This window comes from Priestia sp. BR_2 (assembly GCF_041954005.1).
Classification (GTDB): Bacteria; Bacillota; Bacilli; order Paenibacillales; family Paenibacillaceae; genus Paenibacillus_AQ; species Paenibacillus_AQ lautus_A.
In genome coordinates, this window is record NZ_JAVFHM010000127.1 from 1 (window position 1) to 57671 (window position 57671).

Genomic DNA, 57671 nt, shown 5'->3' on the forward strand with positions numbered 1-57671 from the left:
ACCGTGCGGACGCTGCATTTGATACCGTCAAGATCGAGAGCTTGCTCGAACAGGTGAAAAACACGATCCACGACTCCCCTGAACGAACGAAATCCGCTATGAACAATTTTATATACACCGTAGGGGTTTCTTATTTGCCAAGCCATGATAAGGCGGTAGAAATCGCGAAGGCCGTCGGACCAGTCGAAATCAAAAGGGACAAGAAGAAGAGCAGCATCCTGCTGGCTTCCGACAATATTCAAAAAGAGATCGAGAGAGGGAAGATCGGATTTAAACGCAAATATGTAAGGTGTTAAAGAACATCTGCAATAGGAAGAATCGAGCTCAATCGAATAGGGACAAAATATAAGCATGCATAAGTCGCGGGAAACGCGGCTTTTTTTTGTTTATGGTATCGGCAAGGTTAGCGGCAAGTTATCAACGAATCCTGATCGCCCCATTACTTACTATAATTACCAAGATAATCTATACATCATATTTAATTTGTTAATTTTTATGTAACCGCTGTCATCCTATAATTTGTTTAGAAAGGAGGTAAAAGTAAAAAAAGAGAATCGTCGACATTCGGTTGTACAGAGCCAACACAAAAGAGGAGGTAGATTATGATTAAGTTTAGTAAAAAGGTAATGACGCTGGTGCTGGCAGCTTCCATGAGTTTTGGTTTGTTTGCAACAACCTCAAACGCAGCGACGGACTACTGGCAGAATTGGACCGATGGCGGCGGCACGGTCAATGCCGTTAACGGCTCCGGAGGCAATTACAGCGTAACGTGGCAAAATACCGGGAATTTCGTTGTCGGCAAAGGCTGGAATACCGGATCGCCGAACCGGACGATTAACTACAATGCCGGCGTCTGGGCGCCTTCCGGCAACGGGTATTTGACGCTCTACGGCTGGACGAGAAACTCGCTGATCGAATATTACGTCGTTGACAGCTGGGGTACTTACCGGCCTACCGGAACGCATAAAGGCACCGTGACCAGCGATGGGGGCACCTATGACATCTATACAACGATGCGATACAACGCGCCCTCGATTGACGGCACACAAACATTTGCCCAGTATTGGAGCGTTCGGCAATCGAAGAGAGCTACAGGCGTAAACTCCAGCATCACGTTCAGCAACCACGTGAACGCATGGGCAAGCAAAGGAATGAATCTGGGAAGCAGCTGGTCTTACCAGGTGTTAGCGACAGAGGGCTATCAAAGCAGCGGGAGCTCCAACGTAACGGTGTGGTAACTTCCTGACCATCAATCATAAGTAAGCCGTCATCCTAACCAAACCGTTATCCGGATGCGTTGGCAGGCCGTTCTCTGTCTGAGCAGCGGCCTACGACGTTGCCGGAAGCGAGTTGCAGACCGGGGCATGACTTTATCGGCTCTTCTATCAGCTTAAAGGAGATCTATCCATGAGAAAGCTATGCTTGTTTCTTTTCATAGCAGCAATGCTTGTGATCGGCGCTTGTTCGCAGGATAAACCTGATAATAAGGAAGATCTTGTGTTCGTAGAAGGGGGGCCTATTAAGAACGACAAGTCCAACTACGCTGGACAAAGCGTGTCGTTATCGAGCTTTTATATCGGCAAATATGAGGTCACTCAAAAAGAGTGGGAAGAAGTCATGGGGAGCAATCCCTCGGAATTCGTAGGGGATCACTTGCCGGTTGAAATGGTGAGTTGGTATGACGTTGTGGAGTACTGCAATCGAAGAAGCATACAGGAAGGATTCGAACCGTATTACAACATCCACAAGGATGAAAAAGACGCAAATAATAAGAATGATAATGATCATATCAAATGGACCGTCACGATCAATGAGGGAGCTGACGGCTACCGGTTGCCTACTGAAGCGGAGTGGGAATATGCTGCAAGCGGTGGCCAGGCTAGCAAGGGTTACGCATACAGCGGAAGCCATAATGCCGACGAGGTTGCATGGTATTGGAGAAACGCCGGAGATCAATACTTAACCGGAGATTGGAACTGGCCCGTCATCGAGAACAACCATAATCAAACCAAACCGATCGGCACCCAGAAGCCCAACGAGTTAGGCATATACGATATGTCAGGCAACGTTAGGGAGTGGTGCTGGGACTGGTACGGCGACTCGAACAGCCAGAGCGGCATCTTTCGGGTGGTGAAGGGCGGCGGCTGGATCGGCGACGTCAGCAACAACGAGATCTCGTTCCGAGGCAAATTCGATGCCAATGGCTTTGGCCCGGATCAAGGGTTTCGGGTCGTTCGCGGAGCGTAGTCAAGGAGCCAGCCGTTCCGATTTTATTCGTATTGATTCTTTACTCCCCATTCGCATAACCCTTCCAAAACGGGTAATAGCGTTACCGCTTTATCCGTGAGGCTATACTCGACTTTAGGGGGGACTTGAGGGTATTCTTTCCGTTTCACGAGTCCGTCCGCCTCCAATTCCTTAAGCTGCGAACTCAATGTTTTGTAAGTAATGGCGCCGATCTGTCTCTTCAGATCATTGAAGCGGACCGTTTGGTTTTCTGCAAGAAGGTAGATAATGACCATTTTCCATTTGCCGCCGATCACGGACACCGTATAACCAAAAGGCGTATCTTGAATATTCTTAACTTTACCTTTAAATTCAGCCATGCTCATATTTACACTATCCTTTCGGGTAGTACCTTTCAAATAAGTGCGTACTACTTTTTTATTTGTGCTCAGTCTATACTAACCTTACTTTGAAGTAAAGGAGACGACAGCATGACTAAAAAAACGAAAACGATACGCCTGTTAATGCCGCAATGGCAAGGGGGGAACAACCCCAACTACTCTTTTGGAGCCGAACTGCTTGCTTGGCTGGCTCCGGATAATGATCAACCCCTTATCCATGTTCCCGTCCAAACCTATGATGGAACGCCTCTTGAAAACGAGAACGGTATGAATGGCAGAACACAGCTGCTCGAACAGTTAAAGGCGGCTCATCATCTTATCCATGCACATAAGCCGGATCGCATTGTCATGTTTGGCGGCGACTGCTTGGTCGAACAAGCTCCTTTTGCCTATTTGAACGAACGATACGACGGGGAGTTAGGTTTAATCTGGATCGATGCTCACAGTGATTTGGTGAGGTATGTAGGCTATGACAACGGGCATACGGTACCGCTTGGGAATCTGTTGGGAGAAGGGGATGAGGAGTTTGCCAAACATGTGAACATCCCTCTAAAACCCGAAAACGTCTTTATTGCAGGATTAGCAACGCCTACCGAACAAGAAGCCAAGGTGATCTCGGAAGGATTCCAAAAGCTAGGCATCGGTTTTGCGGAGCAGGACACGGACATGATTCAGAGGCTGGGCATTCGTACTGCTGGCACCGAGGAGTTGAAGAACAGTACTTCGCCTATTAAAGCGTGGATTAAAGAACGCGGCATTAAGCACCTGGCGATTCACCTCGATCTGGACGTGCTTGATCCCAAGGCATTCCGGTCTTTGCTGTTCGCGAACCCTGAAGAACCCTTTAATTTATCTCCCCAGGGAACCATGCAATTGCCCCAACTGCTTCATCTGCTGAAGGAACTGTCTGAAGAGACCGATGTCGTGGGTTTAGGGATCACGGAGCATATGCCATGGGATTCTATCTATTTGAAGAAACTGCTGGGCGAGATGCCTATTTTAAATAACTAAAAGCCATAAACCGTTTTATCATAGATGGATCATACGGGACAGAAGTCGCCATGATCAAAAAGGAGGCTTCCTGCGAAACTTAATAGGAAACCTCCTGAACCGACATTCAAACCCAATCGCCGAAAATCGTGCGGGCCTTGTTCCAATCGACGCCCAAGCTGCCTTGCCAGCCTGCCCAAGGCATCTCCATGTCGGAACGGCCCTTGGTGTTGTCCAGTTCAAACTCGGCATGGATGATGGTTGCCATGTCCGTCCAGCGGTCCGGAGAGAGCTCCAGGATGCGGTTGGGTAGCACGCCCACCCTGGCTAGCGCCTGGAGCATGCCACGGCGAATGCCCGCGTGACCCTTCAAGATTTTTTCGCCGGTTAACCGCTTCTCATACTGCCCTGGCGTTTCGCCAGCCTCGGCCCGGTCCAAGCTCTGCAGCAGCTGTCTAAAGGCGAGCTTGTCAATGTCGGTTGCTTCAACGGGCTCTTGCTCCAGCAGTTCGACCAACTCGGCCATATCCACGTATGCGCCGAAGCTTGATCCGCTGTAATTGTTGCCCAAATGCATCGCGTAACGTATGTAAGACAGATTGTCCCAGCCTTCATGGCTGTGGCTGAAGCCACAGACCTTGCAAGCCCGAAGCCATTCGGGTTCCTCGTAAGCGTGGGGGCGTGCATGAATCATGGCGTGATAACTGGCCAGCATGGATATGCCTCGGGGCCAGCTTCCACCCACCCCAGCAACAAAGGCCTTGCCTATGCTGGACCAGGTCAAGCGCACGTTCGAACGCAGCTCGATCAGTCGGCCTATGATTTCGTCATGCCGAATATACTGCAGATCGTTTACGACCCATCCGCTGGCCTCCAGCAGCTCCTGCTCTGCCGCAGTAAGCGTTTCTGTATTATATACGCTTACCTCACGCTCCCGGTCATAGTTGTAATTGGTATGGTGATACAGCTTTTTCAACATGCGCATTTGTTTGTTGTCCATGGATTGCTCCTTTCATTCGACGCGGGTTGCATCCGTTCTTCCGGTAACGACGGGTTGTCATCATTCCATTATAAACGGAACAAGCAGCGTAGGACATGCGCTTAAAGGACCAAGCAGGAATTGAGCGAGAGATGAGCGATCCAATGAGCTTCATAATGCCTTGAAGGTCCTGGGCTTCACGCGAGTATAACTCGTGGTGTTGTGCATCCTATTTTCATGAATGAACCAAGCCGGGGAATGACAATATAAGATGGTAGTATACATCTCTGTTTCCAAAGGAGGATATCTGTCATGGCTCACCAGAAGAGAAGGAAAGAAGCTGCCTGGAAGTCGCGTAAGCAAGAACAGCATCCCCATGGTAAAATCAAATCGCTCAAGGAACTGTCCAGCGAATAGGTTGGAGAGCATACTACTTGGAAATCAAAAGACTGCCCGGTGAAAGGTACCGGCAGTCTTTTTTATCCTCAACACTCCTTTCCGCGACGTTTGTTTGTTATTCTAATCATGGTGGCACTAGTAGGTCTAAATGAGATATGACATAAGGTAATGGTGATCTCGTAAAAAAGCGACTTGACACTGGAGTTTACTCCAATGTTATTTTGAATGCATGAAACCATTATATTCAATACAAGAAGTTTCGCAGATCCTTGGAATTCCCAAGGATACACTTCGCTACTATGACCGAATTGGAATCGTATCGCCGGCCCGGGAAGACAATCGGTACCGCAGGTATTCGAGGAGTGACCTCATGGATTTAATGAATATTCAAATCCTGCAGTTTGCTGACTTGTCGCTTAACGAAATCAAGGGGAAGTTTGGATTCCACAGAATGGAGGAGGTTGACCCAGCAGAATGCCTGAAGGTAGCTTCGTTCCTTGATGCCAAGAATGCGGAAACGCGCGAGAAGATTGCTCGTCTGGAAAAGGTCAGTCAATTGCTTGAGCTAGCAGCCGAAACGCTAAGGGACCTTAATCATGAAAGCGACCAGCGGCTGGCAGCGTTCGTTCGCGAGATATACCAAACGATTCGCAGGAAGGAGAATGGAATATCCGAGGAGGGATGTTTTGGACATGAAGATTAAGAATCCATATTATTTAATTGCCGGTATCCTTGCCGTACTATTTGCCATTACGCATGCTTGGAACGGGCAATCCGCTGTACTGCCGACACTTCGCGCGAGCGAGATCGCCTTGGATTCAGAGATCATATTCACGTATGTCTGGCATATCATCACGGCGGAGAATCTGGTCTAGCGCTAGCGAAAGATAACCATATCGAGAGAGGTCATTGGATTTTGTTGAAAATGATTCCAGTATTCTTTCATAAAATCAATCATTGCACAGCAGCCGGCCCAAAGGCCGGCTGTAGTTATTAGCCATAGGGTGCAGTTGTAATAACCCCGAGCATATCGATCCATGTTCGATCAAGTGATGTTACCATCAGCCCAAAATGTGGTTTGATGTTTTGGCCCGCCGAATAATGCGAAGCGTTTTGTTTCAAAATAGCATAACCTATAAAATTTTTTTCATTATGATGCCTAATGAATGAAACGAGACATTACTTGACAACGTAATAACGACAGGGAGCAGCGGTGCAATCAAAATTCAAGAGCTGAAACGTGGAGCTTGAAGCAACAAATGGGTCCTGAACATTCTAACATAAGAGAGGGGAAGTACCGTTGGAATCACTTTGGTTGGAGTATGCCTGGGCATTACTGATTCTTATCGGTTTGGAAGGTTTATTATCGGCGGATAATGCCCTTGTGCTGGCGGTTATCGCGAAGCACTTACCGGAGGAACAAAAGAAGAAAGCCATCAATTACGGAATCATCATGGCCTTTGTATTTCGCTTCGCCGCCCTGTTTGCGATATCGTTTATCGCGAACGTCTGGCAAATACAGGCGATTGGGGCGGCTTATCTCCTATACCTCGGATTAAAGCACATCATCAAAGCCCGTTTTGGCAAGGAAAACAAAAATATTCGCGAGGACATAAAGAAAGATGCCGCGGGAAAAGGCTTTTGGCCGACCGTTGGAAAGATTGCGGTTGCGGATCTCGCGTTTGCGATTGATTCCATTCTTGCTGCTGTGGCTCTGGCACTGGGGCTCCCGGATTCGCCGCTACCGGATTTCGGCGGGATGGACGGAGGACAATTCCTGGTTGTCGTGCTTGGCGGGATCGCAGGGCTTGTCCTGATCAAATTCGCGGCCACATGGTTTGTGAAGCTGCTTGCTCAACGGCCGGCACTGGAGACCACGGCATATGCCATCGTGGCATGGGTCGGCGTCAAGCTCGCTGTGATCACCCTGGCCCATGAAGATATTGGCGTATTGGCTCATCATTTCCCGCACAGCACAGGCTGGACCATCGTTTTCTACGGGGTCTTGGTCGCCATCGCCCTTCTCGGTTGGTTTGCCCCCTCGAATAAAAGGCACACTCAACCTGATCCGCTTTAGGTTGACCTAAGTAAACGAGGCAGTGGAATCGAATTCCACTGCCTTGTTTTATACTTTTTCGTTCATAAAAATCCCGAGCCCGATGGATTGACATGACACCAAATGGTGACCTATAATCAAAATGTCACTAAATGGTGTCCGATTATCAAAAATATAGAATATGTAGAAATTCAGCACCGAGGAGCAGCTTATCAATGATAGGGTTACACTTTGATCAGACGGACATAACTCCATTTCATGGACGCGTGGCAGGATACGGGGCTTTAAATTTGCCGTTTATTTGCTGCTTCGATTCGCAAGGATATGCCCCGCGAACGCTCGTCCGCAGGGCCGCACTCTATAGGGATGGAAAATGAACGGCTGTCCCTCGGCAGTAATATGGAGGAGAGGGTGTTGTGAACGAGAACTACCAGTCTCGCGATGTGTTTAACGCCATTGCAGACCCGACCAGGCGCCAGCTGATCCATCTGTTGGCGGAAGCCGATGAGCTGCCGCTGCATGAGTTAACGGCACAGTTTCCCATGGGCCGTACTGCAGTGTCCAAGCATTTAACAATACTTAAGGAAGCCGATCTGGTACATGACCGAAAAGTCGGCAGAGAAACGCGTTTCAGGCTTAACGCTTCGCCACTCCGAGAAGTTCAAGATTGGGTGGCTTTTTACAACAAGTACTGGAATGCCAACATGCTGCGTTTAAGCCAGCTATTAGAGGAGGAAGATGAATGAGCTTATCATTGTCTATGGATTTTCCGTTCAAGACATCGATCGAGAAGCTGTGGTTAGCCATCACCGATTCAAACCAGCTTGCCAAGTGGATTACGGAAAATGATTTTAAACCCGTCGTAGGGCACCGATTTCAGTTTCGCCATGAGCCATCAGAATGGTGGGATGGGATTGTTGAAGGCGAAGTGCTTATCGTGGATGAGCCTAATCTTCTATCCTATACCTGGGCCACCGGTGAGGAAAGACATACGGTTACCTTGACGCTGCAGGATTTAGGAGGCGGAAAGGTTAACCTCCATCTCGAACAAATCGGATTTTCCAACGTTCATGGGCTCGAGGGGGCTAAGCATGGATGGAGTGCATGGGTCGCCAAGCTTGAAAAGGCATTGGCAGATTAACCGTATCCATATTAACGTTCCGCACCCAAGCGCTAAATGAATAGAGGACGTTGATTGAACCTGCCGGCCCGCATCGATATAACCGGCTGCATGCTGCTTGCAGCCGGTTTAAGCCTTGGACGATTCATTTGAAAAATTGCTTAAATCACCCATATCGGAAGGATGTTATGCATGAGCGAAACAAATCAGGAGTATATCGTGCTCACGGGTGCGAGGGAAAACAATCTTAAGAACGTATCCCTGCGCATTCCCAAGCGGAAGATCACGATCTTCACGGGTGTATCCGGATCCGGCAAATCGTCGATTGTCTTCGATACGATCGCCGCAGAATCCACGCGACTGCTGAATGAGAACTTCAGCATGTTCGTTCGTACGTTCCTGCCCCGCGTTCCCCAGCCGGATACGGACGCAATCGAGAATCTGAGCATGGCCGTTATCGTGGATCAGAAGCGGCTTGGCGGCGGTTCCCATTCCACGATGGGCACCATTACCGATATTTCTCCCATTCTCCGTCTTTTATTCTCCCGAGTGGGTCAGCCCCATATCGGACCCGCGCATTTATTCTCCTTCAACGATCCGCAAGGCATGTGCCCGGAGTGCAACGGAATCGGTCGCAAACTTGGCGTCGACATGAGCAAGGCGGTGGACATGACCAAGTCGCTGAATGAAGGCGCTCTGATGCTGCCGGACTATTCGGTGAACGGCTGGGAGTGGAACATGATACTGCAATCGGGCGATTTTGATCCGGACAAAAAGCTGAGCGATTATTCCGTTGAGGAATTGGAGCATCTCCTGTATGCCAAGGCAAGAAAAGTAAAGATGGATTTCGCCGGTAAGGCAACGAACATTACGGTGGAAGGCGTCATTGAGAAGTTCACCAACAAATACATCAAGCAGGATGTGAAAACGAAGTCCGAACGCACGCAGAAAGCCGTGATGCCATTTATCACGGAGGGTCCGTGCCCCAGCTGCCGCGGCGCAAGACTCAGCCAAGCGACGCTGAGCTGCAAAATCAATGGACTCCACATTGCGGAGATGTCCGCCATGGAAGTGGGCCAGCTGATCCGCGTTATACGCGAGATCGATGATCCGATCGCCGCACCGATCATCAAATCGTTAACGGAGCGTCTGCAGCATCTGGTGGATATCGGCTTGGATTACTTGACGCTGGACCGCGAGACGGATACCTTGTCGGGCGGCGAGTCGCAGCGCGTCAAAATGGTCAAGCATCTGAGCGGCAGCCTCGTGGACGTCACTTACATCTTCGATGAGCCCAGCGTTGGCTTGCATCCCCGCGATGTACACAGGTTAAATGAACTGCTTCAGAAGCTGCGCGACAAGGGCAACACCGTTATTGTCGTTGAGCATGATCCCGATGTGATCAAGGTGGCGGACCATATCGTCGACGTTGGGCCGTACGCCGGCAGCCGCGGCGGTACCATCGTATATGAGGGAAGCTACTCCGGACTTCTGGAGTCTGCTACTTTAACAGGGACCCATATGAAGCGGCCGCTCCAGCTGAAGCACGACTGCAGGCAGCCATCCGGCAAGCTGTCCATCAAGGAGGCCACGCTGCACAATCTAATGAACGTGAGCGTCGATATTCCGACCGGAGTGCTGACCGTTGTTACGGGTGTCGCCGGCTCGGGCAAAAGCACCCTGATCAACGAAGTATTTCTCAGCCAGCATCCGGATGCAATCGTCATCGATCAATCGGCGGTAGGCGTATCCACGCGCTCGAATCCAGCCACGTACACGGGCATAATGGATGATGTTCGTAAAGCATTTGCTTCGGCGAACAAGGTGAACCAGGGTTTGTTCAGCTTCAACTCGAAGGGAGCCTGCGAGAACTGCCAAGGGCTTGGCGTATTGTATACGGACCTTTCCTTCCTCGACAGCGTAAAGCTGCCATGCGATGTGTGCGGGGGGAGACGCTTCAAGGATGAGGTACTCGAGTACAAACTGAACGGCAAGTCGATTGCCGAAGTGCTGGAGATGACGGTGGAGCAGGCACTGGACTTTTTTGAACTCAAAGAGGTTGTTCGCAAGCTTCAGGCCATGAGCGATGTGGGATTGAACTATATTACGCTCGGCCAGCCGCTCAGCACGCTCTCGGGCGGGGAGTGCCAGCGCATCAAGCTGGCAAGCGAGCTGCATAAGAAAGGCAGCATCTACGTGATGGACGAGCCGACCACCGGTCTGCATATGTCGGATATCGGCCACCTGCTGGAGATCATGAACCGTCTTGTGGACGCAGGCAATACGGTAATTGTCATCGAGCATAACCTCGAAGTGATCAGCCAAGCGGACTGGATCATCGACATGGGGCCGGACGGAGGCAGCAAGGGCGGGCAAGTGGTGTTCGAGGGTACGCCGGCGCAGATCACTCAGGCGGAGCTGTCGATTACGGGAAGATACTTGATGTAACGAGGGGTGAGATCATGGGTTTTATTAAAGATTTTCTGTCCATAATCCAAAAGCGGGAATTGATATTTATAGAGAGCAGCAAAGAATCGGAAGACGTGTACACTTTTTCGTTCGAAAAAGGACCAGATTTAACATGGAAAGCAGGGCAATACGGTTTATTCAGCATTACGCATAAAACCATGAAGAATGCTACAAAGCCATTCAGCATCAGTTCTGTTCCCACAGAGAACGTTGTTAACATAACAACGCGCATCGGGGATAACCCAAGCGAATTCAAAAAGGCGCTGCTGGAATTAAAACCAGGCATGCATATGAAAATGAGCGGTCCTGTAGGGTCCTTTCATTTGGTTCCTGAGAGCCCCTCGCTCCTGATCGCGGCCGGGATCGGAATGACGCCTTTTCGGTCCATCTTAAAGCAGACGGCAGCCGGGAAAGGTGAGTTGAAACCCATACACCTTCTCTATTTAAATAGCAAGAAGTCCTATCTGTATAAAGATGAACTTGATGCAATCGCCAGCCATCCTTCGATCCAGGTATCTTATCTTGATTCAAGAAATGATTTAGATCAGGAAATCGATAAGTTCATCGCCCGGCATAAGGATCATGGCAAGTATTTGGTCGCTGGGCCGAAATCCATGGTGGAGTCGGTTACTGCGTACTTGCAAAGTAAGGGTGTATCCATGCGGAATATCAAAAAGGATGCTTTTTTTGGATATTAGCAATTGAATGTACTAATCGTAGAGAGCGGAATCCATGCATAGCAAAGAAATCGTGGATAGAGAATAGCTTAAGCATGAACGCTGCATAAGCTGGCGTCTTAGAAGGAGGAAACAACATGGAGGTTTTTGCAGATTTTTTAGCGAAAATCGAAAACCCGCAGCATCGGGCGAGAACCGAAGAGGTTTTGGGGTGGGTCGCTGAGAAATTTCCGAATCTGATACCGAAAATGGCGTGGAATCAGCCAATGTTCACCGACCACGGCACATTTATCATTGGCTTTAGCGTAGCCAAACCTCACTTGGCGGTTGCCCCTGAAAAGGCAGGGATACATCAGTTTTCGGATGAAATCGTCAAGGCCGGCTATGATCACACCAAGGAGCTAGTCCGCATTCGGTGGGATCGTCCGGTTGATTTCTCATTGCTGGAGAGAATGATCGAGTTTAATATGCTGGATAAGGCAAACTGTACGACGTTTTGGCGATGAGAAAAAAGCACCTAGGCCGTAGAAACAGAAGACGAAACTTTACTGCGCACAAATAGTTGCGCTGCAATGCCATAGCAAAACTATACTTTGGTTGAGAGGAGGGAACCACATGGATTGGCTTATGAGGATGAATCGGGCATTAGATTACATCGAGATGAATTTATCCGATGAAATTGAGTTGGTTGAAGTGGCTCGTAAAGCTTGCTGTTCGTCACATCAGTTTCAGAGAATGTTCTCGTTCATAACGAATGTGACACTTGCGGAATATATTCGGCGAAGACGTCTCACCCTTGCGGCTTTTGAATTGCAGAATAGCGACGCCAAAGTCATTGATATTGCCCTGAAATACGGTTATGAATCACCGGTTTCTTTTGCGCGGGCTTTTCAAATGCTGCATGGTGTCAATCCAGCAATAGCTCGTCAAGAAGGGACCGCTCTAAAGGCCTATCCTCGGATTTCCTTCCTCATTTCAATCAAAGGGGCAGAGGCTATGAATTATCGTATTGAAACGAAGGAAGCCTTACAGATCTTTGGAATCGAAAGAGTGTTTCCAATAAACGGAGATGGCGAATCGGTGGCTTCGCCCGCAGAGTTCTGGAAGGAAAGCCATGCTAATGGCGAGGTTGAAAGACTTGCTGTCCATGCAGGCGATTTGCCTTCTTTTTTAAACAAGGATTTATATAAAGTACATGCGGTTTGCAGTTACAGAAAAACGGAAAATGACTCTTTTCCGTACATGTTGTGCGCTTTTAAAAGTGACTCCAGTAATACAAACGGATACACGAACATAACGATACCCGCGCATACTTGGGCTGTTTTTTCGTCGGATCCATTCACATGGGACTGCTTTGATGAGATCATCGAGACGTTATATCGACGATTCTTCTCAGAGTGGCTTCCTACGGCGGGATATGAACAAGTCGATGGAATGGAATTTGAAATCTACGGCGGCAGAGACGGTCTTAATTACGTTGAACTATGGTTCGCCGTAAGGAAGATAGCTTTAATTTAATTTCTAAGCTGTCATTAAGGAAATAATGGATCGAGAAGAGACAACATATTATGACTCAAAAAAGTCGCGTAATACGCGGCTTTTTAGATTCAAGAACAATAAAGCTATCATTTCATGGCGGCCAGTCTTTGTGATTGATCGCCTTTGCCATGTTGATAGGACAGGTGCAATTTGCATGGCTCTTTATAGCTATTCTTAATATTCGAACACCTTCATACAATTTATGGACGAGCGATCCCATGAACGAGCGCCGGAGGTGAGCGAATATGAAACTGGAGCAACTACAAGTAAGTGGTATGACATGCGCGGCTTGCGCAACCCGAATCGAAAAAGCGCTTCGCAAAGAGAAGGGGGTTCAAGCTGTTCATGTCAGTTTGGCTTTGTCTCGGGCTACCGTTCACTACGAACCGAGGGAAATTGGAATGCAGGCGATCACCGCCAAAATTGCTAAGCTCGGCTATAAGGCAACGGGCAAGCTCTCGCATCCCCAAGCAGGAATAGAAGCCGAAACTCGCGCCTATCGCACCCGGTTCGCGATCGCTGCGTGTTTGTCCATTCCGCTTTTGTGGGCGATGCTGGCCCATATGTTCGTGTGGTTTCAACCATGGACGCCGAATTTATTCATGGAGCCCATGTTTCAATTCCTGATTGCGACGTTTCTTCAGTTTGGCGTGGGCTATCCATTTTATTACGGCGCTTATCAAGCCTTCATCCATCGCAGCGCAAACATGGATACCTTGGTTGCCATCAGCACGTCCGTTGCTTACTTCTACAGCCACTACGCGATGTTTCATGCCGCACACGATACCTCTCACCCCACCCTGTATTTCGATACGATTGCCATGATTATGACCGTGGTTTTGTTAGGCAAGTGGCTGGAGACCATTGCCAAGGGAAAAGCGCTGAAACAACTGAGTGCCTTATATTCGCTTCAGGTGAAGCTGGTGCGGGTGTTGCGACAGCATGGCGAAGAATGGATTACGGCAGATCAGGCACAAACAGGGGACCGCATTGTGGTGAAGAGCGGAGAATGGATATCCGTTGACGGTGTGGTTCATTCGGGAACGGCGGATGCGGATGAATCGATGATGACAGGCGAAAGCACGGCGGTGACCAAATGCAGCGGAGACCGCGTATATGCCGGAACCCGTTGTTTGGTCGGGAGTCTGCATATCATGGTCGATAAGAAGCATAAGGAGACCCGACTTTCCCAGATGATTGCACTGATCGAAGCCGCGCAGCAGAGCAAACCGGCCATTCAAAGAACGGTTGACCGCATTGCGGCGGTTTTTGTACCGGTTATGCTGGGCTGTGCGGCGGTAACATTTGCAGGATGGCTATTGTTTTCCCATGGCCCTGATCTCTCTGAAACCGCGATGCGTCACGCGTTATCTGTTTTACTGGTCGCTTGCCCCTGTGCGCTTGGACTGGCAACCCCGATTTCCATCCTGATTGCAACCGGATCATCTGCCCAAAAGGGCATTTTGTTCAAAGAGGCGCGCTCCCTGGAAAGGCTGCGGCAAATCGATGTCGTATTGCTGGATAAGACGGGAACGCTGACCGAAGGCTTGCCGCAGCTTGTTGCCATCCAAGCGGCTGGACAACGTGACGCAGACGTACTTCGCCTGACCTCGGCTCTAGCTTCTCTGTCCATGCATCCACTGGCGCAAGCCATTGTGAAAGCGGCGAAAGACCAACAGGTCCCCATTCCGGAAGCAGCCTCGTTCCACGAACGGCCGGGAAAGGGAATGGAAGGCGATGTGGAAGGAAACAACGTATGCGTGGGGAACCGGAAATGGCTGGAGGAAATGGGCATACGCTTTTCGGAGGATAACAGGTTTGGATTTCATCAGGAAGCGGCCTCCGGTCATATAAGACTTTATATAGCCGTGAACGGGACGTGTATCGGTACGTTTGATATGGCTGACAAACTCAGGCGGGATGCGCGAGGCGTCGTACAAGAGCTGAAGCAAAAAGCCGAAGTGTGGATGGTAACTGGCGATGAGGAGCGAACGGCGCTGACCGTGGCTGCCGCGACAGGCATTGAGCTGGTACGCGCCGGCATGCTTCCTGAACAGAAGCTTGCGTTCATACGCGAGCTTCAGCAGCAAGGTCGTTCCGTGGCCATGGTCGGCGACGGCATTAATGATGCGGCTGCGCTGGCCGCCGCCGATGTCGGCATCGCCATGGGCGGTGGAACGGATGCAGCCAAACAGGCAGGAGACGTCGTCCTGATCGGAAGCAGGCTATCCCGAATTCCGGAAGCCTACACCTGGAGTCGTTATACGATGCGGAATGTTCATCAGAATCTACTCTTTGCACTATTATATAACGTCCTGACCGTACCTTTGGCTGCATTCGGTTATTTGGACCCGCGCATTGCATGTATTGGAATGGCGGCAAGCTCGCTGCTGGTTGTCGGCAACTCGCTGCGGCTCCAGCTGTGGGGAAAACGGGGGGCGAGAGCATGGCCTTGACCGGAAGCGGATTACCGTTAGTGGCATTGGCGGGATTAATGGGTGCGCCGCATTGTCTGGTCATGTGCGGGGGAATCGTTTCTTCTCTGGCACTTGGAAACCAAGGCTCTCCGCTGAAATCCGTATTGGCTTACAATGCGGGCAGAGTTATCACCTATACGGCCATTGGCGGTTTTATGGGAGTGGTGGGCTCCTTCCTGGATGTGGCCGGCAGCTTTGTCGGTTTCCAAGGAGCAGCCAGCATCATTGGAGGAATGCTCATTCTGCTCTGGACCATTCGCCGCTACACATTGCCCATATATAACGCTCATCTGCCGAGACATCCATTTTTTCAAGCGAAACTGGCACGGCTTGGTCAGCGTTATGAGATGCTTGCGACTTTTTTAACCGGCATTCTGCTTGGTTTTCTTCCATGCGGCTTAACCTATGCGATGCAGATGAATGCAGCGGCATCCGGTTCCGGCCTGGAAGGTATTATGATTATGCTGGTGTTTGGACTTGCGACATTTCCGATCCTGTTCGTGGTGGCGATGTCTGCCGGCAGCCTGACGAAAAAATGGCGCAGGGGCATGCGGAAATTCGGCGGATTTCTAGCTTTTCTGATGGGAATCCTGTCTATTTTAAAAGGACTAAGCGCCAATGGATGGATACCGGGCATTCACCCGTGGCTATGGTAACAGGGGCTCAGCGAACTTTGAACAACGTCCTTACTTCGACATGGCGATCTTCCCAACGCAGAACGGCTTCGGCTTCCCAGAGGCCTTGCATCACAGGGATTGCCGTCGCGCTGTAAACGCCTGGCTTGGATTCGACGACCTCTGCGGGGAACACGCCGCAAAACATATCCGGCATCGCGATGTGAAGTTCAATGTCAGCATCGGTAATCGGCTTCTCGGGAAGCTCGGTCACGAAGAGCTCAAAAACGGTTTCCTGCATGGGTTCAGCAGCAGACGAAACGGTTTGTATTTCCATACGCAGCTGTCCATCGGTATAAAGATCCTCCGTTGGAGTACGATCCTGAACCTGTCGAAACATCAGGATGGCCGCGATCGTGCAGATCAGCAGCAGAGCAATCCCCCATCTGGTCTTCATTCTATCCCTTCCTTCACCTGAAAGCATAGGTTTCCCTCATAGGTATGTAACAAAAGCTCAGAACATGCAAAGTGGGTATTCTTCAATGGAGTGTACAAACCAAAAAAGATTTTGTCCCTATCAGCGGCAAAATCTTTTTTTATTCGCTGGTTTACTTGATACGTTAACATGATGTGTCCATTCGCAGAACAAGCTGGCCAGAGCAGCTTATAGCCCAAAGGAGCCATTTTATTATATTTATAATTAAGCGAAAATGAGAAATGTCATCAGCTCGAAGGAAGTGTGGGACCGAGTCGCAGACCATAAGATACATCCATTTCGATATGATGTCGAAACACCAATAGAAGGGACGAAGTTTGAAACCATGAACAAAACCGGAGTCTGGTTGTTTTTTGCATGGACGGTCGCCACAGTGGCCACTAGCGGAAGTTTGTTTCTAAGTGAAGTTTGGCATTTTACGCCGTGCGTCTTATGCTGGTACCAAAGGATTTTCATGTATCCGTTAGTCATTGTGCTGGGAATCGCAGCGTACCGGCAAAAGACAGATATCGTCCCGTACGTCCTGCCACTGATCCTCATTGGGGGAGGGATATCGACTTACCATATCGTCATCCAAAAACTTCCGCACGATCTGAGCGCGGCGGCATGCGGGCCGGTGTCCTGTATGGACGACTACTTGAATTGGTTCGGTTGGTTGACCATCCCGATGCTGGCACTCGCAGCATTTATACTCATAACCTTTGCACTGTTGCAGGCTAAGCGTTCGCAGAAACAAGAAGCCGCTCAAGCGTGAATTTGTAACATCAACAGGTGGATGGTTATCCGTCATCACAAATAGAATTGTAGTTGTAAGAACCCCGTTTCTTTTCCCGCTCATGGGCTAGAAATGGGGTTCTTTTTCGGTAATTTACCACTGCCGCGAATACCATGTATCGTCTGACAATGCAATGGCTCGAACGAGTGGTTTTCTTGTTTTTCACCGAGATGTCAGAAAGATTCGATCCTTTCATGAACGGAGCGCTGATGTGATTCAATTGTGATCATGCTTCGTTATAATAGCCTTTGAATATCGGGTAAGTATAGGTTAGGGTCTGACCCGATTCGAATGAATTGCGTTTGAAAGGAGACATTCTGGCATGGTCGTAGATACGGTGCTGTGGAGCAGATGGTTAACAGGGTTAACCTTGGCATTTCATGTCATATTCGCCACGGTCGGCGTCGGTGTTCCATTAATGATTGCAATTGCCGAATTCGTTGGCATACGAAAGAAGGATGCGCACTACATTCTGATGGCCAAGAGATGGACGAGAGGATTTGTCATTTCCGTGGCCGTCGGCGTTGTAACCGGAACGGCGATTGCCCTGCAGCTGGCATTGGTATGGCCGAACTTTATGCAGTTGGCAGGAAACGTGATCGCTCTTCCATTATTCATGGAGGTTTTTGCTTTCTTTTTTGAAGCCATTTTCCTCGGCATTTATTTGTACACGTGGGATCGCTTCCGCAATCCGTATGTTCACTGGCTGCTAACGTTACCCATTGTAGCTGGCGCAAGCATGTCCGCTTTTTTTATCACGTCGGTGAACGGTTTTATGAATCAGCCTGAAGGCTTTGTTATGGAAGCCGGTCACTTTACGGCGGTTGATCCGCTGCAGGCGATGTTTAATGCGGCAACGCCCTCCAAGGTGTTCCATGTATTATCCTCGGCCTACTTGACGGGGGCAGCCCTGCTGGCGGGCATTGCGGCTTATATTATCCTTAGAAAAGGAGCGTCGGCGTATTACAAAAAAGCGTTGAAGCTGATGATGGGCGCGGTGCTGGTCTTCAGTATGCTGACCACTATTGCCGGCGATATGTCCGCAAAGTTTTTGGCGGAGCATCAACCGGAGAAGCTGGCGGCCGCAGAGTGGCATTTTGAAACGGAACGCGGCGCGGATTTGATCCTGTTGGGCTGGCTGAACGCCGAGCAGAAGGTCATGGGGGCTCTTCACATTCCGAAGGCGCTCAGCTTCCTGGCCTTTGGCGACTTTAATGCCGAGGTGAAGGGGCTGGAGGAGTTTCCGCTCGATGAGCGCCCTCCGCTGCTCGTGCATTATTTGTTTGATATGATGGCCGGCATCGGCTTTGTGATGCTCGGTGTTGCGTTCTTGTATTTCTTGTTCGTGATGTGGAAGAAACGGAACGAGCTCAACAAGTGGCTGCTTCGGGCCATCGTTCTTAGCGCGCCGCTGGCGTTCTTAGGGGTAGAGCTGGGCTGGTTCTATGCCGAAGTCGGTAGACAGCCATGGATTATCCGCGGATACATGCGGGTGGAGGAAGCTGCCACCTCCTCGCCGAATGTGAGGGTTCTCTTTTTCCTTTTCCTCCTTCTGTATATCGTGCTGGGCGTCATGTGTATTTTTGTGCTGCGGCGCTTATTCCGTGACAAGCCGGCAGAAGCCGAGCTTGAAGAACTGTCCAAAGAGAAGCAAATTCATTCCATGGAAAAAGGGTGAGCCGTTATGATCAGTTACGAGTTGATAGGCATTTCCGTGCTTTGGCTGTTTTTGTACGGCTATTTGATCGTGGCCTCCATCGATTACGGCGCCGGATTTTTTGCCTTCTATGCCCGCTTGACGAAGCAGGACCATCTGCTCAATCGTTTGATCTCTCGTTATTTGTCGCCGGTCTGGGAGATCACGAATGTGTTCTTTGTCTTTTTCTTCGTTGGCATCGTCGGGTTCTTTCCCGATACGGCCTATTATTATGGTTCTGCGCTGCTTGTGCCGGGAAGCATCGCCGTCATTTTGCTGGCCATTCGAGGGTCCTTTTACGCATTTGAGAACTATGGCTCCAAAGAAAACATCGTGTATCTGTTTTTATACGGGGCCACGGGATTGCTGATCCCGGCATCGTTGTCGGTGGCACTGACCCTTTCCGAGGGCGGCTTTATCGTGGAGGAAGGCGGGGCCGTTTCTTTAGAGTACTTGTCGCTGATGACAAGCCCGTTGTCGTGGAGCATCGTCGCATTGGCCATTGTATCGGTGCTGTTTATCAGTGGTTCGTTCTTGTCTTATTACGCTTCCAGGGCGGACGACCAGCCTGCGCTCAAGCTGATGCGGACGTATGCCCTGTTCTGGAGCATGCCAACCATCATTGCCGCGCTAACGGCATTCATTTATCTCTCTCAGCATAATGAGCGGCATTTTCAAAACATGATGGACTTATGGTGGCTGCTGGCGCTTTCCGTTGGTTTTTTCATGATGTCCGTATGGCTTCTGTACAGCGGGCGGCGCTACGGACTAGCCTTTATTTGCGTGATGCTTCAGTTTTTCTGTGCCTTTTTTGCTTATGGCATCGGACAATATCCGTATATTCTGGATCCGTATATTACCATTCAAAGCGGTGCCACGCATGAGTCGATGGGCGTTGCGCTGGTGTTCGCCTTTATCGGCGGACTGTGTCTGCTGATTCCGTCCCTTATCCTGGTCTTCAGGCTATTCTTGTTTGATGCGGATTATGTAAAAGGCAAAAAATAAACCGATGCGTTGTGAAATCACATACAGAGGTCGGCATGAAGGAGGGACGTCATCATGAAGAAAAAAACGGGACTGATCTCCCAGCAAATGTCCGCGCAAAGAAAACCCCTTGTTCTCCTGGGTGGCGTGTCGCTTGCGCTCGGTGCCGCCATCGTGGGCCAGGCCGTGCTGCTCGCAGAATCGGTGGAGAAGATATTTGTGCAGCGTGCTTCGTTATCGTCGGTTGCCGTCATTCTTGTTATTCTGCTGGGCGTCATGGCTGCGCGTACGCTGCTGTCGTATGGCAATGGACGAATCGGTTTGCAGATGGCTGCCCGGGCCAAAACGGATATGCGAGCGGCCGTGCTGCGAAAGCTGACCAAGGCTTCCATGCCGATGGCGCTTCGCGGGCAAACAGGCGGAAAGGTGAGCGTGGCGCTGGATGCCGTGGATGAGGCGGACAGTTATTTCAGCCAGTATGTGCCGCGAATGATGGAAGCTGCCATCATTCCTATTCTGATCTTGGCCGTAGTATTTACGCAGCATATGAATTCCGGGTTCATTATGCTGGTTACCGCTCCCTTTATTCCGATATTCATGGTATTGGTGGGGCTCAAAACGAAGAACAAATCGGAGGAGAAATTCGCGCAGTTGGCCGAGTTTTCCGGCACGTTTCTCGACTCTCTGCAAGGACTCGTTTCGTTGAAGCTCTTCGGCCGTGCCCGCCATCATCAACAGGACATCGAACGCAGCAGCCTGGGGTACCGGGATGCGACGATGGACATTTTGCGAATTGCGTTCACCAATACCTTCATGCTGGAATCCATCGTCATGCTGGGCATTGGCATCGTTGCGCTTGAGCTGGCGCTTCAGCTCCTGGTCTTCAAATCGCTTTCCTTCCACACCGCCTTTTTGATCCTGCTGCTGGTACCCGAGTTTTACAGTTTGTTAAAAAACACGGGAACCGCCTTTCACGGGGGCCGCACCAGTATGGGGGCGATCCGTAAGGTGGAAGAGATGCTTGAGGAAACGCAAGATGAAGAAGCGTTAAGCACTCGACGTGAGGGTGCTGATCATAGGGATGGAACAGGCGAGTTAGATTGGACGATTGCGTTGGACAAGCCAGGGACAGCCGGTGGGGGGTTCATTCAAATGCCCCCGTCCATCGAGGTGAGGGATGTCCGGTTTCAGTATGCGCCGGATTCCTTCGAGCTTGCGGTGGGTTCCATATCGTTTGGACCAGGGGAGCATATTGCGATTGTCGGTAAAAGCGGGTCCGGCAAAACAACCTTGCTGCATCTCGTGGCCGGGCTGCTGAAGCCGGTATCAGGTGAAGTGCTGGTAAACGGAAGAGTGCTTCAATCAGATGATGAGGCTTCATGGTTTGATCATGTCAGCTACATTACCCAGCATCCATATATCTTTGCCGGCACGTTTGCCGAGAATATTGCGATTGGCGCGGGCAGGGACGTCTCTAGGGCTGACGTCGAGCAGGCGGCTGAAGCTGCCGGACTTGCCGCGGTTGCGGCGGAGCTCGAGCATGGCTATGACACCTTCGTCGGCGAAGGGGGCAGGGGGTTGTCAGGCGGCGAGAAGCAGCGGCTTGCGCTGGCGCGAGCTTTTTTGAAGCGGCCTGCCGTCATTTTGTTTGACGAGCCCACGGTGGGATTGGATCTCCACACCGAACGCGTGCTGCAGCTGTCCATTGCCGAGCTTGCAAGCCAAGCGACCATGATTACCGTTGCGCACCGCTTGTATACGATAAAAGATGCCGACAAGATCCTGTTTATGGACAACGGAGCCCTGCTGGGCTGCGGGCGCCATGAAGAGCTACTTGCTCGGCTGCCGCAATATGCCGAAATGGTGGATGCCCATCGGAAAGGGAGGTTCGCATGAATGAGCTGGCAATTCTAACAAAAGCGATGATTGAGGAACGCAAGGATATTGCCCTAGCAATCATCGGCGGATTCATAGCCGGCATCGCAGGTGTATGTCTCTTTTCACTTAGCGGATACCTCATTTCGCAGACGGTTTTTGCCCCGCCGCTCTATACCTTGATTGTGTTGACGTCTCTGGTGAAAATTCTTGGTCTCCTGCGTGCGGGCAGCCGCTATGCAGAACGCTTGTATTCCCATCGGGCGACGTTTTCTCTGCTCAGCCGTTTGCGAACGTCTTTTTTTGCCAAGCTTGTTCCGTTAACGCCAGGGATACTGGGCAAGAAGCGGAGCGGTGAGCTGCTCGCGCGGATCGTCGGGGATGTAGAAAGCTTGCAGCATTATTTTTTGCGCGTTGCTTATCCCCCTATCATCGTGGTCATGGTGTTTTTGGCGACGGTGTTGTTTACTTCCGCTTTCTCGATCTGGATTGCCTGTTTGTTTGTGGTTGGGATGCTGGCAACGGCTTTTGTGGTTCCAGCGCTGGTATTGCTTGGACAGAGAAGAATTCATGGTCGCGTTCGCCGGCAGCGGGCGGCATTTTCCACGGAAGTGACCGAACTGCTCTACGGTTTCCGTGATTTAAAAGTATATGGGCAGCTGAAGCAGCGAGAGGAGCTGCTGCAGCATGCCTCGGCAGTTTTATCAGCGGAGCAGCAGGCATCTGCCGTGCACCTGCTGCGAGGGCAATCGCTGCATACTTTTGTGATGTATCTCATTTCTTGGGGCGTGCTCATTCTCGGAGCTTATCTGATCATGGACGGCTCCCTTGCCGGCGTGTTTCTCGCCATGCTGGTCATGGCTTCGCTTACGGTGTTCGAAGAGGCGGCGCCAATGGCCACGCTGCCGGCTTATAAGCAGGACAGCGAGCACGCGGCCAAGCGGCTCGCGGAAATCGTTCATGCTGCCGATGTGATGGCGCCGCAGCCGAGCGGCATTCTACCCGTCAATCAAGCCGTTTCGGTGGAGCTGCGCAGGGTTACGTTCCAATATGAAGATGAATGGCGTCCTGCACTCCAAAACGTATCCCTCCATTTTCCCGCTGGTTCCAAAACGGCCATTGTCGGGCCGAGCGGGTCAGGGAAAACAACGATCGTCGAATTGCTGCTCAAGCTGCGTACCCCGACGAGCGGCGAGATTCGTTTGCATGATGTTTCGATTCAGGAATTGGATGAAGCGGGCATTTGGCAAGCGTCGAATGTAGTGCTGCAGCACAGTCATTTCTTCCGGGGAACCATTCGAGACAACCTGCTGCTGGATGCCGAACATCATGACGACCATGAGTTGTCCGCGATACTGGATAAAGTCCAGCTGCCGAATCTATCTCTGGAGGCTGCGGTATATGAGAAGGGCGAGAACTTGTCCGACGGAGAAAAGCAACGGCTGGCCTTGGCACGGGCCATGCTCCGGAAAGGGCGTTTGTGGCTATTAGACGAACCGACGTCTTCACTGGATTACATCACCGAGCAGCGCGTTTTCAGACAATTGCTGGCGCAAGCGCAGGATGATACGCTTATTCTCATATGCCATCGGCTGACCGGTTTGGAAGAAATGGACCGGATCGTGGTCATGGATCAAGGCAGAATCATGGAAGCAGGCACGTATTCGGAGCTGATGGAGCAAAAGGGCTACTTCTATGAAATGAAGCAAATTGAGCGGCAAATGATAAGCGAAGCCTGATCTTGCCATTGAAGTGTCGGATGAATTCCTACCTTCGCGTCACCGACATGTAAGGCTAGCAAAGTACAACAACGCAAGATCCCTAAGTAAATATCAGAGGCATAGCCGATTTTCCTCCGGAGGAAGATCGGCTGTATAACTTTACATCTATATTGATTTCTGACGATGGGTGGAATAGGAGAGCATTTTTTATGTGCGGGTTTATTCAAGCTATGTTGCCAGCGGCAGTGTGCCAACCGCAGATTAATCAAAAAAGGGCATTGCAAATGGGGAATGAATCATATATTATGGATAACTTAGATCCGTAATTAACTTTTTGTCAGTATGCTGAAACGGGAAGTAATATACTTTTCGTGCGCGACAATTATGGATATGTAATATCCAAAATTGTAATACCATGCACCATAAACCATAACGGAAAGCGAGAGGGATGTCTTGAACGATTTTTTTAATGAAGCCATATGGGAACAAGCTTGGAAGGAACATGGCGACAGCGTCATCAACAAAATGAAAAAAGCCGGAATCGAACCGGCCCGAGCATTTGATCATAAGGCCCGGACTTTCAATGAGCAATCATTTAATGAAGAAGGGAGAAAAAGGACTTCGCGCATCATGAACTGGCTTGAAGGGCAAGGCGTTCGATTCGATAATGCCTCCGTTCTGGATATCGGGGCCGCTTCGGGCGTGTTTTCGGTTCCGTTTGCGGAGCGCGGGGCTGATGTAACGGCCGTGGAGTCTTCGCAGCCCTTGATCGATCTGCTGAAAGAGAATATAACAAATTTTCCACAGGATCAGGTGAAGATCGTTCCCGAACGTTTTGAAGATATTGACGTACAGGCCAAAGGGTGGAGCCAGGCGTTCGATCTCGTTTTTCTCTCGATGTGCCCGGTCATCGTGGATTGGCAGAGCGTAGAGAAGGTACTGCAATGCGCCCGGGAGTTTTGTTATATCAGTATGCCCGCAGGTTCCACCGAGATCAGCCTGATGAATGAAATCTGGCCGCTCATCACCGATCAGCCTTACCGATCGAAACATATGGAATTCGGGTATTTGCTTCACCTGCTATACCTCAAAGGATATTCCTACGAGTCCCTTGTAACGCGGGAAACGAAAACGACGGAAGTCTCAAGCGAAGCTGCGCTGCAGGAAATCATGAACTGGCTTCGCGGTCATGGTCAAGCCCCAGATGATCAGAAGCGTAAATTGATAACGGATTATTTAGAGCAAGCTTATCCGTCCGGCAACGTCACGATCCGGCAGAGTGGGCGTTACGGCAAGGTATTGGTTCGATTGCAGGATGAAAGCATGTACTCGGGAGAACGGACTTAAGGTATCATCCTGATGAGTATTACGATAACAATCTTTCCCGGCTTAACCAACCGTTATTGAACCTGCCGGGGATCGGATGATATGTTAGTAGAGCGTGAACCAACGATCCGGGAGAGGCGGGAAGATGTCATGAAACTGAAATTTACACAAGTGAAAACGGTGGAAGAAATCGCAGAGGTTGCCAGGCTGGCGGCAGAAATTTGGCGCGAATATTACGTATCCATCATTTCTATGGAGCAGATCGAATATATGATCGGCAAATATCAAGCTGTCCCGGCGATTACGGATCAGATCCGGCATCAGGACTACGAATATTACTTGATCCATTCGGCTGACTCCTCCACCGTCGGTTATATGTCGGTCAGACAAGAAGAGGACAAGCTCTTCCTGAGCAAGTTTTACATTAGCAAGGAGCACCGCGGACGCGGCTATGCCAGTCAAGCGATGGTGTTCCTGGAAGAGCTGTGTAAAGACCGAAGCTTGAGCCATATTTGGCTGACTGTCAATCGACATAATGAATCCAGCATCGCCGTATATGAGAAAAAAGGCTATCGGACCGTGAGGGAACAAATCGCGGATATCGGGAATGGATTCGTGATGGACGATTATATTATGGAAAAGGAAATTTCGGTTTCATAAAGTGCACGGCTTAATATCCATGCTGAAAAAAACGATGCAACCCAAGCCTATTCGCTTGGGTTGCTTTTATAAAGGGGATGGCTAGCCTGATTTTCAAGATAGCAATCCATAAGAAATCCATTCTTGGTTGTTTTGCTATGATTGAAAAAAAGGAGTTGATTGAGGATGACAGTCAAACTTACCCCTTATTTAAATATGGAAGGGAATGCAAGGGAAGCTATCCGCTTCTATGAACAAGCTTTAGATGCCGAAGTCCTTTCCATCATTACTTACGGAGACATGCCGGAAATGCCGAACACATACACGGATGCATTAAATCAGCTTGTCGCACATGCGAAGCTGCGGATTGGCGAAGCTGAACTCATGTTCTCGGATGCACCGACCGGCACCTCGATTCCGAAAGGCAAACAGGTCACCATCTGCATTTCAACGAACAGCGTGGAGACATCCAAACGATTTTTTGAAGCCTTGGAGCAAGAGGGTCAAGTGAATATGCCGTTCGAGGAAGCGCCTTTTAGCCCAGGCTTTGGCGATGTAACCGATAAATTCGGCGTGACCTTCCAGATTTATACTGAGGATTAAAGCCTTTTCATGAACTGCGAAACTGACTTTAAGTACTAAACCTAGTCCGTTACCGAGGCTGGGTTTACTGCTTTTTACAGAGTATCGCTTGTGTGGGAAGACATTCGCCTCTATAACTTTGATATAATGCTGCGAGTGGTTTTACACGGACAGAATGTGAGGTGTTTGCATGGACAACAAATATTTCGATCGCATCAAGGGCGGACTATACGGGGTGGCCGTGGGCGACGCTTTGGGCGGGACGACGGAGTTTATGAGTACGCGGGAGATCGAAGCACAGTACGGTTATTTGACGGAAATCATCGGCGGCGGGGTCTGGAATCTGGAACCGGGAGAAGTGACCGACGATACGATGATGACGCTTTGCGTCGCGGCAGGCATTATCGAGAATCCTGCAGAGCCGATGGAAGCGATCGGGCGTTTCTTTATGGAATGGTATCGATCGCGTCCCAAAGACATCGGGAATATCATCCGTCATGTTTTTCAAACCTACGAGGGGGATTGGCTCGAAGCGGCTTTTGTTGCGCATATGGATATGGGGCAAAGCGGCGGGAATGGATCCCTCATGCGCTGCCTGCCGGCGGCTCTGGCCTATAAGGATCCGACGGACATGGAACGAGTGACGATTCTGCAGTCGAGGATGACGCATTACGATCCAAGGTGCGCCGATGCCTGCCTCATGTACAACCGAATCGCGCGGCGCCTTTTGCAGGGTGAAAACTTAAGGGCTGCCGTCATGGCCGAGGTGGCGGGAAGCGAATACGAACACTTGATTGAAGCCGAGCCCGATTGTCCGGCAAGCGGTTTTGTGGTGCATACCTTCCGCTGGGTACTGCATATTTTGCTCAACACGCCAGATTTTGCAGGAGTCGTACAGAAGGCGGCCAATCTAGGGAATGATTCCGATACGATCGGCGCCATCGCCGGCGGGCTGGCGGGTATTTACTACGGGTATGAAGGCATACCAGCCCGATATGCGGAAGCGATCCTCATCAAAGAGCGGCTCGACAGGACGGTTTCGCAGCTGTATGCGTTGAAAGCATCATCATAAACCGTGGTTTTTATAGTCTCGGATTATGACATCCATCACGTGCTTCCCCCAAACCGAGGCTTCCGAGCCATGCTCGTTCCAAGCGAAGGTGATGAGTGCTTTCCACAAGGCCCATCCTCGTGCACGATGAACGGTGTTATCATCAAAATTCATGCGGTTTAGGAAAATCCGGCGGCTGACGTCGTCAAAAAAGTTCCATGCCATCACGAGGTCGCTTGAAGGATCGCCGACACCCATCGTCCCGAAGTCGATAACGCCGCACAGCCGTCCATCCTTTACGAGCAGATTGCCTACCGCCACATCGCCGTGCAGCCACATCGGTGCGGATTGATATTTTGTCGTAAGGGAGAGTTCCCAAATTTCCGTTAAAAGCGCTTGATCGTATTCGTCGGAAAGCGTTTCGATGATGGATCTGGTCTCATTGTCGTAGACGGCAAGGTTTCCTCCGCGATGAAAATTTTGGGTGCCCGCCGGCACGCCGCCGCTTGCGTCGATCGCCTCCAGCTCCTTCAAAAATGCAGCGAGGTCTTCGGCAAATTCGTTAACATCCCGAATGTTGGCATGCGTTACGGTTTCGCCTTCAATCCAACGATTGATCGACCATGGAAGAGGATACTCTTCCGTTGGCTCTCCTTTTGCAACCGGAGCCGGAATGGGCAAGGACAAATGGGGTTTGAAGACCGGGAGCCATGTCAGCTCTTTCTCGACAGCCGAAGCGTAGCGTTCGTGACTTGGCAGACGAACGGTCATATCGTTACCCAGCCGATAGGTGCGATTATCGTGTCCGCTTTTTTCCACTGGGTTGATGGTTAAATCCTTCCATTGGGGGAATTGACTATGGATTAACCGGCGTACAAGTTCGGTGGTAATTTCAATCATACGTTCAACGCCTCCTGGGGTGAATTTTTAATAAAAGCTGCAGTTGGTTTATTCAATACACACCGTTTCAGATTCTGGATTCCGTTGGCATCCATTCACCGAAGCTGCCGATCGATGCAAGCAAGCTTACGGAGTTTATTCAACGAGCTGTCGTGGTACCATCATTATAATTCCCGATTCCGAACGGGTACAAGGGAGAGAATGGATATAAAAAAAAGCTGGAATTGAACGGAATTCAGCGGAACTACATAAGTAAAAATTCAGTCTTAAGTAGGAGGTGAACGATGATGCGGTCCGTATAATTAGATCATGAAAGGAGAGTCATTCCATTACACAAGAAATGCATTTTCATTGACAAATTGGAGGTAGAAAAGATTGACTAGGCACGATAAAAGCACCCAAGCACCAAGCCTGCTTCGCAATCGGTTCCTGCAGACGATTTTATTATCTAGCGTGCTCCTGCAGATCGGGATCTGGGTACGTAATTTTGCGATTCTCCTGTACGTTGCGGATCGAACGAATAATGATCCATATGCGATCTCGTTAATCAGCGTAGCAGAATTCGCTCCTATTTTTGTTTTTTCGTTCATCGGAGGTACATTTGCCGACCGTTGGCGGCCTAAGCGAACAATGATCTGGTGCGACTTGTTATCCGCGGTATCGGTATTCGTTGTCCTTCTGACCATACATTACGGTTCTTGGCATTCCGTCTACCTCGTTGCGTTTATCTCGGCTATCCTTTCACAATTCTCGCAGCCGTCAAGCATGCGTTTGTTTAAGTATCATGTGGCAGAAGAACAACTGCAGCAAGGGATGGCTTTATTCCAATCGCTGATGGCCATCTTCATGGTGCTCGGCCCTATGCTTGGCACCTTCGTTTACAGCACGTTCGGCCTTGAAACATCGATTGCGATCATGGGCGCGGTATTTCTGCTGTCCGCACTCGTCCTTGTTCGTCTGCCGGAGGATAATATGAAGCCGCAGACCATCGCCGCTAAAGGCCAGTTCCGCAGAGATTTCGTTGAGGGCTTCCGCTATGTGTGGCAAAGCCAGGTGCTGCGAATGCTTGGACTCGCGTTTATTCTCGCGGGACTCGCGGTTGGCGTAGCTCAAGCCCTCAACCTGTTTATCGTAACCGAGCGGTTGGGCAGGAGCGAGGAGTTCCTGCAATATCTGCTGATGGTGAATGGCGCAGCCATGCTGATCGGCGGCGGGATCGTAGCCGTCTTTGCGAAGAGGGTACCGCCGCAATTACTTCTTGCCATAGGCATGCTGTCTGGCGCTGTCTGCACGACAATTGTCGGGTACTCGACGAGCATTCCGCTGACACTGACCGTTCAATTTCTCAATGGACTCGTGTTCCCTTGCATTCATATCGGGATCAGCACGATGATTCTGAAATGGTCCAATGCCTCCATCGTCGGACGGGTAAATGGGGTTTTGAATCCGATGTTCGTTGGCATGATGGTCATTTCGATGTCTTTCGCCGGTGCGTTAAAGGATGCCTTCTCACTGAGCACGATCTATAGCGGGGCAGGACTATTATTCCTTCTTGGCTCACTGGTCATGGTGCCGATCATGAATCAAAAAGCGCCGGATCACGGACATCTTGCACAACAAACCTAAGCTTTAACATTTTCATGCGGAAGAACCGGCCAGGATCATGGCCGGTTTTTTTGACATCTGGTGTTCAGCAATACAATCAAACTTATTCCATAATCATGTAATTGTGGAAAACCTATCATGAAGATGTTAAGCTGATAATGACTGCTACTTTTTGAAAGGGGGACCTCAAGAATGTTCCTCATGACAATCATGTTGTATGTAATCATCTTCATTTGCGGGTATGTTTGGATCAAAAAAAAGCTGAAGGTATCCTCCACGTCAGACGGACTGCTGTATAAGCATATCAATCGATTTCATTTAATTGGAGAGCTCGTCCTTGTAGTCGCTGCCCTCATTGCCATTTTCGTTATGAGATATGTATTGGAATGGAGAGTGTGGGCTCATCAGGATATTATTCTTGTTGTTGCTATTCTGCATGCGTTCCGTTCCGTTGTAGAAAGACGCTATATGAAGGATACCAAACAACATTTCCTCAGTGCTTATGCGAGTGTTAGCGGTTTGCTGCTCTTTCTTGGCCTGGAGCTATTTGCATAACAAGACAAGAAGAACGGAATCCGCTAAGCTGCTAAGTTCGCCGTGTTTAAATAGGATAAGATTATACATGCATAGAAAGCCGTGGAAATCGCGGCTTTTTTTGTTTTAACGATGGACGTCAGCAAATTTGCTTTAACCATATCTATGTATGTTATCATAGTAATAATTAATATAAAGTTGAGCCTGATACTTGGAGGGAATACTCATTAGTAACGTTACCCTGAATGAAGCGATGATCATGTTAAAGAAGACGAGCCGGACTTTTTATATACCCATCAGTTATTTGGAACTGGGATTAAAGGAGGCTGTTACATCTGCCTATCTATGCATGAGGGCAATTGACGAAATCGAGGACCATAAAGAACTCACGGACGAATTGAAAGTGAAACTGCTGCTGGGCATTCATGATATATTCAAATCCGAGGATATGATGGTAACCCGCACACAACATTTGCTCTCACCTTACCAAGAAATATTACCGGACGTTACGATGCAGATCGATGACTGGGCGCTTCTTTGTCCGTCATCCGGCGCCCCGATCGTATATCGTTACATCGCGAAGATGTCGTTACATATGGCGCAGTGGGTTCAAAGCGGGTGGAATATCCACACGGAAGAGGATTTGGACAGATATACTTATAGCGTGGCTGGGATGGTTGGAGAAATGTTATCCGAGCTTTGGCTCTGGCATGACGGGACGCAGTCTGATTCAACCAAAGCAATTGCCTTCGGAAGAGGACTGCAAGCGGTAAATATCCTTCGCAATAGAGAAGAGGATCTTCATCGCGGCGTCGACTTCTATCCGGATGGTTGGGGATTTAAGGAGATGCAGCAATACACACGCCGCAATTTACAAATTGCCGATTCATATATTGCCGATTTGAAGGATGGTCCGGCATTGAAATTTTGCAAAATTCCATTAACTTTAGCCCATGCCACAGTAAATCTCATATCTGCTGGCGGAAGCAAATTAACGAGGGATGCCGTACTGAAAATCGTGAATCGCGTAACCGGCTAATCGCATTGTTCATATGTATACCGGGTATGATAATAACTTATTCACAGGCAAGTGAATGAACAGCAAGAAATCCGATAGATCCATATTGAGAAGGCAGCCGACGCGTAATCGGCTGCTTTTTTGTTAAGTACTATTAAATTCCCTTGATGAAACGGACGGATGGATCGTAGGTGAGAAGTGGATACGCGAAGGGACAAGGAATCATGAGGGAGAGCGGAGAAGTTCGGTTTATGCAGAAATAAAAAAAGCTTGGCCGAAAAGCCAAGCGACAATAAAAAATAATTGAACATGAAAAAGACGCTATGTTATAATCAATAGCGCAATTGAAAAAAATCAAGTTAACTGGCATTATCATTACTATTCCTAATTTGATTGTACACCAGTGACCTCTGATTTGTCAATGCTCTTTTTTATCCCCATAAAATGGTAAAAGGAGTGTGTCAGAACATCATGGAAGCAAATGAATGGCAGACAGAACAAGAACGGCTGGAACAGGTCAGGGAAAAGCTGAAAGCAAGGATTGGCGAGTTGGAACCTGTGGTTACCGGGCTAAGCGACCAGGCTGCTGAGATTCGCAGACGATTCTGGGAAGAAGTAACGGTCAATACAAGCACGGATGAAGAATTCGAAGAAACATTCTATACGATCAAACAACAGGCCGCGATATTATCCGAACGGGAACGCCGGCAGCGGCTTCTGACCCAGCAATGGAAGAACTTCAATCAGTTGCTGCCTTCTCCCTATTTCGGGCGCGTCGATTTTCTGGAAGACGGCATGAACCTGAGCGAGCAGATTTATATCGGCGTATCATCCTTCATCGATGAAGATGGAATGAACTTTCTGGTGTATGATTGGCGTACTCCCATCGCAAGTCTTTACTACGACCACTCCCCAGGCGAGGCCTCATACATCACGCCGATGGGGCAGATTTCGGGAAGGATGGAGCTGAAACGTCAGTATCAGATTCACAACGGTCAAATTCGAAATATGTTTGATGCGAACCTGACGATCGGCGACGAGCTGCTCCAGCAAATGCTAGCCAAGGGCGCAGATTCACAGATGAAAAGCATCGTATCCACTATTCAGCGGGAGCAAAACGCCATCATCCGAAACGATCGCAGCCGGCTTCTGATCGTACAAGGCGCGGCCGGCAGCGGGAAGACCTCTGCGGCCTTGCAGCGTGTGGCGTACTTGCTGTACAAAAACCGCGATTCGCTGAAGGCTGACCAGATTGTTCTTTTCTCGCCCAATCCGATTTTTAACAGCTATGTATCCTCTGTTCTTCCCGAGCTCGGCGAGGAGAACATGCAGCAGACGACGCTGCAGGAATATCTCGAATACTGGCTGGGTCCATCCTTGCGACTGGAGGATCCCTTTGATCAGATCGAATATGTGCTGACCGCACAATCAACCCCGAATTACGAGACACGTCTGCAGGGAATTCAATACAAGGCATCGGAGTCTTTCATGAAAGCCTTGCAGAATTATGCGCAGTGGCTGGGCCGGGAAGGGATGCTATTCAAAGGCATTCGATTCCGGGAGCGTGATCTGATTACGGCGGAGCAAATGAGGACCCAATTTTACAGCTACGACCCTTCCTTGAGCTTGGCCAATCGGGTCGAGCAGCTACAGAAATGGCTGCTGAAGGAGCTATCGCTACTGGAACGCAAGGAGCTTAAGGCGTCCTGGGTAGTCGAGGAGCTGAGTTACCTCGATACGGAACTCTATGCGGAAGTGTTCGGCGAGCTGCACAAGGATCGGGAAGTCTTTGACATTGCCGAGCATTACGCCGTAGTGAACGAGATAAAAAGCAATAAACGCCGGGGAGATGAAGGCGACTTTGATTTCGCCGGACGGGAAGAGGAATTGCTCAGCCAGCGGATCGTGAAGAAGAGCTTCAAACCGCTGAGGCAAACCGTGAGGAAATTATCGTTTATCGATGCCCACGGCTTATACGTCCAATTATTCGGCGATGTAGCTGCATATCGGGAAAAAACGAAGGAATCCGATGTCCCTGCTATGTGGCCTGAAATCTGCAAGCAAACCAAAGAAAAGCTGGATCGGCTCGAATTATTCTATGAGGATGCGACTCCTTATTTGTATTTAAAAGAATTGATCGAAGGCGTTCGGACGAACACAGAGATTCGGCATGTCTTCGTCGATGAGGGACAGGATTACTCGCCGTTTCAATACGAGTATCTCAAGAAACTATTCCCTCGTGCCCGCATGACAGTACTCGGCGATTTCGGGCAGGCGATCTTCATGCAGTCCACAAAGCTGCAAGGGGACGATTCGCCTCTGCTTCGGCTTTATGGTGAAGGCGATACAAGCTTGATTCGTCTAGTGCGCAGTTATCGTTCTACACGGGAGATCGTGGAATTCACGAAAGAACTGCTTACCGATGAGTCGGACATCGTACCATTTGAAAGGAGCGGACCGAAGCCTGTTCTTGCTAGGTTTGAAGGCAGAGAGAGACGTGATGCGCAGTTGTTGAAAGACATCGCGGCACTTAAAGCCGACGGAATCGACTCTATTGCCATCATTACGAAGACTGCGGCCGAAAGCCGCCAAGCATTGGAATCATTACAGTTGCAAGGATGCGAAGCCTTGCAGCTCATTACGAAGGAGACCGTCACCTATCAAAACGGGGTGATGGTTGTCCCCGTATATCTCGCAAAGGGCATCGAGTTCGATGCGGTCTTGGTCTATGATGCTTCGTCAGAAGCCTACGGCAGGGAAAACGAACGCAAGCTTCTTTATACGGCCTGTACGCGGGCCATGCACCGGCTGTATCTTTACGCGACTGGCGAGTGGTCTCCGTTCGTGCAAGCAGTGCCTGAGCATTTGTATGAGAAAACAACATAATTTGCTCTTTAACCAGGCTATTTGTCCATCTAGAATACGATGAGAGCAGTAGAAGTAGGTAAGGGAGCAACGCAAGCCCTTTACGCAAAACCAAACCGATCGGAGCCGAAGGGACGATGCAGCCTCCGCTCGTCGTGAATCGTCTCCGAATTGCTCGTATGTCAATAACCTTGGCCTTTAAGTCGGCCAAGGTTATTTTTTTGTTATGACAATCAAGCAAAAAAAGATTGTGAATAATCACTGTAGGGCAAGAGGACAAAAAAGGTGAAATTTAGCTTTGTGTCGAATTGCTTGTCAATCATAATGTAAAGAGGAGCCCAAAATGGTTGATAAAGAATACTATTTGAAATTAAGTAAGGAAGCGCAAGATAATTATAAATTTTATAAAGAAGAGGCTGAGTCTTCAATTTGTAGGAGAGAATACACCATAAGCAAACGTTATGATATTTCTCCGTATTGGTATGGGCGACAAAGTACGGTTCCAGGGGAAATTACTGAAGAGGAGACGGACACTTATTATGAATTCGATAATCATGATAGACTTCGCATTTCGGCTTGTGATGAATTAATTGATGGATACGCTTATACCGTCTACGAAGACAATCGAATCATCACTAGATTATATGTCCGTGGAGTATTGGACTCTATAAAGGAATATTTGATATACGATGGTTTCATCAAGCGATGCATAGAATATTCTGCTCGGAATGATAAATTACAGTACGAGGATTACATATATGAGGGTGAACGGTTGATCCAAGTATATCAGCCTCAATACGAAAGTAATTCAGGTTATTTTGATCACTTGGTCCGAACCTATTTTGAGTATGATGAGAAAGGCATTCTCAGTCGAGTATTAGATGGCACAAAAGGTGTAATTTATGTGATGATGTTGGCTGAAGACGTGGCGCTTCTCCGAGAGGAAGTTAAAAAAGGACTAATAGCAGCTTTAAGAGAGATAATTGGTAATGTGTCCCGAGTATTAGTAGATAGAAGAAGCTGTTGTTTTCTTGCCATCTTTCTACATGATGAAGCTCACACGGTATACTCGCCGATTTTCCAACCTGGCTTGCAAAATATACGAGATGAGCAAGTGGATAACAAAAAGGACTATGGGACCATCTGGAATTCGGGAGAGCACCCTGGGAAGTACCAACAAGAACTTACAGATCAAGAACTAATTCAGAAACTTAGAAATCTTATTATGTTTTGGCATAATACAGATGATTGGTGGGAGGAAGGTATGAAGTTGTGGCAGGAAGTGGCCTATTCATTAAATGAAACGAATTGGTCCGACAACTCCATACTTACTGAAGACTTTATTGTGTTTGTCGACCGTGAGGGCTTGGATGTAACAAATGGCGAACTTGAAAAAAGTATACCTCTAGTGAAATTAGAGTTACTTAGATCAAAGGGGCTTGTGCCAGTACATTAGAATCCGTATTGTACTGATCAGATATATCGAACCGCAAACGAGCAAGCCAGAACCACCAAAAGCAGAGGAGGCACCTTGATGACAAAAGGTGAAAGGAATACAAAGATTGATCCGTATTTTAATAAGCTTAAAAAGTGGAAGGAAGAGTTCGGGCTATTGAGAGAAATTGCGCTGGACTGCGGGCTGACCGAGGATTTTAAGTGGATGCATCCTTGTTACACGTTCGACGGTAAAAATATCGTGTTGATCCACGGTTTTAAGGATTACTGTGCGCTTCTGTTTCACAAAGGCGCATTGTTAAAAGATCCCCATGGGATCCTGATCCAGCAAACGGAGAACGTTCAGGCCGCACGCCAGATTCGGTTTACCAATGCTCAAGATATAGATGAAATGCAACTGATCGTGAGAGCCTATATTACGGAAGCCATTGAAGTGGAGAAAGCCGGTCTGCAAGTAAATTTTAAAAAGAATACGGATTACACCATACCTGTAGAGCTGGAAAATAAGTTCGAGGAAGCGCCTAACCTAAAAGAGGCTTTTGAAGCATTGACGCCAGGTCGGCAAAGAGCGTACATTCTGCATTTCTCCGCACCTAAGCAAGCCAAAACACGAGAGTCCAGGGTTGAAAAATATATCCCGCATATCCTGAATGGAAAGGGATTAAACGATTAGTTGTTTTTACATATTGGGGATTACACGCTGCGCTAGCGCGGAGTTCTTCCAGACAAGAATACACGACAAGGCAACAGGCTGCTGGTTCATTCAACCGGCAGCCTGTTTTCTTTGCCAAAAGAATATTGACGCAAACCAGAATGCCACTTAAACTATTCAATATATCAATTGAATAGTTTATTTCAGGGGGTGAATCGATGAACGAAAGAGAGCTTAAAGACGAATTGTACAAGGAATTTACACGAATTGGAAAATGCCTCTCCAGCCCAAAACGTTTAGAAATTCTGGATGTTTTGACACAAGGACCAAAATCCGTAGAAAATATATCGAAAATCACATCCATGTCTATAGCGAATGTCTCTCAACACTTGCAGACCCTCCATCATGCCAAGCTAGTCGATTATAAGAAACGAGGGAATTTCGTTATTTATGAAATCGCCGATCCCGCAGTCTTGCACTTTTTAGATTCTCTGTATGGTTTATCTGAAAAACAACTTATTGAAGTCCAGCATATTAAAAATGAATTCCTGGGTCAGCTATCGGAAATAGAAGAAGTATCGTTTGAAGAACTCATGAGCCGCATGGAAGCAGGGGAAGTAACGCTGATCGATGTTCGTCCAAAGGACGAATATGAAGCTGCTCATATTCCTGGCGCTATCTCGATACCTATAGAAGAGCTGGCCGAACAGCTACATGCGTTGCCAGCGAAGGCCAAAGTCGTAGCCTATTGCCGGGGTCCTCACTGTTTAATGTCTATCCAAGCCATCGAGATGCTAAAGTCCAAAGGAATCGATGCGGCTCGCTTAAGCAAGAGGGTTCAGGACTGGGAAGCATTTGCGAATAAGCGAAACAGCGAAGAGCAGGCCATTTCGTGAAACAAGTTTCCTTCAATTTATCAATTCACCCAATCATGAAGGTATACGACGACGAGAGCTTAAGGTCTGTGGAAGCGGCCGCGATTCAAGGTAATCAGACGGGCAACTATCGTATTCCTACGGAAGGATGTCATTTGAATGTATTCGAAAAAAGGCATGACGAAGCTGCCGGCTTCGCTGCAAGGCTATGTGGATTCACCCGAAAAACAACGTAAATTGTACCGGCGGACACTAAACATCGTTGTTGTTTCACAAATTTTCGGGGGCGCTGGTCTTGCGGCAGGCATTACCGTAGGGGCGCTTTTGGCTCAGGATATGCTGGGAACCGACAACTTTACGGGTATACCAACGGCACTGTTTACGTTAGGCTCAGCAGGTGCGGCCTTGCTGGTTGGCCGTCTTTCCCAGCGATATGGACGCAGTTTGGGATTGGGACTCGGTTTTCTGGCGGGAGGCATAGGAGCGATTGGAGTCGTGTTAGCAGCCGTGTTGAATAGCCTGACTCTGCTCTTACTCTCACTATTGATATATGGTGCAGGCACCGCAACGAATTTGCAGGCACGCTATGCCGGGACGGACCTGGCCAACTCTAAGCAACGAGCAACCGCAGCCAGTACGGCCATGGTATTCACTACCTTTGGTGCAGTAGCAGGCCCGAATTTAGTCAACGTCACTGGCGATTTCGCGCTGTCGGTGGGGATACCGAGTTTGGCCGGACCCTTTTTATTGGCAGCTGCGGCATATATTCTCGCAGGCATCGTTTTGCTAATTTTTCTACGCCCCGATCCTTTGCTGGTAGCGAATGCTATAGCCATGCAGGGAAATTCGGATGAGCATGCCGGTTCTGCAAAAGAAATGGATACTGCAGGATCAGGAAAGCGTGGAATCGCAATCGGCGCTGTGGTTATGATCTTAACGCAAATTATAATGGTAGCTATTATGACCATGACGCCCGTACATATGAGACATCATGGTCATGGACTAAGCGAAGTGGGGCTTGTCATTGGTTTTCATATCGGATCGATGTATCTTCCATCCCTGATAACCGGTATCCTGGTCGATAAAATCGGACGTAAGGCAATGGCAATGGCTTCTGGAGTTACGCTTTTGCTTGCAGGGGTCATTGCCGCCATGGCACCGGCTGATTCCATGACCGTATTGATTGTCGCCCTATCTCTTCTAGGGTTGGGATGGAATTTTGGCTTGATCAGCGGAACGGCATTGATCGTAGATGCAACAACCTCAACAAACCGCGCGAAAGTGCAAGGGTCTGTTGACGTATTGATTGCCCTCGCGGGGGCATCAGGTGGGGCCCTTTCAGGTATGGTGGTTGCTCATTCCAGTTATGCCGAACTTTCCTTTGCCGGGAGCATACTCGCCCTGCTGCTGATCCCGGTTATGCTATGGCAAGGTCGGAATAAAAACGAAAAATCCATCTCTTTCTAACGCGAACCCGACTCTACCATGTAGAGTCGGAGGCGATGGCTTTTCCTTATACGTATTTGAAAAGTTCAATTTTGACGCTGCCGAAGGACGCCTGTTTCTAAGCGACAATCCGGAATACGAGGTCACCATTGAAGCACTGCCTGCCAATTATGACCTGACGCAGCTTGAGTCGGCAGGAAAGAAAGAACTGGAGGCGTCCGGCGAAGTTTCCGATTTATGTGGAGAACTCGTCGAGCATCCGCTGGGCTCCGCCGAGCTATACCTTCAAGCCTCAAGCGATAAAGGGATTAACGATTAAGGCGAGGAAGCTTCGGACTTTGCCGGTCCGGTCCTCGTTTCGTTATCCACGGTTCAAAGCGATTCATACGTTGGCAATACACAATCCTGCAGCAAAAACTCCGTGATGAACGCGGAGTTTTTGTTTTTGCAGGTTGGCGTCAAACGGAACATCATGAGTGTTTATTGCGTATTGACCTGGAGTTAACTCCAAGTGATAAACTTAAGTCTAAGGAGGGATTATGATGGAGTATGCGAAACTAGGGAACACCGGTCTCGATGTTTCCCGCATCTGTCTTGGGTGCATGGGATTTGGCGTAGCAGAGCGCTGGGTGCATCAATGGGTGTTAAATGAAGAGAGCAGCCGTCCTATTATTAAAAAGGCATTGGAGCTTGGCATCAATTTCTTTGATACGGCGAATGTCTACTCGGACGGTACAAGCGAGGAAATTGTCGGCCGCGCCTTGAAAGAATATGCGAATCGCGACGAAATCGTCCTGGCGACAAAGGTTCATTTCCGTATGCACGAGGGCCCTAATGGGATGGGGCTGTCCCGGAAGGCAATCATGAGCGAAATCGACAAGAGCCTCAAACGGCTGGGTACCGATTATGTCGATCTGTACCAGATTCATCGATGGGATTATGATACGCCTATCGAAGAAACGATGGAGGCCCTTCATGATGTGGTGAAAGCCGGAAAGGTTCGCTACATCGGAGCTTCAGCCATGTATGCATGGCAGTTTCTCAAGGCCCAGCATACCGCTGAAAAGAATGGCTGGACCCGGTTCGTTTCGATGCAGAACCATTACAACCTCATTTACCGCGAAGAAGAGCGCGAAATGCTGCCGTTGTGCCAATCCGAAAAAATCGGCGTGATCCCCTACAGCCCACTAGCATCGGGAAGATTGACGCGAGACTGGTCGGAGACGACGCAGCGTTCCGAAACGGACATGGTTCAGAAATCCAAGTATGATGCCACGGCGGATGCCGATCGGATCATTGTGGAACGGCTTGCAGGCATTGCGAATGAGCGGGGCATTCCGCGCGTTCAAATTGCGCTCGCCTGGCTGCTGCAGAAAGAACCGATCACGGCGCCCATTGTCGGCGCGACCAAAATATCTCACCTGGAGGATGCCGCAGCCGCGCTTACGGTCAAACTCACGCCGGAGGAGATGGCCTCCCTGGAAGAGCCGTACATACCTCACCGGGTTGTGGGCGCCTTATAGCTTTAACAACTGACTTATTCAGGAAACGGTATTGAACAGAGAAGGTGAATCAAGACATGACGGTGACGATTAAAGAAATCAGCGAAAGGTTCGGGCTTTCCCAGGATACCCTGCGCTATTATGAGCGAATTGGGTTGATTCCGCCAGTAAACCGGAACAAAAATGGTATCAGGGATTATTCGGAGGAAGACATCAAATGGGTTGATTTTGTTAAATGCATGCGTCAAAGCGCGGGGCTTCCGGTCGAAGTACTGATCGAGTATGTTTCGCTTTTTCAACAAGGCGACGACACGCTTGAAACACGAAAGGGATTGTTGATTGAACAGCGCAATCGACTGGGGGACAAAATCGAAGAAATGACGAACACACTGGAACGCTTGAACGATAAAATCGCAAGATATGAACATACCATCATGAAAAAAGAAAATGCACTAAGGAAGCAGGCAGACTAACTTATCAAAAACCGGGTTTCGGGAGGAGTTCCCGGCCCGGTTTCTTGATTATAAACGAATGATCGTTTATTATTGTTTCATGAGACATAGAGACGATAACAAAGTGGAAGCCATTTTTGACGCGACGATTCAATTAGTGAATGAGATTGGGTTTGCGGAAACGTCGATATCCAAAATAGCTAAGAAGGCTAATGTATCGGCTGCAACGATCTATATTTATCATGAGAATAAGGAGGATCTGCTGCTTAAGACTTACTTAAAGGTGAAGGGCAAGATGAGTAAGAGCATGTTACAGGGATTCGATGATACGCGATCGGTTAAAGAACGCTTTGAATCGATCATCCGGAAGTATGTGGAGTTTATACATACGCACAAAGACTATTTTCTATTTTTAGAGCAAATCATGAATTCTCCATTGCCCCAGAAATGGTGTTTGGACGAGACCGCAAGCCTGTTCCAACCCATTTTCGAGATGTTTGAAACGGGAAAGAAGCAGAATATATTGAAAGCGGAAGATGTGGATATGTTGATCGTTTATTCGATTTTACCCGTAGCCGAATTGGCGAAATCACATCTGAAGAACGGAACCCGATTTGGTAATCGGGAATTGGAAGCAGCTATCGTTATGAGCTGGGATGCTGTGAAAGCTTAAATGTAAGAAGGAGCATTACAATTTATGTAATCCGATTCTTTTATCTTAGACTAGATTGGACAAATCGAGGTAGAACCCTATGACCATTTTTTTAATATGCGCTGCTTTAATCCTATCCATTGCATTGTTTCTGAGATATTATCCGCCATTCGGCCAAAGAGTATCTAGGGAAAAACGAAACGAATTTCGCAAACTCCCGAATTTCGACCGTAATCATTTTGTGAATCCAATCCATACCTCCATGAGGATGGGAACAACGGACTTCATGTCACTGTTACGTGATTACATGAAACGGAATTCCAATCGGAAGCCGACTTCTCCATTACCGATAAAGCGAGTAGATCCCGCAAGTATACAACAACAAGCGCTAACACGTGTAACGTGGTTTGGGCATTCTGCATTCATGCTGGAAATCGAGGGGAAAACGCTGCTGTTCGACCCTATGTTAGGAACGTCTCCATCCCCAATCCCTGTTTTCGGGAATCAACGTTATAGCAGGGATATTCCTATTGAACTGGACAAGCTTCCTCCCATTGATGCCGTCGTTTTGTCACATGATCATTATGATCATCTGGATTTCAGCTCCATTCAGAAGCTTAAGGAGAAGGCTAAGCATTTTTATGTGCCGCTTGGCCTTGGTGGTCACTTGGAGCGCTGGGGGATTTCAAAATCGAGCATTACCGAACATAATTGGTGGGATGCATCCGAATTAGACGGTCTACAACTCATCTGCACGCCAGCGAGACACTTTTCAGGGCGAAGCCTGTTTGACCGCGATTCGACCTTATGGTCGTCTTGGGTCATTATCAGCAACAAGAGTCGAGTGTATTTCAGCGGGGATAGCGGGTATGGTCCACATTTTCATGAGATCGGAGAAAAATACGGCCCATTTGATGTGACGCTCATGGAATGTGGTCAATACGACAAACGTTGGGCGAATATTCATATGATGCCTGAAGAGACGGTACAGGCTCATCTGGATGTGAAAGGGCAATGGTTGATTCCGATCCATTGGGCAGGGTTTACGTTGGCCTTGCATGACTGGAATGAACCGATCGAACGCGTGACTATGGCTGCTAAACAAAAACAAGTGCACATACTCACTCCTCAAATTGGGGAATCGGTAGTAATAGCTCCATCGGCATATTCTACGGAGCCTGATCATGCTGTCGTTTGGTGGAAATAACAAAAACAGCGGCAATTTGTCAACATACATGCATTATTAATCCGCGGAAAACGCGGATTTTTTTGTTTCACCCATGAAGCCGCACCCGATTGCTGCGAAAGGGATTTTTCTGTAATTGCTTCATCCCTATTGATCACTAGATTATGCCAATTTGTGTTAAAATCGAAAAAACTACTGTTTCGGATCGGAACCGTGGAATGGATCAGAGCATGCTCAGGAGGACATAGGATATGCAAAAACGCATTCTGCTCGTTGAAGACGACAACGACATCAATCAGTTGATTGAAAGCCAGCTGAAACAGGATCATTACAGCGTTGCATCTGCACGCGACGGCGAGGAAGCACTCGCGCTTTTTCAAAAAGAGAAGTTCGATCTGATCTTGCTCGATTTGATGCTCCCCAAGGTAAACGGAATGGAGCTGCTCAAACATATCCGAGAGACCAGCAAAGTTCCTGTTTTGATTATTTCTGCGAAAGGCAGCGACCTCGACAAGGCCATGGGCCTTGGATTTGGCGCGGATGATTATATAAGCAAGCCTTTCTCCATGATCGAATTAACAGCCAGGGTTCAAGCTGCCATTCGGAGGGCAACGTTATACGCGGAAACGGAAAGTAAACCTGCCGAACCCCCCGTCATTACGTATAAGGATCTCGTCCTGGACTTGCATTCGTTCTCCGTAAAAGTCAAAGGAAAAAGCGTGCCGCTCACCGCGAAGGAATTCCATATTTTGAAGCTGCTCCTAACCCATCACAGCAGGGTATTCACCAAGGAACAAATCTATCAACTCATTTGGGAAGAAGATTATTACGGGAATGAGAACGTGATTAATGTACATATCCGGAGACTCCGGGAAAAAATCGAAGAGGATCCGTCAGCTCCGCAATACATTCGGACGATTTGGGGCATCGGCTATAAAATGGGGGATTAGCACATGGTCCTTCTTTTGTCCGTCATTATTGCCGTATTGGTTGCAATCATCGGCTTGCTATTTATATCCGGGAAGAAACAAAATCAAAGCATCCTCGAGATAGCGAATAAAATCTCGGATATTCTGGACCAGGACACAGCGGAGAAAGTGTTGATGCCCACGGGCGACGATGCCGTCAGGCAGTTGCTCACACAGATTAACCGTTTGCTGGATAACAAACAGAAGGTATTTGCGGATTATGCCAGAACGAAGGACAGCCAAAAGAAAATGATCTCTAACATGTCTCATGATTTGAAGACGCCGCTGACGGTCATTCTCGGCTACACGGAAAAGCTGAATCAGAAGAATACGTTGACCCCGCAAGACGAGGAGGAAGTCATTCAACGGTTGAATGAAAAAGTAAACAGTCTGATCGCCTTGCTTAATCAATTCTTCGACCTTGTCAAAATCGAGTCGGAGGATTATGATATCCCGCTTAGCAAAATATCATTGAGCGAGGTTTGCCGGAACAGCGTGCTTGAGTTTTACGACCTGCTGGTTTCCAGAAATCTTCGGGTTGAGATCGACATTCCGGAGCTGCCCTTTTATTTCCTTGGCAACAAGGCTGCGCTGCATCGAATATTGAGCAACCTCATATCGAATTCCATCCGCTATGGAAGCGACGGAGGCGTGTTCGGGCTGACGGTTCGGGAAGAAGGAGAATATGTGGCAGTAGACGTGTGGGACCGGGGCAAAGGGATCGCAGAGGTTCATCAGGAACGCGTATTCGAAAGACTTTATACCCTGGACGATGCCCGGAACCCGCAATTTCAAGGAAGCGGGCTGGGACTCAGTATCTCCAAGCGCCTAACCGAGGAAATGAACGGACGGATCAGTCTAAGCTCGGAGGCTGACAAAAAGACCATTTTCACATGCAAATTTAAGCAATTAACCTACTAATCTTGATCCATGAGATGTTGTCCTCTTGTTCAACGTCTCATTTTTATTTCAGCCGCACGTTTCGATTGATTCTTAAGAAACATGTAAGGAACGGGAAAGGAATAAGTCCATTTTCAGGTCTATGATAAAGATAACAAAGGAAATCAAATTGTAAACACGGTGGTGGTCTTCGTGAATTACGTCATTCAAACTTCGGATCTGAGCAAAACCGTAAAAGGGATGTCCATTGTATCGCGTGTCAATCTCAATGTGAGAAAGGGAGAGATTTATGGCTTGCTGGGTCCAAACGGCGCGGGTAAAACAACCATCATGAAAATGCTGACGGGGCTCATTCTTCCGACCTCCGGCGCGATCATGCTGTTTGGCAAGAATTTTTCAGAAACCTCCAAAGAAGGCCTCAAGCGGGTAGGGAGCATCATTGAATACCCGATATTTTTCGAGCACATGACGGCCATGGAGAATCTCCAAATTCATTGCGAATACTTGGGCTATTATGATAAGAGAGCTATACGTCAAGCCCTGGACCTGGTCCAATTGGAAGGAATCGAAGATAAAAAAGTGAAGGATTTCTCGCTCGGCATGAAGCAGCGTCTGGGCATCGCCAGGGCCGCCATCACCAAGCCGGAATTGATCGTGCTGGATGAACCCACGAACGGTCTGGATCCGATCGGCATTAAAAACATGAGGAATTTGATTCGAACACTGAACCAGGAATATGGGATTACATTTGTCCTGTCCAGCCATATCTTAGGGGAAATTGAGCAGGTAGCCGATAGGATCGGCGTCATTCAACGCGGTCAATTGGTCGACGAAGTCACGTTGTCCGACATTCGAAAGCAGCGTACCGAATATATTGAACTTATGACCTCGAATGTGCAGAAATCCGCCTTTTTACTTGAGCATGAGCTTCGTATATCCAATATCAAAATCGTACAGGATCAGCGAATCCGAGTCTATGATACGGACGTATCGACCAGTCAAATTACCAAACTGCTGATTGCGCATGAGATTGAAATCGAGGAAATCCAAAAATATAACAGTACACTGGAAGACTATTTCTATCATCAAATTCAGGGAAAGGAATGAATCCGATATGTTGAAATTAATCGAGCTGGAATGGAAGAAGCTGGATCGTAAGAAAGTGATCGGTGAAGCGATTACGTATTGGATCATTCTTATGTTCTTGCCGGTATTTTTTCTCAAGGTCGTTTTTGCCGATATGCCGATGATTCGTTTTGGCGAAAGTTATGCTGCCGCTCTGGAACTGATGATACCCATTCAGATGGGGTGTATATTGTTCGGAGCGTCCCTGATCAATCATGTATTCATTGAAGAATATAAGAACAAGACGATGGCTCTTTCATACGGATATCCAATCAGCCGAAAAAGGCTCGTGATGGCCAAGGTACTGTTCATTGTGTTGGCGGTTTTCTTCGGTACGCTGGTGTCCTTCGTAATTGGCGGTGTTGCAACTTATGCGCTCAACCAAGTGATGGATGTCATCCCGGGAACGCCGACGGCAGCTGACCTGGCGAATTATGCGTTCCGAATGATTTTACACTCCATCGTTGTCGCGCTTGCCTCATTGATTCCGCTATTTTGGTTCGGAATATGGAAAAGGGCGGTCATCCCAACGGTCATTTGCGCCGTCTTCCTGATGCAGTTCCCTAATTTTCTCGGGTTGCTGCGGATTACGTTGCACCCTGACTTTTTATATGCCATTTTCAGCGTATTGGGTGTGGCAAGCGTCATTTTATCGGTTAAATTCGTGAATAAACTAGGAGATTTGTAAGGAGGGGATGTGGCATCATGACACTTGAAGTGAAAACGGCTTTGTTACCTAATGGAGAAACGCTGAGTTATAGAGAAAGAACAGGTACGGAACCCTGCATGCTGTTGATTCACGGGAATATGGCTTCTTCGGAGCTGTGGGAACCCTTGTTGACGCATGCCGATATGACCCAACGCTTCATCGCTGTAGACTTGCGTGGTTACGGCGAGTCCAGCTATCAGAATCCCATTGGTGACATGAAAGACTTTTCCTCGGATCTGCATCAATTCGTAGAACAGCTTGGTCTTCGCCATGTTATGGTTATGGGCTGGTCGAATGGTGGAGGCATCGCCATGCAGTTTGCGGCAGAATATCCAGATCGCGTACGAAAGTTGATTCTGCTTGCCTCTATCTCGACTAGAGGATATGCAGCCGTGAATGCCGATGGCGATCGTCTGAAGACTAAAGAGGAAATAGTCAAAGACCCAGGACTTGCCATGACGTTTCAAGCAAATCAGAGGCAGAACCGGGCTTACTTTGCTCAGGCGATGGACTACCTTTTGTTTCATGAACGTGAGTCTGATGCTGCCACCCGTGGGAAGTACATCGATGCCTGCATGAAGCAGCGTAACATGGTGGATGCTGCCGATGCCGCAAACCGATTCAATATCAGTTCCGTATCCAACGGACTCGCGGATGGAACAGGAGAGTTGGAGCGTATTCAATGTCCGGTCCTCGTCATTTGGGGCGTTAAGGATTTGATTACCACGCAGCAGATGACGGAAGAAATCAAAGAAGACTTTGCAAGTCATGGAAAGCCAGTTCAATATGTATCCTTGGATGCAGGGCATTCCCCGCTAATCGATGATTTACATGGATTGGCCGCTGCCGTCCAAGCATTCATTGCTCAGCCATAGAAGGCTGAGCAATGATCTTGTCATACTGCTCGAAATCTTAAAACAAACACAGGGTCCTGACGATCTATTCGTCAGGACCCTGTTACCATATTATGTCCGGTGGCATGTATCTCCAATCTTTAATCTGTATCTCTAAAGTTGTAAGGTAATCAATCAGATGGGACGCGAATTCTTTATTAATTATTCAAGATCTTCATCTTCTCCAATGTTGTCAGCGTTAATTGCTTCGCGAATGCACCGCTGCCGGCTGCATTCGTTGCGAACACCCAGGTCTCTTTATCCGTTTCGACATATCCGACATACCAGCCAAGCCCCATATCGGACAGCCTCGAACCGGTTTTTCCATGAATCGTATATTCATCCTGTTCATCATCGATCATCATCCGCTTGACCGTTTTCATCGTTTTCTTCTGAAAGGGCAGATTCTCTTCAACGAGCTTTTCGATAAACTCCGCTTGTTCTACGGCAGAGATCTTCAAGCTGCTGTTCAGCCAGAATGTATCGATGCCTCCGCTTATGTCGCGGTTACCATAATGGATTCGATTCACGTATTTCTGCATCAGCTCTTGGCCGATATCGCGAGCCATCGCCTGGTAATACCAAATCGCTGATTCCCTCATAGCCGAAGCGAGTGAGTGATCCCGGTTCCAAACCGGAAACTCTCTTACGATACCGTCCCATCTTTTGACTTCGTATTCGTCAGCAACAGCCTTGACTTCCAAACCGATGAGGGCATTTGCCACTTTAAAGCTGGATTCCGGAGTAAACCGCTGTTTACTTCTTTCAGAATTGAATGTGTATATTTGATCGGTCTTCAAATTCTTGAGGACCAGCGTCCCGTGGGACTTCTGGAAGCTTTGTTCCAGTTCAAGCCGATGGGAGTTCGGCTTTGCATCTGCACTTAGCGAGTAGGCGAACAAGCAAACGACTGCAAGGAATATAAAGATAAAAGCGGATAGACGGTTTTTCTTATTCATCTGTAACATGGCTGCATCACTCCTAGTACATCTTATTTCGGGGATGGTCTCGATGGCCATCGAACAGAACAAATTCCCCATATCAAATGCATTTTGATACTATTAGTCTATGGTTACAGGTGCTGCAAGTAAATCTGATTATGTAACGTTTGTACCTATACAGATTGAGGAGAGGAAGAGGGGGCCATATGATCTATGCCGAGGTCATGAAGAGTATCGAACAGCAAATCGATATTGGAGTGTTGAAACCCGGGAAGAGGCTGCCATCCATACGGGCGTTAGCCAAGCAGTTCGACTGCAGTGTGAACACCATCATCAAAGCCTATTCCGAATTGGAAAAAAAACATAAAATCTATGCCGTCTCGAAAAGCGGTTACTATGTTGTAGAGCGGGTGCCTTCCGGACATTCAGGTTCAGCTGACACGGGAGTCATAGATTTTCTGTCAGCCGGCCCCGACAAGAATGCCATGCCTTACCGGGACTTTCAGCACTGCATCAATCAAGCGATTGATGTATATAAAGAGGAGATGTTTACCTATTCGGAGATCCAGGGGCTACCTTCGTTAAGAGAGGAACTGACCCGGCATCTGCGAGAACTGCAAGTGTTTTCGGTTCCTGACCGAATCTGCGTGGTATCCGGGTCACAGCAAGCGATTCATCTATTGATTTCGCTTCCCTTTCCTAATGGCAAAAAAAATATCTGCGTAGAACAGCCTACTCATGTCAGTATGATCGAGTCGATCAAGGTTCAGCAGGCCACGACATACGGAATCGAAATAACGGAGAGCGGAATCGACATGGAACGGCTGGAGCAACTGTTCAAATGCAACGACATTAAATGTTTCTACACCGTGACCAGGTTTCATAACCCGACAGGCTGCAGCTATTCCAATAAGGAACGACGAAAAATCGTGGAACTGGCCCAAAAATACGACGTTTACATTATCGAGGACGATTATCTAGGCGATCTCGATCCTGACAAGAACCAGGATCCGATGTTTGCTTACGATCCATCAGGAAGGGTCATATATATCAAAAGCTTTTCCAAAGTAATGCTGCCCGGCTTAAGATTGGGGCTTGCTGTTATTCCGGACTTCCTGCGTGACTCATTCCTTAGCGCCAAATTCGCTACCGATCTCCATACCCCGGTCCTTATGCAAGGGGCTTTGGAAATTTACTTGAAGAGCGGCATGTTCAAGACTCATATCCAGCGCATGAGATCCATCTACAGACGGAAAGCGGCCTTATTGCAAAAGGCTTATCAAGAGATGCTGCCGTCAAGCGCCGCATATTCGGTTTCTCAATCGGGATTCTATTCGACAATCCGGTTGCCTGGTCTGCTTAAGGCCGGGATGTTGATTGAGGATTTGAAGAAGGAAAACGTATACGTAGACGATGCCCGAAAAATGTATCTTCCCGAGTTTGCCCAGAATTCGGTGATTCGCTTAAGCGTATCGCAGGTAGAGGAGGAGCTCATCGAAATCGGAGTCCAAACCATAGCTCGCGTAATAAAAGAGCAACTTAACAAAGTGCCGCAAGTGAAATTTATATGATATGAAGAAACAATGAGATATTCATAGGAATGACATAGCAAATAAAAAGAAATATCAATTCCTTAATTCTATTATGATGAATATGATTTGATTTGAGTGTGAAGGGGTGTATGTATGAGGTCTTTAGGGTCGTTGAATGTCGATGTAATTACATTGTTTGTGGAGGATTTGCACAATGTGAAGGTATTCTATCAAGAAGTATTCGGTTTTTCCGCCGTTTATGAAGACGATGTTTCTGCGGTGTTCAATTTCGGAAATATGAGCATTAACCTCCTGAATATCTCCGAAGCCCACGGTCTGATCCGTCCTGGAACAGTCGCGAGCCGTGAATCCGGATCTCGGTTCCAGTTTACGATCCGGTTGGATGATGTGGATGCAGTATGCAGCGAATTGAAAACACGCGGCGTTACCCTGCTTAACGGTCCAATGGATCGGCCATGGGGTGTCCGAACCGCTGCCTTCACAGATCCGGCAGGGCATGTGTGGGAGATTGCGCAGCAAATCATTTGAAAAAGTTATGTGCACAACTGAACACGGAAAGATCCCTATCTCATGAAGACTTTGAATGACGGATGGCTGTCTCGATATAAGCCCTCAAATTTTTTATGAATGTGCGCATGGCGTATCCCACGAATCTGTCGCTGCGGTAGATCAGACAAATGTCTTGAGAAGGCGTAGGATTCCTCAGATGAACGACTTTGATCTCCGCATTGCGAAGATTATCCAGTAGAAGTCGCGGCAGAACGCACGCGCCAACACCGCTCTGTACCATCTGGAGGAGGGAGGATAATGTTGTTGTCACCATATGCGGCTGCACTGCAAAGCCGTTGTCCATGCAGAAGCGGTCGATCAGCTTGCGGCATTGATGATCGGGTGGAAACATGACCATATTCATGGAGCGCAGCCTGTTCAATGGGATGAAGTTCTCCCCGGCAAGAGGATCGTTCCTATGTACAGCCAATGAGAATTCCTCGTGAAACAGGGGAATTGACGTAAGACGTTCATCGTTAACGGGTCCGATGGTTACGCCGATATCGATGCTTCGGTCCAGAACCTGTTCCGTGACCTTCATGGTTTCCAGAAGGGACAGCGAGATGGTGGGATAGGTCTGATGGAAATCCAGCAGCAAGGCATTAAACATGAGATCCGCGTCACCGGGCAAGACGCCGATCGATAGCGATCCACCTTGCATCTGCTTCAGATCGGCAATGGCATCGCCCGCTTGCTGCAGATGCCCGAACACGGCGGCGGCATGTTCATGAAGAATCGCTCCTGCGTCCGTAAGAACAATGGTTTTTCCCACGCGATCGAACAACAGAGCCCCTAATTCTTCTTCCAATCTCCTGATCTGCTGGCTTACGTTGGGAGCACTGACTCCCATTTTTTCGGCTGCTCTCGAGAAGTGAAGCTCTTCGCATATAGCCATAAAATACTGCAGTTGTTTTAACTCCATCCTGCACACCTGCTTTCCCTTGCATCATTGAATGGATGTTTCACGATTATTGTGGCGTTATCTTCCCGATCTGTCAATTCATTATCGTTAACTTATACTTAACGTTCCGGTAATGTCCACTGTATTGATGTAACGTTCCGTGCGACCTATACTGGGGAGCATAACAAACGTTTTTTATGACAAAGGAGGAAATGAACATGTCCGAAGCGATAATCAATACGGCGAAGATTGGACGTCAAGTGGTGCTGCAGCAGGTGCAGGCTATACCGGAGGAGCAGTTCGACATACAAACTGCAGGATTTAACAACACCATCCGTTGGAATGTCGGCCATATCATTTATTGGATGGATACGTATACTGCCCTGAGCTTTGGTTCCCCATCAGACATACCGGACTCGTATGCTTTACTGTTTAACTCCGGAACCAAGCCCTCGGAATGGAAGGTGGCTCCTCCATCGAAAAAAGAGCTGGTCGAGATGTTAACAGCTCAGCTTTCACGCCTATCTGGGCTGAATTCTGATATGCTGGACGAGAAGCTTTCAACTCCGTTTGTCATGGGACCGTTCCAATTCAGTACGGCTGGGGACCTGTTCAACTTCGCGCTGCTTCACGAAGCCATTCACCTCGGAACGATATCAAGCCAGCTAAAGGTTCAGACACGCTAATCAAAGCTTGGAAAGCGTAAACAAGGGCGAATGATCGACAGCTTCATGAATGGAGCTATCATTTTAACGATTAACCATAAGGAGGAAGCCTACATGCAAAAATCCGTAGACTCCGTATCAACCCGAACGACTGAAAGTTTTGAAGCTTTTAAGCAGGCTTTAGAAACAGGGCATACAGCGGATTTTCTTGATAAGGTTACAGATGGTTTTCATTTCTTTGTTCCGCTCCCGCTAGATGGGTGGGATCACAAGCAGCAAGGCAAAGAGCGGTTCGAGGAGCTGGTCAGGTTCGAGCGTTCCGTATTTCAGATGCAGCTGATTCCGCTCGTCTTGATTGAGAATGCGGACCACGGGATGGTGGTATTTCGCTCAGAAGGTTTGTTGAATGGCCGGTCTTTTAGTAATGAGCTTGCCATCGTCTTCGAGTTCGAGGGAGAGCGGATTGCCTCCTTCCGCGAATATGTAGGTATGCCGTTAAAAAACTACGAGGCTCCCTAATGGGCAGGCCGGTCTTGTTCTCCACGGCGTTATGTGGTTTCTAACCGGTTTACTGGGTATAAACGAATGAAAAGCCGCCAAAATCGCGGCTTTTTTGCACTAAAGATGATAGATAAAGCGAGTAGGCAATTTCCAATCTCAGTCACTCAGGTATCATGGGGGATTTACCAACCGATGCGGATGATCAGGCCTTTCGGGTCGCCAACTTCAAGGTAAGCGGCCTGGCCGTTGACATCGTCATACGGAAAACCGTAGGCCAAGCGGTTAATGCTGTGGTCGTGCCAGAATTTTGCGTAATAATTGGCCGGGGCGGCTTGATAGTAATTCGAAACGTTATTCCAGTCGTTGGCCTTGTAAACATGACGTTGAATGGCGGCACAAGTTGCCGCATCCGTTAAAGCGCCGTCGCACCGGAAAATATCCTGGGTGCTGTACGGAGCGTACCCGCCGAAATAGTTGGCATTCGCGCCACCCTGGGCAAAAGAACCGTGAATCGGCGCGACAATGCGATACGGTGCTTGGATCGTGGCCAACGATTTGAAGGCGGCAGGAACTTCCGCCTGGAATTTGGCGAAGATTCCGTTTCGGGTTTCGGATTCCAGCTCGCCTACAGTCTGGTCGAAGGAACCGGATTTATTGACCAGACGATGCTGAAGGGGAAAACCGAATCCGTCGACGCGTGTCGTATTGCCGTGATAGCCGGCGGCGTCAATCGTGAATTCAACGAAATCAAAATAAATATCGCGGTTCGGGTCGGTCGGATTGTTCAGATCGGGGCCGGCGAATCCATCGTTAAAGGTCTTCAAGTACAGAGGAGTGCCGACGCTAAGGAACATTCGGCCCGATGTGATCTGGGGCAATGTGACCCAAGAAGCATCGCTGACCTTATGATAAATGTTGGCGTAGTTGATGCCGTTCTTGGTTAAATGGCCTGGCGCATCATTCAAAGCGCTGGAGATCGGGACCAGATTCCCGTTAAGGTCCAAATAGCTCCACTGGTTGTTGACGGGATTGATGCCGAGAACGCCCCAGTATATTTGCTGGTCGGTATAAGCGCCATGGGTCCCGTTCATGATCTTGACCGAGACGGCACCGTTTGGCGGCATGGGGATGGTGGATGGAAGAATGTCATATATGGAGCCGGAAGAAGAGGGAGGCGGCGTGGAACCCGCGGTGTAAGAAAATACACCTGTGTCATAGGCAGGGATCCCGTTATTGTAAGTAAACGAATAAGTAATCACTTGGCCGGCGGCAATGCCTGAGATGGCCTGCTCATATCGGGATTTTCCGGCATGGTAAGACATTCTGAAATTTTGCTGTTCACCGCCGTTTACTCGATAATGGACATCGACCCAGCTAGTGTTGACGGCGGATTTGAACCATACGGTGGCTGCGCTGCCGGATAATTCAACCCCCTGTGTATAGTCCGCAGCTTCGGCTCTCGTACCGAAAACGGACCAACAGGTCAGCAGCAGCGACAGAACCAGCAGGTAACGCATTCCCTTCTGCATCATCAAATTTCCTCCTTTGGACTTAGGATTAAAACAACTTCGCAATCGGGACTGAAACGGCATCCCTCCTTTATTTTGGCGTGATAATTGGCTGACTGTAAGTGTCAATCCATGCGATGACAAAAAGATTATAATTCCGTTTTCCAAAATTTAGTAGTAGCGGAATTTCGGGATGGGGTTCGCCATTTCGGAAATGGAAGTATGCGCGTGGCAATGACAATGGAAACACCCAAAAAGCAGCTATCCTATGGATGAGCTGCTTTTTGGGTATGCTTCGTTCTTGTTTCTTAGATGTATAGGATAGGGCTAACCCAATCCCTCGAAATCGTGCAATCTGCGCAGGCGGTAAGCGTTCATGGCGAATTCGCGCAGCTCCTCAAGTATGGTGTAATTCGCCCAAGCGCCTGCAAAAGCGCCGATCCCGGGCACCATCTGCAGCATTTTCCGGAAATCCATGGCGTCTCGATACTCGACCTGAAAGGTTTCCCAGTCCATATTCCGGGCATATTCGGTATCGGAGCGCCATTGTTCCTTTTCAATATGCCAACGCTTGACAGAATCGAGCAGCCTGGCACGGTTTTCAGGCCCCGAAAACGTCATTTGAAATACCTTGAGGATGAATACCCGCTCGGAGAAGTGTTTGGTGTCATAACCGTAAACATGCGCCAGCTCGAACAAAAATTTCATTTTAATCGCGATTAAAGCCGGAAAGTCTACCATGCTGAACATGATGCCGCCGGCTCCGGTACCAGCTCCTTCGGCAACCGCGATTTTTTGGTACAGAGCAAACAACGCTTTCGCTTCTTGATCGGCAGCTTCCAGTTCCAGAGAACGCTGGACCGGCCGGCTAGGCGTATATTCTGCTCCGAACAGTGCCGTACGCACGATCGATCGTATGGTGGTCGTTATGATGGTGTGCACCTTCGGGGGAATCCAATGATTAATCCGGCTGCCGATGGTTTTCGATGTTTTTTCCAGCCAGCCCGGCGGTTTGAACATCTGGTGTTCCCAGTCGGCGATCTCCCTCTGTACTTTATGCTCGTAATTCATGATCAATCGCTCCTCTAAACGTCTTCGCTATATTGTAACGAATATCTTCGTGGTTCGGAACAGACCGCGGCAGGTAACAGACCTCGACTAAAGTCCAGTATCGGATTAAGGGTACAAGTCCTGTTCACAGCTTTCTAATAACTTATAAATGGTTGCTAAAGCGGTTTTTAAGTCAGAAGTTTTGCAGTCGTAACTGCGGTGTATCCATAATTTCAGTATCTTGTGCTCTTATTCGATATTCCCCAGAACATCCCGAAATTTGTGATACATTACCCTTGAAGCTTATTATCGAGGAGAGTGAATCTGTCATGCATAAAGTAATTGAACCCAAAATCCTTTACTTCGGGACTTCGGTTGTGTTAATCAGCACAATGAACGAAGACGGTACGCCCAACCTGTCTCCGATGTCGTCAGCCTGGTGGCTCAACCAATCGTGTATGCTGGGTATGAGCAGAAAATCGAAGACGGTTCAAAATCTGATCCGAGAACGGGAGTGCGTACTTAGTCTTCCGTCGGTTGACTTGATTCCTGCTGTGGATCGGCTGACGCTGTTGACGGGCAGCAACCCAGTCCCTGATTCTAAAGCACAGAGGGGCTACAGGTATGAAGCGGATAAATTCGGAGTCGCTGGCTTAACACCACTTCCATCCCTCATCGTTCAGGCTCCGCGCGTCAAAGAATGCCCAGTGCAGCTGGAAGCCAAACTTGTGAAGCTCCATGCATTTGAAGAACCCAGCTCGCTGGTTGCCATTGAAGTTCGAATAGAAAAAATCCATATTGAAGAAGAACTTCTTGTGACTGGGAACCCCAATTATATCGATCCAGCGAAATGGAATCCGATGATTATGAATTTTTGCGAATATTTCGGACTGAGCGAGCAATTGTCTGCATCAAAATTGGCGCCGGTATTCGGACCGGATCCCGTAAAATAGCCTGCTTTCAAAAAAGACACGTTGATCATGCGCGTACAGGTGCGTTACTCGCAGCTTGGAGCTTTGCGTTCTCTGGGATCCAATGCGATTTCCGCAATCCGTAAGAAACGATTACCCGCATGGGATGATAAGGTGGAAGAGATGAACGGCATAGGCCGGAGGAGGAGATCACCATCAGCGTAATTGAGGAATGGATCATCGAATTGAAAAGGGAAGCCGAATCGACACGGGCGCTTCTCGAAAAGCTCCCGGAAGACAATTTTTCTTGGAGACCGCATCCGATATCGATGTCTTTGGGGCAGCTTGCCCTGCATATTGCCGGAGTACCCGGAGGGCTGGCTATATTGTTGGATGATTCGGTCAGCGAGGTTCCGGTTGTACCATTGCCCGAGCCGACTAACCGGCAAGAATTGCTTGATGCACTGGAAAATAGCATGTCACTCGCCGAGACCAAGCTTCGGGCATGGGGAGAAGACGGTCTAAGAGATACCTGGAGGCTCGTCAGCAAGGGGGAGACCGTTTTGGAAGCGCCTCGGATCGACATGGCGCGCACGCTGATGTTCAACCACGTTTATCATCATCGGGGCCAGTTGACGGTCTATCTCCGCCTGCTCGGCATACCGGTACCGGGGATGTATGGCCCGAGCGCGGACGAACCATAAGATACCACCTGCTCCAGAAGGCCGGACTGGAACAAAAGTTATGCTAATTGTCGCGGGCCAACTTTTGGATGGAGCTCCTATTGCTGATTTCGATGAAAGGCCACGGGAAGGCTATCACTGAATTAATCGTTTCACTGGCTGTGTTTATGGGCAGTACAAGCTGAATCTTTCTTTCAAGCCTTCTACGACTTGTTCGGGTATCTCCCTAACCTTGATATCCCCACCTAGAAATAGCAGCCAATTCGTGATTTCGGTCAATTCTTCCACCTTGTTCACATCGATAAAAGCCTTAAGAACGGCTGTGGTTTGGTAAGGATTCGTATACGCAATGGAAAACTTTACAGGATGGTACTTTTTGAACTGGGCAATCGCCTTTGGACCAAGATCAAGGACAAGGTTGATGAGCTCTTCCTGTTTACTCAGCTGCTCTAAAATCTTTTTCTTGCCAACTCTTTTTTTCGTATGGAATCGTTCTATGTCAGAAAGATTGTCGACAGGAATAATCCGTCTCTTTTCTTCCGCTAAGTCAAAGCCTTCAATTAACCATAAGCTTTTTTCACGATAAAGGTGCAGGAGATAAATGGGATAAGATTTTATTTCCTTCTCTTCCTGGATGGAAACCAATAAATAGTTGTCCAGCAGAAGGAGTTGGATGAGTTTTTCTAACATCGGATGGGGCAGGTCGGACAGATCAAGCAAGTCGGGATTATGAGGATTGGTTCCTTCAAACAGCAATATTTGATTTAGTAGAACAAGATCGTCTTGTTGGTTCTCCGAGATGAGGCCGAGTAATTTTTCAGCCAAAGAATGGCGACTCTTTAGATAAGGGAGCTGTTGATTTCGAGTGGCCATAAAGGCGATAAACAAAGCTTTGATTTCAGTGTCGGTAAAGCGGACCGTGGGCAGGACGGAGTTGTTCATGACAAAATACCCCCCATCCCTCCCAACTTCAGCGACAAGCGGCATCCCCATGGCTTCGATTTCTCGAATATCTCGAATCGCCGTCGAGCGAGAAATGTTAAATTCGCGCATTATTTCAGAAATGGTAAAGTGGGCGCGGTTGTTGATATACCGCATGATGGTATTAATCCGCTCAACTTTTTTCATCGGACTCTCCTAAACAGTATCATTTTTTGACATGATTTAAGGTTATTATAAACCTATCAAGTGAAAAGACAAATCATTTGAAAAATTTTAAAAAAGGAAGGTTTTGAATATGGAGAATTATACGCTTGAGGAAAAAGACAGCTTTATCGTATTAGGTATTGGAACCGAACTTAAAAGCGATTACACGGATTATGCCGGCATCAACAAGGAAAAAACGGAATTTTGGGAGTCGGTGAAGCAAGATGGAAGGCTTGATACCTTAAAGGCCATAGCTGCAAATGATTACATTTTTGCCGTAAACGAGGCGGTCAATAACAAGATGATGTATTATGCCGGCGTCATGACGGAGGAGTCGTTACCAGAGGCCACTAGAGTTATTCAATTTCCTAAAGGGGAATACCTCGTTGTAAAAGGGGAAGGGAAAACGGCGGATGAGCTGAGCAATAAACTTA

56 protein-coding genes and 2 pseudogenes (1 of these 58 running past the window's edge) are annotated in these 57671 nt (G+C 48.5%); 49 read left to right on the forward strand and 9 right to left on the reverse strand.

The genetic code is table 11. The features are described 5' to 3' along the window. The 3 genes and pseudogenes from RB298_RS04295 to RB298_RS04305 all read left to right on the forward strand — a co-directional run. Window positions 1-296 (forward strand): annotated as a pseudogene (locus RB298_RS04295) (DNA alkylation repair protein); the annotation flags it as partial. Window positions 297-602: 306 nt separating this feature from the next. Continuing rightward, window positions 603-1238, forward strand: coding sequence for a glycoside hydrolase family 11 protein (locus RB298_RS04300; protein ID WP_009592475.1), 636 nt, complete (start codon window positions 603-605; stop codon window positions 1236-1238). 169 nt (window positions 1239-1407) lie between these two features. Then, window positions 1408-2247 (forward strand): formylglycine-generating enzyme family protein, encoded by an 840-nt coding sequence (locus RB298_RS04305; protein ID WP_486045960.1) that lies wholly within the window; start codon window positions 1408-1410, stop codon window positions 2245-2247. A gap of 23 nt (window positions 2248-2270) precedes the next feature. Here RB298_RS04305 and RB298_RS04310 read toward each other — a convergent pair whose 3' ends face one another. Continuing rightward, window positions 2271-2612: a winged helix-turn-helix transcriptional regulator gene (locus RB298_RS04310; protein ID WP_096774052.1), complete on the reverse strand. Its 342-nt coding sequence runs from the start codon at window positions 2610-2612 to the stop codon at window positions 2271-2273. A gap of 105 nt (window positions 2613-2717) precedes the next feature. Here RB298_RS04310 and RB298_RS04315 point away from each other — a divergent pair, with 105 nt between their 5' ends. After that, on the forward strand, window positions 2718-3638 hold the full coding sequence (locus RB298_RS04315; protein WP_486045962.1) for an arginase family protein: 921 nt from the start codon (window positions 2718-2720) through the stop codon (window positions 3636-3638). 106 nt (window positions 3639-3744) lie between these two features. Here the strand turns inward: RB298_RS04315 and RB298_RS04320 are convergent, their stop codons facing one another. Then, entirely contained in the window at window positions 3745-4617 is an 873-nt protein-coding gene (locus RB298_RS04320) for a hypothetical protein (protein WP_486045964.1), read from the reverse strand. A 291-nt stretch (window positions 4618-4908) separates the two neighbouring features. On the opposite strand from RB298_RS04320, the gene RB298_RS04325 reads away from it, so the two are divergent. From RB298_RS04325 to RB298_RS04380, 12 genes and pseudogenes are all read left to right on the forward strand, one after another. Then, window positions 4909-5013, forward strand: a complete 105-nt coding sequence (locus RB298_RS04325) for a DUF6254 family protein (RefSeq protein WP_015735743.1) — start codon at window positions 4909-4911, stop codon at window positions 5011-5013. Window positions 5014-5224: 211 nt separating this feature from the next. Further along, entirely contained in the window at window positions 5225-5698 is a 474-nt protein-coding gene (locus RB298_RS04330; RefSeq protein WP_192571627.1) for a MerR family transcriptional regulator, read from the forward strand. Continuing rightward, a pseudogene (locus tag RB298_RS04335) lies at window positions 5688-5867 on the forward strand (hypothetical protein); the annotation flags it as partial. The gene RB298_RS04330 and the pseudogene RB298_RS04335, both read left to right, overlap by 11 nt. Before the next feature lie 428 nt (window positions 5868-6295). Next, window positions 6296-7072 carry a TerC family protein gene (locus RB298_RS04340; protein ID WP_096774047.1) on the forward strand — a complete coding sequence of 259 codons (777 nt, stop codon included), beginning with the start codon at window positions 6296-6298 and terminating at the stop codon, window positions 7070-7072. A gap of 395 nt (window positions 7073-7467) precedes the next feature. Continuing rightward, complete coding sequence (locus RB298_RS04345; protein ID WP_009592507.1) at window positions 7468-7797, forward strand: ArsR/SmtB family transcription factor; 330 nt, start codon at window positions 7468-7470, stop codon at window positions 7795-7797. After that, the gene (locus tag RB298_RS04350; protein WP_096774046.1) at window positions 7794-8192 is read left to right on the forward strand and encodes an SRPBCC family protein; all 399 of its coding nucleotides are present in this window, start codon (window positions 7794-7796) and stop codon (window positions 8190-8192) included. The genes RB298_RS04345 and RB298_RS04350 overlap by 4 nt, the downstream gene beginning before the upstream one ends. Before the next feature lie 171 nt (window positions 8193-8363). After that, window positions 8364-10619, forward strand: a complete 2256-nt coding sequence (locus tag RB298_RS04355) for an ATP-binding cassette domain-containing protein (RefSeq protein ID WP_486045968.1) — start codon at window positions 8364-8366, stop codon at window positions 10617-10619. A gap of 14 nt (window positions 10620-10633) precedes the next feature. After that, window positions 10634-11338 carry an FAD-dependent oxidoreductase gene (locus tag RB298_RS04360; protein ID WP_486045970.1) on the forward strand — a complete coding sequence of 235 codons (705 nt, stop codon included), beginning with the start codon at window positions 10634-10636 and terminating at the stop codon, window positions 11336-11338. A 116-nt stretch (window positions 11339-11454) separates the two neighbouring features. Continuing rightward, window positions 11455-11823, forward strand: a complete 369-nt coding sequence (locus RB298_RS04365) for an iron chaperone (RefSeq protein WP_486045972.1) — start codon at window positions 11455-11457, stop codon at window positions 11821-11823. A 109-nt stretch (window positions 11824-11932) separates the two neighbouring features. Next, on the forward strand, window positions 11933-12835 hold the full coding sequence (locus tag RB298_RS04370; protein WP_486045974.1) for an AraC family transcriptional regulator: 903 nt from the start codon (window positions 11933-11935) through the stop codon (window positions 12833-12835). A 266-nt stretch (window positions 12836-13101) separates the two neighbouring features. Next, the gene (locus RB298_RS04375) at window positions 13102-15312 is read left to right on the forward strand and encodes a heavy metal translocating P-type ATPase (RefSeq protein ID WP_486045976.1); all 2211 of its coding nucleotides are present in this window, start codon (window positions 13102-13104) and stop codon (window positions 15310-15312) included. Then, window positions 15303-15989, forward strand: a complete 687-nt coding sequence (locus tag RB298_RS04380) for a sulfite exporter TauE/SafE family protein (RefSeq protein WP_096774041.1) — start codon at window positions 15303-15305, stop codon at window positions 15987-15989. The genes RB298_RS04375 and RB298_RS04380 overlap by 10 nt, the downstream gene beginning before the upstream one ends. A 7-nt stretch (window positions 15990-15996) precedes the next feature. On the opposite strand, the gene RB298_RS04385 is transcribed toward RB298_RS04380, so the two are convergent. Further along, window positions 15997-16404: a FixH family protein gene (locus RB298_RS04385; RefSeq protein WP_213578880.1), complete on the reverse strand. Its 408-nt coding sequence runs from the start codon at window positions 16402-16404 to the stop codon at window positions 15997-15999. 364 nt (window positions 16405-16768) lie between these two features. Here RB298_RS04385 and RB298_RS04390 point away from each other — a divergent pair, with 364 nt between their 5' ends. The 9 genes from RB298_RS04390 to RB298_RS04430 all read left to right on the forward strand — a co-directional run bounded on the left by RB298_RS04390 (window position 16769) and on the right by RB298_RS04430 (window position 27113). After that, on the forward strand, window positions 16769-17197 hold the full coding sequence (locus tag RB298_RS04390; protein ID WP_213578879.1) for a disulfide oxidoreductase: 429 nt from the start codon (window positions 16769-16771) through the stop codon (window positions 17195-17197). A 343-nt stretch (window positions 17198-17540) separates the two neighbouring features. Beyond that, window positions 17541-18896: a cytochrome ubiquinol oxidase subunit I gene (locus tag RB298_RS04395; RefSeq protein WP_486045979.1), complete on the forward strand. Its 1356-nt coding sequence runs from the start codon at window positions 17541-17543 to the stop codon at window positions 18894-18896. Between the two features lie 6 nt (window positions 18897-18902). After that, window positions 18903-19919 (forward strand): cytochrome d ubiquinol oxidase subunit II, encoded by a 1017-nt coding sequence (locus RB298_RS04400; protein ID WP_096774037.1) that lies wholly within the window; start codon window positions 18903-18905, stop codon window positions 19917-19919. 54 nt (window positions 19920-19973) lie between these two features. Next, window positions 19974-21794: a thiol reductant ABC exporter subunit CydD gene (cydD, locus tag RB298_RS04405; protein ID WP_486045981.1), complete on the forward strand. Its 1821-nt coding sequence runs from the start codon at window positions 19974-19976 to the stop codon at window positions 21792-21794. After that, on the forward strand, window positions 21791-23512 hold the full coding sequence (cydC, locus tag RB298_RS04410; protein WP_486045983.1) for a thiol reductant ABC exporter subunit CydC: 1722 nt from the start codon (window positions 21791-21793) through the stop codon (window positions 23510-23512). The genes cydD and cydC overlap by 4 nt, the downstream gene beginning before the upstream one ends. Window positions 23513-23947: 435 nt before the next feature. Next, on the forward strand, window positions 23948-24841 hold the full coding sequence (locus tag RB298_RS04415; RefSeq protein WP_375120039.1) for a class I SAM-dependent methyltransferase: 894 nt from the start codon (window positions 23948-23950) through the stop codon (window positions 24839-24841). Between the two features lie 129 nt (window positions 24842-24970). Next, the gene (locus RB298_RS04420; protein WP_375120038.1) at window positions 24971-25480 is read left to right on the forward strand and encodes a GNAT family N-acetyltransferase; all 510 of its coding nucleotides are present in this window, start codon (window positions 24971-24973) and stop codon (window positions 25478-25480) included. 165 nt (window positions 25481-25645) lie between these two features. Then, window positions 25646-26062, forward strand: coding sequence for a VOC family protein (locus tag RB298_RS04425; RefSeq protein ID WP_036660759.1), 417 nt, complete (start codon window positions 25646-25648; stop codon window positions 26060-26062). A gap of 169 nt (window positions 26063-26231) precedes the next feature. Continuing rightward, window positions 26232-27113 carry an ADP-ribosylglycohydrolase family protein gene (locus RB298_RS04430; RefSeq protein ID WP_486045986.1) on the forward strand — a complete coding sequence of 294 codons (882 nt, stop codon included), beginning with the start codon at window positions 26232-26234 and terminating at the stop codon, window positions 27111-27113. On the opposite strand, the gene RB298_RS04435 is transcribed toward RB298_RS04430, so the two are convergent. Then, complete coding sequence (locus RB298_RS04435; protein ID WP_375120036.1) at window positions 27108-27992, reverse strand: aminoglycoside phosphotransferase family protein; 885 nt, start codon at window positions 27990-27992, stop codon at window positions 27108-27110. The two genes, RB298_RS04430 and RB298_RS04435, sit on opposite strands and share 6 nt — an antisense overlap. A 375-nt stretch (window positions 27993-28367) precedes the next feature. Between RB298_RS04435 and RB298_RS04440 the strand changes: the two genes are divergently transcribed. The 17 genes from RB298_RS04440 (at window position 28368) to phaZ (ending at window position 46811) form a co-directional block, all read left to right on the forward strand. Continuing rightward, window positions 28368-29618 carry an MFS transporter gene (locus tag RB298_RS04440; protein ID WP_096774030.1) on the forward strand — a complete coding sequence of 417 codons (1251 nt, stop codon included), beginning with the start codon at window positions 28368-28370 and terminating at the stop codon, window positions 29616-29618. A 171-nt stretch (window positions 29619-29789) separates the two neighbouring features. Continuing rightward, window positions 29790-30152, forward strand: coding sequence for a DUF4181 domain-containing protein (locus tag RB298_RS04445; RefSeq protein ID WP_096774029.1), 363 nt, complete (start codon window positions 29790-29792; stop codon window positions 30150-30152). Between the two features lie 232 nt (window positions 30153-30384). After that, window positions 30385-31170 carry a squalene/phytoene synthase family protein gene (locus RB298_RS04450; RefSeq protein ID WP_375120574.1) on the forward strand — a complete coding sequence of 262 codons (786 nt, stop codon included), beginning with the start codon at window positions 30385-30387 and terminating at the stop codon, window positions 31168-31170. Between the two features lie 450 nt (window positions 31171-31620). Next, window positions 31621-34035 carry an RNA polymerase recycling motor HelD gene (helD, locus tag RB298_RS04455; protein ID WP_486045989.1) on the forward strand — a complete coding sequence of 805 codons (2415 nt, stop codon included), beginning with the start codon at window positions 31621-31623 and terminating at the stop codon, window positions 34033-34035. A gap of 322 nt (window positions 34036-34357) precedes the next feature. Then, on the forward strand, window positions 34358-35470 hold the full coding sequence (locus tag RB298_RS04460) for a hypothetical protein (RefSeq protein WP_486045991.1): 1113 nt from the start codon (window positions 34358-34360) through the stop codon (window positions 35468-35470). Between the two features lie 78 nt (window positions 35471-35548). Beyond that, window positions 35549-36142, forward strand: a complete 594-nt coding sequence (locus tag RB298_RS04465) for a YdeI/OmpD-associated family protein (RefSeq protein WP_096774025.1) — start codon at window positions 35549-35551, stop codon at window positions 36140-36142. A gap of 197 nt (window positions 36143-36339) precedes the next feature. After that, window positions 36340-37017 (forward strand): ArsR/SmtB family transcription factor, encoded by a 678-nt coding sequence (locus tag RB298_RS04470; protein WP_486045993.1) that lies wholly within the window; start codon window positions 36340-36342, stop codon window positions 37015-37017. A gap of 138 nt (window positions 37018-37155) precedes the next feature. After that, window positions 37156-38463 carry an MFS transporter gene (locus tag RB298_RS04475; RefSeq protein ID WP_486045995.1) on the forward strand — a complete coding sequence of 436 codons (1308 nt, stop codon included), beginning with the start codon at window positions 37156-37158 and terminating at the stop codon, window positions 38461-38463. 521 nt (window positions 38464-38984) lie between these two features. Next, complete coding sequence (locus tag RB298_RS04480; RefSeq protein ID WP_213579831.1) at window positions 38985-39965, forward strand: aldo/keto reductase; 981 nt, start codon at window positions 38985-38987, stop codon at window positions 39963-39965. A 56-nt stretch (window positions 39966-40021) separates the two neighbouring features. Then, window positions 40022-40417: a MerR family transcriptional regulator gene (locus RB298_RS04485; protein ID WP_217993022.1), complete on the forward strand. Its 396-nt coding sequence runs from the start codon at window positions 40022-40024 to the stop codon at window positions 40415-40417. A gap of 103 nt (window positions 40418-40520) precedes the next feature. Beyond that, entirely contained in the window at window positions 40521-41069 is a 549-nt protein-coding gene (locus RB298_RS04490; RefSeq protein WP_228468902.1) for a TetR/AcrR family transcriptional regulator, read from the forward strand. Between the two features lie 241 nt (window positions 41070-41310). Then, window positions 41311-42255: an MBL fold metallo-hydrolase gene (locus tag RB298_RS04495; RefSeq protein WP_486046015.1), complete on the forward strand. Its 945-nt coding sequence runs from the start codon at window positions 41311-41313 to the stop codon at window positions 42253-42255. 230 nt (window positions 42256-42485) lie between these two features. Continuing rightward, complete coding sequence (locus RB298_RS04500; RefSeq protein ID WP_096774019.1) at window positions 42486-43184, forward strand: response regulator transcription factor; 699 nt, start codon at window positions 42486-42488, stop codon at window positions 43182-43184. A 3-nt stretch (window positions 43185-43187) separates the two neighbouring features. Next, complete coding sequence (locus RB298_RS04505) at window positions 43188-44123, forward strand: sensor histidine kinase (RefSeq protein ID WP_486045999.1); 936 nt, start codon at window positions 43188-43190, stop codon at window positions 44121-44123. Between the two features lie 171 nt (window positions 44124-44294). Further along, window positions 44295-45209 (forward strand): ABC transporter ATP-binding protein, encoded by a 915-nt coding sequence (locus RB298_RS04510; protein WP_486046001.1) that lies wholly within the window; start codon window positions 44295-44297, stop codon window positions 45207-45209. A gap of 7 nt (window positions 45210-45216) precedes the next feature. After that, window positions 45217-45915, forward strand: coding sequence for an ABC transporter permease (locus RB298_RS04515; RefSeq protein ID WP_486046003.1), 699 nt, complete (start codon window positions 45217-45219; stop codon window positions 45913-45915). Between the two features lie 17 nt (window positions 45916-45932). Continuing rightward, window positions 45933-46811, forward strand: coding sequence for an intracellular short-chain-length polyhydroxyalkanoate depolymerase (gene phaZ, locus RB298_RS04520; RefSeq protein ID WP_096774016.1), 879 nt, complete (start codon window positions 45933-45935; stop codon window positions 46809-46811). Between the two features lie 176 nt (window positions 46812-46987). Here phaZ and blaOXA read toward each other — a convergent pair whose 3' ends face one another. Further along, window positions 46988-47797 (reverse strand): class D beta-lactamase, encoded by an 810-nt coding sequence (gene blaOXA, locus RB298_RS04525; RefSeq protein ID WP_096774015.1) that lies wholly within the window; start codon window positions 47795-47797, stop codon window positions 46988-46990. Between the two features lie 179 nt (window positions 47798-47976). On the opposite strand from blaOXA, the gene RB298_RS04530 reads away from it, so the two are divergent. After that, on the forward strand, window positions 47977-49341 hold the full coding sequence (locus RB298_RS04530) for an aminotransferase-like domain-containing protein (RefSeq protein WP_486046006.1): 1365 nt from the start codon (window positions 47977-47979) through the stop codon (window positions 49339-49341). Between the two features lie 114 nt (window positions 49342-49455). Then, complete coding sequence (locus RB298_RS04535) at window positions 49456-49851, forward strand: VOC family protein (RefSeq protein ID WP_036660737.1); 396 nt, start codon at window positions 49456-49458, stop codon at window positions 49849-49851. Window positions 49852-49891: 40 nt separating this feature from the next. On the opposite strand, the gene RB298_RS04540 is transcribed toward RB298_RS04535, so the two are convergent. After that, window positions 49892-50794 (reverse strand): LysR family transcriptional regulator, encoded by a 903-nt coding sequence (locus RB298_RS04540; protein WP_096774013.1) that lies wholly within the window; start codon window positions 50792-50794, stop codon window positions 49892-49894. 197 nt (window positions 50795-50991) lie between these two features. Between RB298_RS04540 and RB298_RS04545 the strand changes: the two genes are divergently transcribed. Together RB298_RS04545 and RB298_RS04550 are read left to right on the forward strand one after the other, a co-directional pair. Continuing rightward, entirely contained in the window at window positions 50992-51459 is a 468-nt protein-coding gene (locus RB298_RS04545; protein ID WP_096774012.1) for a DinB family protein, read from the forward strand. Window positions 51460-51552: 93 nt separating this feature from the next. Next, the gene (locus RB298_RS04550; RefSeq protein ID WP_096774011.1) at window positions 51553-51957 is read left to right on the forward strand and encodes a nuclear transport factor 2 family protein; all 405 of its coding nucleotides are present in this window, start codon (window positions 51553-51555) and stop codon (window positions 51955-51957) included. A 164-nt stretch (window positions 51958-52121) separates the two neighbouring features. Here the strand turns inward: RB298_RS04550 and RB298_RS04555 are convergent, their stop codons facing one another. Together RB298_RS04555 and RB298_RS04560 are read right to left on the reverse strand one after the other, a co-directional pair. Further along, window positions 52122-53471 (reverse strand): glycoside hydrolase family 64 protein, encoded by a 1350-nt coding sequence (locus RB298_RS04555; protein ID WP_192571648.1) that lies wholly within the window; start codon window positions 53469-53471, stop codon window positions 52122-52124. A 303-nt stretch (window positions 53472-53774) separates the two neighbouring features. Continuing rightward, on the reverse strand, window positions 53775-54518 hold the full coding sequence (locus RB298_RS04560) for an EcsC family protein (RefSeq protein ID WP_096774010.1): 744 nt from the start codon (window positions 54516-54518) through the stop codon (window positions 53775-53777). A 308-nt stretch (window positions 54519-54826) separates the two neighbouring features. On the opposite strand from RB298_RS04560, the gene RB298_RS04565 reads away from it, so the two are divergent. Further along, window positions 54827-55450, forward strand: a complete 624-nt coding sequence (locus RB298_RS04565; RefSeq protein ID WP_277746065.1) for a flavin reductase family protein — start codon at window positions 54827-54829, stop codon at window positions 55448-55450. Window positions 55451-55653: 203 nt separating this feature from the next. After that, on the forward strand, window positions 55654-56112 hold the full coding sequence (locus RB298_RS04570) for a DinB family protein (RefSeq protein ID WP_486046010.1): 459 nt from the start codon (window positions 55654-55656) through the stop codon (window positions 56110-56112). Window positions 56113-56256: 144 nt separating this feature from the next. Here the strand turns inward: RB298_RS04570 and RB298_RS04575 are convergent, their stop codons facing one another. Continuing rightward, the gene (locus RB298_RS04575) at window positions 56257-57219 is read right to left on the reverse strand and encodes a helix-turn-helix transcriptional regulator (protein ID WP_213578852.1); all 963 of its coding nucleotides are present in this window, start codon (window positions 57217-57219) and stop codon (window positions 56257-56259) included. 109 nt (window positions 57220-57328) lie between these two features. Between RB298_RS04575 and RB298_RS04580 the strand changes: the two genes are divergently transcribed. Further along, on the forward strand, window positions 57329-57671 hold the 5' portion of the coding sequence (locus RB298_RS04580; RefSeq protein WP_192571651.1) for a GyrI-like domain-containing protein. It continues 137 nt past the right edge of the window; only the first 343 of its 480 coding nucleotides appear in the window; the start codon lies at window positions 57329-57331; its stop codon lies off the right edge, out of view.

What these genes read in the sequence shown, in the direction of transcription:
- cydD (WP_486045981.1), top strand. Translation starts at nt 19,974, where the DNA reads ATGAAGAAAAAAACGGGACTGATCTCCCAGCAAATGTCCGCGCAAAGA.
- RB298_RS04325 (WP_015735743.1), top strand. Translation starts at nt 4,909, where the DNA reads ATGGCTCACCAGAAGAGAAGGAAAGAAGCTGCCTGGAAGTCGCGTAAG.
- RB298_RS04425 (WP_036660759.1), top strand. Translation starts at nt 25,646, where the DNA reads ATGACAGTCAAACTTACCCCTTATTTAAATATGGAAGGGAATGCAAGG.
- RB298_RS04495 (WP_486046015.1), top strand. Translation starts at nt 41,311, where the DNA reads ATGAGGATGGGAACAACGGACTTCATGTCACTGTTACGTGATTACATG.
- RB298_RS04360 (WP_486045970.1), top strand. Translation starts at nt 10,634, where the DNA reads ATGGGTTTTATTAAAGATTTTCTGTCCATAATCCAAAAGCGGGAATTG.
- RB298_RS04545 (WP_096774012.1), top strand. Translation starts at nt 50,992, where the DNA reads ATGTCCGAAGCGATAATCAATACGGCGAAGATTGGACGTCAAGTGGTG.
- RB298_RS04305 (WP_486045960.1), top strand. Translation starts at nt 1,408, where the DNA reads ATGAGAAAGCTATGCTTGTTTCTTTTCATAGCAGCAATGCTTGTGATC.
- RB298_RS04480 (WP_213579831.1), top strand. Translation starts at nt 38,985, where the DNA reads ATGGAGTATGCGAAACTAGGGAACACCGGTCTCGATGTTTCCCGCATC.
- RB298_RS04435 (WP_375120036.1), bottom strand. Translation starts at nt 27,992, where the DNA reads ATGATTGAAATTACCACCGAACTTGTACGCCGGTTAATCCATAGTCAA.
- RB298_RS04355 (WP_486045968.1), top strand. Translation starts at nt 8,364, where the DNA reads ATGAGCGAAACAAATCAGGAGTATATCGTGCTCACGGGTGCGAGGGAA.
- RB298_RS04550 (WP_096774011.1), top strand. Translation starts at nt 51,553, where the DNA reads ATGCAAAAATCCGTAGACTCCGTATCAACCCGAACGACTGAAAGTTTT.
- helD (WP_486045989.1), top strand. Translation starts at nt 31,621, where the DNA reads ATGGAAGCAAATGAATGGCAGACAGAACAAGAACGGCTGGAACAGGTC.
- RB298_RS04450 (WP_375120574.1), top strand. Translation starts at nt 30,385, where the DNA reads ATGATCATGTTAAAGAAGACGAGCCGGACTTTTTATATACCCATCAGT.
- RB298_RS04315 (WP_486045962.1), top strand. Translation starts at nt 2,718, where the DNA reads ATGACTAAAAAAACGAAAACGATACGCCTGTTAATGCCGCAATGGCAA.
- RB298_RS04530 (WP_486046006.1), top strand. Translation starts at nt 47,977, where the DNA reads ATGATCTATGCCGAGGTCATGAAGAGTATCGAACAGCAAATCGATATT.
- RB298_RS04445 (WP_096774029.1), top strand. Translation starts at nt 29,790, where the DNA reads ATGTTCCTCATGACAATCATGTTGTATGTAATCATCTTCATTTGCGGG.
- RB298_RS04430 (WP_486045986.1), top strand. Translation starts at nt 26,232, where the DNA reads ATGGACAACAAATATTTCGATCGCATCAAGGGCGGACTATACGGGGTG.
- RB298_RS04390 (WP_213578879.1), top strand. Translation starts at nt 16,769, where the DNA reads ATGAACAAAACCGGAGTCTGGTTGTTTTTTGCATGGACGGTCGCCACA.
- RB298_RS04300 (WP_009592475.1), top strand. Translation starts at nt 603, where the DNA reads ATGATTAAGTTTAGTAAAAAGGTAATGACGCTGGTGCTGGCAGCTTCC.
- RB298_RS04555 (WP_192571648.1), bottom strand. Translation starts at nt 53,471, where the DNA reads ATGATGCAGAAGGGAATGCGTTACCTGCTGGTTCTGTCGCTGCTGCTG.
- RB298_RS04395 (WP_486045979.1), top strand. Translation starts at nt 17,541, where the DNA reads ATGGTCGTAGATACGGTGCTGTGGAGCAGATGGTTAACAGGGTTAACC.
- cydC (WP_486045983.1), top strand. Translation starts at nt 21,791, where the DNA reads ATGAATGAGCTGGCAATTCTAACAAAAGCGATGATTGAGGAACGCAAG.
- RB298_RS04565 (WP_277746065.1), top strand. Translation starts at nt 54,827, where the DNA reads ATGCATAAAGTAATTGAACCCAAAATCCTTTACTTCGGGACTTCGGTT.
- RB298_RS04400 (WP_096774037.1), top strand. Translation starts at nt 18,903, where the DNA reads ATGATCAGTTACGAGTTGATAGGCATTTCCGTGCTTTGGCTGTTTTTG.
- RB298_RS04420 (WP_375120038.1), top strand. Translation starts at nt 24,971, where the DNA reads ATGAAACTGAAATTTACACAAGTGAAAACGGTGGAAGAAATCGCAGAG.
- RB298_RS04505 (WP_486045999.1), top strand. Translation starts at nt 43,188, where the DNA reads ATGGTCCTTCTTTTGTCCGTCATTATTGCCGTATTGGTTGCAATCATC.
- RB298_RS04320 (WP_486045964.1), bottom strand. Translation starts at nt 4,617, where the DNA reads ATGGACAACAAACAAATGCGCATGTTGAAAAAGCTGTATCACCATACC.
- RB298_RS04370 (WP_486045974.1), top strand. Translation starts at nt 11,933, where the DNA reads ATGGATTGGCTTATGAGGATGAATCGGGCATTAGATTACATCGAGATG.
- RB298_RS04365 (WP_486045972.1), top strand. Translation starts at nt 11,455, where the DNA reads ATGGAGGTTTTTGCAGATTTTTTAGCGAAAATCGAAAACCCGCAGCAT.
- RB298_RS04465 (WP_096774025.1), top strand. Translation starts at nt 35,549, where the DNA reads ATGACAAAAGGTGAAAGGAATACAAAGATTGATCCGTATTTTAATAAG.
- phaZ (WP_096774016.1), top strand. Translation starts at nt 45,933, where the DNA reads ATGACACTTGAAGTGAAAACGGCTTTGTTACCTAATGGAGAAACGCTG.
- RB298_RS04515 (WP_486046003.1), top strand. Translation starts at nt 45,217, where the DNA reads ATGTTGAAATTAATCGAGCTGGAATGGAAGAAGCTGGATCGTAAGAAA.
- RB298_RS04500 (WP_096774019.1), top strand. Translation starts at nt 42,486, where the DNA reads ATGCAAAAACGCATTCTGCTCGTTGAAGACGACAACGACATCAATCAG.
- RB298_RS04375 (WP_486045976.1), top strand. Translation starts at nt 13,102, where the DNA reads ATGAAACTGGAGCAACTACAAGTAAGTGGTATGACATGCGCGGCTTGC.
- RB298_RS04575 (WP_213578852.1), bottom strand. Translation starts at nt 57,219, where the DNA reads ATGAAAAAAGTTGAGCGGATTAATACCATCATGCGGTATATCAACAAC.
- RB298_RS04485 (WP_217993022.1), top strand. Translation starts at nt 40,022, where the DNA reads ATGACGGTGACGATTAAAGAAATCAGCGAAAGGTTCGGGCTTTCCCAG.
- RB298_RS04330 (WP_192571627.1), top strand. Translation starts at nt 5,225, where the DNA reads ATGAAACCATTATATTCAATACAAGAAGTTTCGCAGATCCTTGGAATT.
- blaOXA (WP_096774015.1), bottom strand. Translation starts at nt 47,797, where the DNA reads ATGTTACAGATGAATAAGAAAAACCGTCTATCCGCTTTTATCTTTATA.
- RB298_RS04350 (WP_096774046.1), top strand. Translation starts at nt 7,794, where the DNA reads ATGAGCTTATCATTGTCTATGGATTTTCCGTTCAAGACATCGATCGAG.
- RB298_RS04460 (WP_486045991.1), top strand. Translation starts at nt 34,358, where the DNA reads ATGGTTGATAAAGAATACTATTTGAAATTAAGTAAGGAAGCGCAAGAT.
- RB298_RS04385 (WP_213578880.1), bottom strand. Translation starts at nt 16,404, where the DNA reads ATGAAGACCAGATGGGGGATTGCTCTGCTGCTGATCTGCACGATCGCG.
- RB298_RS04470 (WP_486045993.1), top strand. Translation starts at nt 36,340, where the DNA reads ATGAACGAAAGAGAGCTTAAAGACGAATTGTACAAGGAATTTACACGA.
- RB298_RS04560 (WP_096774010.1), bottom strand. Translation starts at nt 54,518, where the DNA reads ATGAATTACGAGCATAAAGTACAGAGGGAGATCGCCGACTGGGAACAC.
- RB298_RS04535 (WP_036660737.1), top strand. Translation starts at nt 49,456, where the DNA reads ATGAGGTCTTTAGGGTCGTTGAATGTCGATGTAATTACATTGTTTGTG.
- RB298_RS04380 (WP_096774041.1), top strand. Translation starts at nt 15,303, where the DNA reads ATGGCCTTGACCGGAAGCGGATTACCGTTAGTGGCATTGGCGGGATTA.
- RB298_RS04475 (WP_486045995.1), top strand. Translation starts at nt 37,156, where the DNA reads ATGTATTCGAAAAAAGGCATGACGAAGCTGCCGGCTTCGCTGCAAGGC.
- RB298_RS04540 (WP_096774013.1), bottom strand. Translation starts at nt 50,794, where the DNA reads ATGGAGTTAAAACAACTGCAGTATTTTATGGCTATATGCGAAGAGCTT.
- RB298_RS04310 (WP_096774052.1), bottom strand. Translation starts at nt 2,612, where the DNA reads ATGAGCATGGCTGAATTTAAAGGTAAAGTTAAGAATATTCAAGATACG.